This window comes from Devosia geojensis (genome assembly GCF_000969415.1).
Classification (GTDB): Bacteria; Pseudomonadota; Alphaproteobacteria; order Rhizobiales; family Devosiaceae; genus Devosia; species Devosia geojensis.
Genome location: NZ_JZEX01000056.1, coordinates 1 through 54,194, shown reverse-complemented (window position 1 = coordinate 54,194; position 54,194 = coordinate 1). Strand labels below are relative to the sequence as shown.

The following is a 54,194-nucleotide window of genomic DNA, read 5'->3' as shown; positions in this document are numbered from 1 at the left end:
AAGACGCTGGGCGGCGCCATGGGCGGATTCATCGCCGCGGCGCAACCGGTCATCGACCTGTTACGGCAGCGGGCGCGGCCGTATCTCTTCTCCAATTCCCTCGCTCCCGCCCTTGCGGCCGGAGCGATCAGCGCCATCGACCTCGCCGAGGCGGGCGATGACCTGCGAGACCGGCTGACGGCGCATACGCGGCGGTTCCGGCAGGGGCTCACCGCCGCGGGCTTCACACTGCTGCCGGGCGAGACGCCGATCATTCCCGTGATGCTCGGGGACGCGGTCAAGGCGCAGGAGATGGCGGCGGCGCTCGACGAGCGCGGGGTGTTCGTCGCCGGCTTCTTCTATCCTGTCGTGCCCCAGGGCAAGGCGCGCATCCGCACGCAGATGTCGGCGGGCCTGACCGACGAGGACGTGACCTTCGCCATCGACGCCTTTGCCGATGCCGGCAAGGCACTGGGCATTATCTAGGAGTTGCCGATGCGCGCACTGGTGAAGGCGAAGGCCGAAAAGGGCATCTGGCTCGAGGAGCGGCCGTTGCCCGAGATCGGGCCCAAGGACGTGCTGATCAAGGTGAGAAAGACCGGCATCTGCGGCACGGACGTCCATATCTACAACTGGGACGAGTGGGCGCAGAAGACCGTGCCGGTGCCGCTCGTCACCGGCCATGAGTTCGCCGGCGAGATCGCGGCCGTGGGCGATGAGGTCGACGGGCTGGCTGTCGGCCAGCGCGTCTCGGGCGAGGGGCACGTGGTGACGATGAACAGCCGGGCAAGCCGGGCCGGCAAGTTCCACCTCGATCCGCACACCAAGGGCATCGGCGTCAACCTGCCGGGGGCGTTCGCCGATTATGTGCGCATCCCCGCGTTCAACGCCGTACCGCTGCCCGACGGCGTCGACGACGAGATGGGCGCCATCCTCGACCCGCTCGGCAACGCCGTCCACACCGCGCTCGCCTTCGATATCGTGGGCGAGGACGTGCTGGTGACGGGGGCCGGACCCATCGGCATCATGGGCGCGGCGGTCGCCCGGCATGTGGGCGCGCGGCACGTCGTCATCACCGACGTCAATCCGAGGCGGCTGGAGCTCGCGGGACAGGTGGCGGACGTGACGCCGGTCAATGTCGCGAGCGAGGATCTGCGCGCGGTGATGGACCGGCTCGGCATGAAGGAGGGGTTCGATGTCGGGCTTGAGATGAGCGGCGCGCCGGCCGCGCTCGACCAGATGATCGAGCACATGGTGATGGGCGGGCGCATCGCGCTCCTCGGCATCCCGGCGCGCCCGTTCCCGTTCGACCTCGGCAAAGTGGTCTTCCGCATGATCACCCTCAAGGGCATCTACGGACGCGAGATGTTCGAGACCTGGCACAAGATGCTGGCCATGCTCGAGACCGGCCTTGACGTGCGCAAGGTCATCACCCGGCGCATGAAAGCCGAGGACTACGCCGAAGCCTTCGCCCTTGCGGCCAGGGGCGAGGAAGGCAAGATCGTGCTGGAGTGGTAGGGCCGTTTGGAGCGCTCTCCAGTCCAGCTATCGCCATCCTGCTGCCGGCCGCCGCGCGGCTCGGCCCGAAATCGCATTCCGATAGGGAAGGTGGAGACGGAGCATTCCCCGTCTGGCGCGGTCGGAACGGCGCGCAACCCAACGATTTGCTCACGTTCCGGAGCGGGAAAAAATGGCATCCACTTTTCCTGAAAACGCCCCAACACCCCCTGCGAACCCCTTGCGCGGCGCGCGCTTTGCCAGTAGACACCTCCTCGCCTGAAGGGGTGTAGCTCAGTTGGTAGAGCATCGGTCTCCAAAACCGAGGGTCGGGGGTTCGAGTCCCTCCGCCCCTGCCAGGCGATAGCCGGGCATTTCAGGCTTTCGCCGCTTACAGCACGATGTCTCGTGCTCCTCCAAGCGGTTGACTATCGGTCATCCGATGTCCGCAACCTTTCTTTTGCCTTGCGCTTACTTAAGCGTGGCGGAGAGGCCACAATGGGCGTCGCGACAAGTCTCCGTCATTTCTACCGCTGATATTCACATCGTTCGTGTACTTGTGGGCTCGCCAAGACTAGAGGTGGGCGCCGTCGGATGATAGGTGTCCTTCAGAATCTGGAGGATACTCATGAGGGAACGGATAATTCCAGCACTCGTCCTTTCGGCGGCGATCTGCACGCAGCTGTTTTTTCTGGGACCGTTGGTGTCTTTGTCCGGCAACCCTAACTCTATCCTTACGCCGAGTCTGATCTCACCATGGCTGATCGGAATTGCGCTGATCGCCACGCCCATTTTTGGATTTCTGCTCTGGCAGACGAATCGACCGAGTCTACGATGGATACTGCCAGTTATGGCTATCGTCGCGGTTTGGATGTACGTGGCGTTTTACGGTTTGGCGCCCAACTTCGGTTCACTGGACGGCCGTCCTTTGGATTTTGCGGCTTACGAGCAGCGGGGGTGGTTCGAGCTAGCCCTCCTTTTGGCAGGGCTGGTCTTCGCTGTAATCTCGGGAAAGCGGTTCATTGTTCCTCTTACAATTGCTGCTGCCTTGTTTGCTGTGGTGAACGCGGTGCAGGTTCTGACGGCCATCGATTGGGGACGCCAGCCGCTTACATCAGGCGCAGCCACGGCCGCAGATCTGACGGCAAGCAATGATTTTGTTACGTCCGCTGCAAGGACCTTGAGGATTCCTGAATTGTCCTCGAGTCGAAATATCATCGTAATTGTTTTGGACACATTTCAGAACGATGTGCTCGAAAGCATTGTGAGGACTGACTCAGTCATTGCGAATGCCTTGGAGGGATTTACAATCTACACCAATGCAATGGGGCATTTCCCATTCACTCAGCTCTCCATAGGAGCGGTGTTGCGGGGAGAGGTTTATGATGGCCGGGAAACCATCCCTGCCTACCTTGAAAGAACAAACGCCCAAAAGCTTCCCGCTATACTCTCAGGAGCCGGCTACGAGGTCGACCTCCTTCCGCTACACTCGCGGCATGCATTTCTTGCTGGACGTGTTTCGCGGTGCCGTGCCTATGCCGAAGTGGTCGATCTTTTCCTCTTCAGACAGGTTCCACTTCTTCTGAAAAGAGCTGTCTATGACGACGGGCAATTCGTGGTAACGCGCAACTGCCCCCAGGCGACGCCAGTGACGGAGCAGGAACAGGATCTGGAAGTCCTCTCGCGCATTTCGCAACATCTTGTTGTGTCCCGCGAGCAGCCAACATTCAAGTGGATACATCTTTGGGGTATGCACCCCCCGGCGAGGTTGGATGCGGACTGTTCAGGCACGGAATCGCATTTTGATGGGGCCTCTGTTCGTGCGCAAGGAAGATGCATTCTCGGAAAGATGGCTGACATCCTTGATCAGCTCAAAGCGGAAGGCGTATACGACAACAGCCAGATTTTCCTGATTTCCGACCATGGTTCCCTTCTTGGTTTTATCGAGAACCAGGAGAACTCTTCTGTGCCGCTTAGGGTGCGGTCCTCAGCGCATCCCACGATCGCATTCAAAGATTTCGGAGCAACCGGACCTTTGGAATTTGACGGATCGCCCGTTGTCTTAGCGGACATCTATCCCACCATCCTTAAAGCAGTCGGCGTCTCAACTGATAAGCTGGCGTTGAATGAACTCTTCGAAGGCCAGCATCGGGAGCGCTTTTACACGTTCTACAAGTCGGCAGCCGAAGCAACCCAAGAGCGCCTGAGCCGAGCCGATACATTCACTATCTCGGGCAATGTTCGCGATAATGCAGCTTGGAGCGTGGAGCCTTCGGAAATCGCCAACATTCCCCTGGGCCGGATCGATCTGGGTACGGACGAGGCGCTGGTATCGGCAAACTATGCCTTCTCCACCGAAGCGGCGGGAGCTGGCTATTCCTGGGTGCTCTCCAACCCTGCAACTGTCGATGGGGTACTACCAGAAGCGGACACCCTAGCAATTTCGGCGCGTGTGCTGAGTCCCCACGAGGGACAAGAAATCAGAGTTTCGGTCAATGGCAGGGAAGTCGCTCTTTGGCAGATATCGACCGTGAATGGATGGGAAACTTTTGAGACGACGGTTTCCCTCGATCAACGGGAACTCGGCGCGCCTGGGGTGATTGCGCTGGACATTCTTATCATTGAGCCCATCAACAATTCGACAAGACCGCTGGGCGTTCTTGTCGACTGGATCAATGTTGAGGGTAAATGACCGACTTCAATATTCCTCAATTCAATTAAATAATACTTCGCAATACTTCAAGTAAATTTATGTTAGTATTTGATTTTTCTATCTTTTTTGGACTCATTGTGTTCTTGGTTCTGCGTACCGGGTGGACTCGCGTGCATCTGCCCCAGACAAACAACTATTCGTTGATAAGCCTCGTATATTCAATTGAAGGGGAGAAGCAGCATGAAGCCTAGGCTCTCGAACGTGCTCCTCGCGGCAGGAGCCGCGGGGTTATTCGTTTCGACGTTCTTCGTTGGGCTTCCGTCCACTGTCTACGGCGCTAATGAGTCAGAATTCTCGGCTCCATTTCTGAATCTGATCCAAGTGTATTGGCCGTGGGCTCTTACGGCAGCAGTCTTGTTGGTCCTGCCCGCACTATTTTTGCCGAGGAGAGCAGCCCACGCGTGGGCCGCTGTCGTGGCGGTCCTAGCCATATACACCTGGGCGCATGGCACGTTTCAGACCCATAGTTTTGGCATAGTCGATGGGCGTGGTTGGAGCGCGGAAGTTCCGGTCTGGCAATGGTTGCTTGATCTTGTCGTATCCCTAGCCGCTGCGAGTGTTGTCTTGTTTATCGCTTGGCGAGCTCCCCGGGCTTTGGCGGTGCTATGTATGGTGATTGCGGGAGGTGCGGTCGCCCAGGCGGTTCCTCAATTCGACGGTTACGACACCGATCTAGCTCCTCCCACCATGGCGAGACTTTCGCAGTTCAATAGCGATAGTAACTCCCTGATCATCCTGCTCGACACCCTGCAGTCGGATGTATTTGAGCAGGTCGTCTTCAACAACCCTGATCTTCGCGATGCGTTCGACGGATTTTTGTTTTTTCCGGATACAGTGGGTGCAGCCCCCACGACCTACCTTTCCCTGCCGACGATTCATTCTGGATTGACCTATGACGGCGATACGCGACTTCAAGATTTTTTCCATGAGGCGGTGGGGGAAAGGTCGGTTCTCTCCGTCATTGCCGATGCGGGTTACAAAAGCGACTTGGTTAACGTCATATTCTGGACCTGCCCCGCGAATGTTAAATGCCAATCGACTCGGTCGGCACTCATGGGAGAGGAAGGAGAATACAGAGGCCAGGCTCTGCGGCTGCTGGATGCCGTTCTGTTCCGCGTGCGCCGTTAGGGCTCAAGAATGCTGTCTACAATCAAGGCGAATGGCTGGTTCAAGCCGTCGCTTCCGATAGACGATTTGTTCAGTTCGCCGTCGAGGGCAACAGCTTCCTGCACGACTTTACCCAGGCGATGAACGCACAAGCTCCTACGCCGACCTCCAAGTTCTTGCACCTATTCACCACCCATCCTCCGTATGTCTATCAGGAGGGCTGCGTATATGCCGGGCGGGAGTTGGAGATATCAGCCGAGAACGACTTCATTCAGGCAACATGTGCGCTCGAGCGTGTTGCTGCGTTGCTGATGCGGCTTAGGGAGATTGGCGTCTACGACAACAGCGCAATTGCGATAATCTCGGACCATGGAAATTACCTCCTCGAAAGCCGCAGGGCTTCGAGTCCGTCGCGTGCTTCTCTCATAGGTTCCGCAAACCCAACATTCGCCTTCAAGCCCGTTCAGTCCGAGGGACCTATCGAAGTCAGGCAGAATGAAGTTCACATCGGCGATTTCGGCGCCACGCTTTGTGACGGTCTTCAGGTATGCAGCGTTCCCCAGGGCGTTTCAGCTCTTTCCCCCTCCGGTGCACGCACCAGGGTTTTCTATGACTACCGCTGGGAAAACGACTTCTGGTCGGCCGACAGCATCGAAACTCTGAAAAAGTACGAGATTAACGGTCCTATCGGGTCATTGTCGAGTTGGTCGTTGGGTGCGGAACTTCCAGTTGGGGAGCCCATGGCGATTGCCGACATGGACAACGCCGGAGATTTTTTAATCTCAGGGTGGGGGGGCCTTGAGGGCTGGGGGGTTTGGTCGATAGCCGAGTCGGCTTACCTAGCGTTCACGTCACCGCCGGGCGCCGGCGCGGTTCGAGTAAGAGCTCGCGGCTTCGTAGCTGACGGGATTCCCCGACGTACAGTATCGGTATCCTATCGCGGCCAAGAACTGGCTTCTATCCCGTTCAGCCTGACCGATTCCAAGGTCGAGTTCGACATTCCGTTGCCGGACGATCGCGAGAATGTGGTCGAGCTCGAGTTCCGGATCACCGATCCAGTTTCACCCAAGTTCCTCGGATTGTCCGAGGACACCCGGAATCTGGGCATAGGGCTGGAAGCGATATCTTTCCTGCCAGAAAACAAGCCCACCTCAGCTCAAATTCCTTAAAGTCGCCCGCATCTGGCGAGTTGCTGATCTGAGTGTATGTCAACCTGATCCGGTTGACATACACTCAGATCGCGAGCGTGTCCGCAGCTGCGCTGCTCAGTGCAACTAGCTCACTCTAAAGCTACAACCGGCCCGTCAGCCGAGCTCAAACCACACCATCGTCCGTCCCGACTTCGAGACCGTCTCCTGTCTGACGATCCTTGCCTTGCCGCTGAGGTGAGCAAGGAACGCATCGAGGGTGTAGTCGGGGAAGATATCTTCGCGTAGCGCCAGCATCTTGACGACGGTGGGGTCGCTCTTGGGGACGAATTCGACCACGCCTTTCGGGGCGATCGCCGTCAGCCAGGCGACGAACTGGTCCAGCGGGACGTTGTGGGCGATCGCCAGGTGATGCTCGAAGGCGAGGGCGAGGACGGCGTCGGCCGTGTATCTTTCCTGGAAACCCGCGCGCTCGTGCTGCAGCCAGCCCTGGCTGGGGGAGGGATTGCGGGCGTCGAGGTAGAGGGGCAGGAAGTTGAGGTTCTCGGCCTTGGCCCTTGCATGCGCCTTGTCGAGGGACTGCTGGTCGAAGTCGAAGCCGGTGACGCGCGTCGCGCCGTTCTCGAGGCTGATCTTGCTGTAGTCGCCCGTGTTGCAGCCGAGGTCGATGACGGTGCGGGCGCCGGAAGCGGAGATGAAATCCGCGACGAAAGCTTTCTTGGCGGCCGTTTCCTCGTCGTCATAGGTCGTCGTCACGGCATAGTTCGCCCAGGTGGTCGATGAGGTGTTGGCGGGCCGCAGGCCCTCGATCCAGCCGCGAAGCTGGCGCAGCATGCCTTTGAGGCCTTCGAGAGGGAGCTTCCTGTCCTTGATCGAGAAGTCCGCCTCGCGCTCGCTGGTGCGGCTCTTCTGGAAATAGGCGGGCAGCACGATGTTGCTGAGCACCTTCCAGCCGAGCCGGCGGCGCAAGGGAATAAGCCTGGCCATCGCATCCGTCGGGATGCCTTCCATGCCTCCGCGGTACCAGGAATTGGGCGCGATATCGAAGTACGAGCGCATCAGGAGCGGGTTGAGGAACTGTTCGCAGAACTGCTTGTGCCCGGCCCAGAACTCGCCTTCGACATAGGGGCGGATCGAGAGATGGTCGATGAAAATCGGGTTCGGCCCGACGAACTGCACATTGTACGCTGACGCGTCGGAAAGCGTGAAGCCGCGGTCCAGCAGATCGAGGTGCAGATCGAGATGGAAGATCGCCGCATCCTTGAGCAGCGAAAAGGACCACTCATACGGGAGCGTCCAGGGCTGGAGCCGCGGATGCTCGAGAACGAACGCCGCCTCTGCGGAGGCGAAACCCCACCGGTCGGCCGGCAGTTCGGTGAAATCGACGAGCCGATCCTGTTCGACCAGTTCGCGCAGGACGTCCCTGGCTGCACGATACTGTTCCGCCGCCCGGGCGGAAATGGTGCGCAGGATGCGATCCTGAGAAGAATAAATGTGTCCCGCGGGGTCGCGAAACGACCCCGGTACGAGTTCCGGATTTTGCTGCATTGTCCCCCGACGCGGCTTTTCGCGTTACTGCTTCTTGCGGCTGAACAGGGACTTGACCTTCCCCCAATAGACCGAAAGCGTCGCTCCGGCGACCGCGACGGCCCCGACGATCGCCTGCAGGATCATGCTGCCGGTGCCCGGATCGAGGTAGGCATGCGCCGGAGCGACCAGGGCGGCAGTGAACAGAACGGCAGGAAAGACCAGTTTCATGCGTAGGCTCCCTCTTTGGAGCTCGCAATGTGATCCAATCACTTCCGGGGTGTCAACCAACTGTCATAAACATGCAATGAAAATGTCACAATTTGGTGTGGCGTCCTCCTCTCAGACCTTCCTCGTGCTTGCTCAAAGTCGCTTGCAGTTGGTTCGAGAGAGGATCTCGGGCGGATCTTCTACATTGGGCCTGAAAGAGGACCATTCGCCGGTTTCCATCACCCTGGCTCTCACGTCATCGACAAACTGGGTACCAGGAAGGTAGCTGCTGATTTCACGCCCCCAGGAGTTGGGCAACAGGATGAAGTCCGAGGACATTGCCACTGAAATCATGTGGTCGAGATCACGAACCAGGAACGGCTGCTGAACGGACATATCGGCACCCTTCTCAAGCATTAATTGCAGCGCGATAGCATCCGGCGTGACTGGGTATGGGGCTATGCCCACGATTGTCGCGGCTCGATAGCCGCATCTGCTCAGTTCGCGCTCAGTGTAGTCGACCAATTCAGCGGCCATCGCCTTGGCGTTGGGATACCTGTTGGCATAGGTAAAAGTCGTCGCCGGTGGAGCCGTGATTGCCACGATCCCCGCAATCGCGATCAGCGCCCACCTGCCGATACCAGTAAGATTTGCCGCCAGCCGAGCGATCGATACACAGATCGCCAACAGGAAAGGCATATAAAAGAACGCGCCCTGGTAAGCCGACTTGTCTCCTGCCGTCGACATTCCAGCGTAAGTTACAGCGATCACGATATAAAAGGCCGCTACACGGCGATCGAAATTCCGCTTGAAGGACATGACCAGGTCAGCAAGTATTGTCGCCAAGCCAATCGGCACGAAGAGGCCCAGAGCGTGCGCTCCACCGTCGCCGAACGAATGGTAGATGGCGTGATAAAAGTGCGTTCCGCCCGTGCGCCAGACATCGCTATTGGTCACGAAGACCTGGTAGACGTATTCATAAACTTGGCGCCCCCATATGATGACATAGGGAACGAGAACGACAAGGGCGATGCCTACCAGCCCGAGCGCAGGACGAATACCAGCCCGCCACTGGTGGCCGAGACAGGCAACGCTGATCAGTAGGCTTGCGCCAAGCATGGGAACGGTGACGACAAACGCGCTCGGTTTCGCCACCACTGCAAATGCGCAAACAAGCGCAACGGCGATTCGTGGCGCTCCCCCAATCTTCGTTAAATCAGCTTGAATTAGAAGGTAAATAGCGGCAGCAAATATCATTCCCGCAGCAATGTCAGGCCTGAATTCTGTTACGATGGCGTGAACGACGGGCGGGTATAGAAGTATAAATGTGATCAGCAAGCTCTGGAGCGTCGTCGCTTGTTGCTTGCGTGCGACAAAATACATAAGGACAGTGTATGCGAGAAGCACTGTGGCATTAAGGGCGTAGGGGGCCCAGACATGATGGCCAAATACCGCGTACCCCGTCATGGCTAACAGCGTGCTTAATGGCGCATGAGGAGGACGATTCAAGAAGGACTGCACAAGCCCCACGACCGAATCCCCTCTTTCGATTGTCATCCTGCGAGCGCTATCAAGCAAATATCCCACGTCGTCGTAGATTGGCGGCATCGCCAACGTACCGTGCCTTGCGCTGAGCGAAAGATTGAGAACTGCAAAGACGGCGGTTAGTGCCGCCAACACTCCAAGCGGCCAAAGTCGAACGATATTCATTATGCGCAGATTCCTACCGATACGCTTCGCGCCGCACTCTAGTTTCTATGAACCCTAACTCGGATGCTTCAGACGACTTCAGCCGTCTTTGGTTCTCTCCTGAATGATGAAGCGCGGCCTGCGCTTCACCTCCATGTAAATTTTGCCGATGTATTCTCCGAGCACGCCGATCGAGAGGATCTGTACTCCGCCCAGGAACAGCAGCGGCAGCACCGTCGAAGCCCAACCGGGCGTCACCGATTGCGGGTTCAACAGCCGCTCCATCAGGAAGTATAGCCCTGCACCGGTCGAAAGCGCGAAAACGCATGTTCCGAGGATTGCCACCGCCCGCAAGGGCGCAATCGAGAACGAGGTCACGCCGTCGATGGCGAGCCGGATCATCTTGCGCAGGGTATATTTCGTTTCGCCGAGCGTTCTGGACATCCGCTTGTAGGGGATGAGGGTCACGGAAAAACCGAGCGTCGGAATCAGACCTCTGAGAAACAGGTTGACCTCGCTGTGCTCGAGCAATGCGGCAAGAGCCCGGCGGGACATCATGCGGAAATCCGCATGGTTCTCTATGATGCGCACGCCCATCAGCGAAAGCAGGCGGTAGTACGCGTTGGCGGTTCTCCGCTTGCCCGAGGAATCGCTGCTCCTGTCGTTGCGAACGCCGAGGGCGAGGTCAGTCCCCCGCTGATAGACGAGCAGCATGGACTTGATGACGCCGATATCGTCCTGCAGGTCGCAATCCATCGAGACGCAGACGTCTGCAGTGACTTCGTGGAGACCGGCCAGAAGGGCGTTCTGATGGCCGAAGTTTCTCGACAGCCGCACGCCCACGACTTCGGGGTTTTCCCTCGCCAGCGCCTCAATAACCGGCCATGTGCCGTCGACGCTTCCGTCGTTGACCAGCAGGATCCGGAACCTGTTCAGGTTCAACTCTGGATCCGCCGCCAGGCTTCGTAGGTGCGTGAGCATCACCGGAACAGTCTGGGGGAGGACGTCTTCTTCATTGTAGCAGGGGACGACCAGGTCCAATGCGTAGTCACTCATGCGAGGCTCGACCTGCGAAAACCCAGTAGGTGGAAAGCACGAACATCGATCCGGTATAGAGAACGGCCGCGAAGACTTGTGCCGCATAGGGCCACACGTGCGCGTTCAGCAGCAGCGCCAGGCATGCCATGTTCAGCAGGTACGAAATCGCGACGGCAACGACATATTTGGCCGCCTCCGGCGTAACATGGCCGCCCGATCGGTAGACCCACCCCTTGTGGAGCCCGAAAGATACCAGGAACCCGACGCAATATCCCGCCACGTTGCTCACGTATGGGTCGATACCCGCGTACATTAACAGAAAGATGACAAGAAAGCCGATGCCGCTGTTGAGTATTCCGACTGTCGCGAAGCGGCCGACGAGCGCGAGGAAGTTATTTCCGCTCGGCAACGACATAGTACTGTCCCCCCAACGGCAGCCATTTGAGAAAGCGCTCCGAGGGGCGTAGCCCGGCCAGGAAGCCGGGGAAGAACAGGGTATATCCGGTGTGAGCGATCGAAAGGGCGGCGTCCTGCGTCAGCAGCCTTTTGCTTTCACCCATGGTGAGCAGCACTGCGTCCTCGTCAAACGGGCAGGTGGAGACCATTCTCTGCGTGACGGGGTTGTATGGATTGTGCTCGAAAATGCAGATGCGTCCCTTGCTCGAGAGCAGCGTTTCGAGTCGCTTGATGAGGTCGCGGCGTTCGGGCGGGGCGACGTGATGCATGACCGTCGCGATCACGATCAGATCGAACGTGCGCCCTTGCAGGTTCTCGTCCTTGACGACCTCGACGGTCGGGAAGGCACGTTCGATGTGCTGGAGGCTCGCCGCTGATATATCGGTGGCGCTCAGCTTTGTCTCGGGAAAGTGCCGCAGGTAGTGCGGCAGCCCCAGGCCTATGCCCGCACCGAAATCGAGAATCGAATCGATGCCTTCGGGATAGAGGTCCCTCAGCACTTTGACCTTGTATTCCGAAAAGTACGAGCGCTCACCGCTGAAGAACGAAAGCTGCTCCTGAAGCAGGGCCTCATAGCGATCAGCGTACTCGTCGAAATCGACCTTCTGGGCAGACCTGGCTTTCATAGCGACCTTAGGCTGTGCGCGGTTAGCTTAATGCTCAATCCATTTGGTCGAGTCAATCTGGCTTCCTGGCTTCTGCGGAGGAGAAACGGTGCGACCCCACTCTCGGAAACCTCGAGCTGACGCTGCCTAGCAGACTGACATTTTGATTAGATGTCGATCTCGAACTGTCGCGTGAAGTCGGTGGATTTCGCGGCGATCAGGTGGAATTGGCCGGAGCGCATGAGTTTGTCGAGGTTGGGGAAGTGGCCGGGGTTGTTGGGCAGGGCGATGAGCACGTAGTCCTGCCAGGGATTGGCGATGAAACCCTGCGTGTCGGCGGGCAGCTCGACGGGATCGGTCAGGGTGAGCGCGACGCCGTCGAAGCCGGAGTGGCGGGCGGTGGTCAGGGTGCGGACGCGGCGGCCTATGTGGGCACGCAATGCCTCCATGTCGCCTGCAAAGACTTGGGATGTGCGTATCCAGGCCATCTGATCGATCCGCCGCTATTTGCCCGCCGTCGCCATTGCCGAAACAGTTGTCATAAAAATAGGGGATGAATTACACCCCGGGCGCGTTCGTCCTGCCTCAACTTTGCCGCGATTTTGATCACAGGGCTGTGAGGTCCGGTTCGGCCGGGAAATACTAGCAGAGGATACAACTCCCATGAATAATAAGATCGTGCTGCCCGCCGCGTTTGCGGCTCTTCTGGCCCTCGCCGCCTGCGGTGATGCGCCCGCGCCCACCAGCGAAGCTCCGGCCACGGAAGCTCCGGCCGCCGAGACGCCTGCGGCTCCCGCCGAGCCCGCCGCGCCGGCCGCCGAAGCTCCGGCAGCAGAGGCTCCGGCTGCCGAGGCGGTGGAAGCCGTCCAGGACGCGATGCAGCAGGTGGAGAACCAGGCGGGCGCCATGCAGCAGCAGGTGGAGGCCGCCCAGCAGTAGCTCGAATCGATGAGTGACGCCGACAAGCAGGCCGCGGTCGCCGAGGCGCGCAAGGCCGCCGAGGATGCAGCCCGCGCCGCGGGCCTTGCCGCCGCGCAGATCACGCAGGCCGGCGACGCGGCCGAGAACGCCGCCAAGCAGGCCTTCGGCATCCAGTAAGCCGTACGAATCGGACCGCCGGCGGGCAGCCGGCGGTCCATATTCCAGTCCTGATCTATAGCTGTGGACCATCGGGCCCGTAGAGGTAGCACTGGACTTCGCCGACGAGCGGCAGCCAGGGCAGGCGGCGGGCAGTCCAGATTTCCGTATCCGGGCGCAGGCGCTCGGCCTCGTCGAGCGTTCCCAGGTGGAAGTCGACGTATCCCTCGAAGCGGTTGAGAAGGGGCGTGCCGCACTGCCGGCAACCGTGACGCGTCGCGGGAGGAGAGGAGCGGTAGCTCGTCAGGTTTTCCTCGCCCTCGATGACGGCCTTGTCCCCTTCGAAGAGAACGAAGACGCCGAAAGCCGAGCCAGTGTTGCGCCGGCAGGTGCGGCAGTGGCAGATCTCGATGCGGACGGGCGGGCCGAAGGCGCGGTAGCGGATGGCCCCGCACATGCAGCCGCCGGTCCATTCCTCCTCGGTCATATCCACTACTCCAGCCACTCGGTCACGAAGGTCGGGTTGGCGTGGATGTCGATCTGCTCGAGGACGCCCGGACCCAGATTGGTGAACTTGTGCGGCACGTTGGCGGGGGCGACGACGATCTGGCCCGCGGCGGCCTCGATCTCTTCATCGCCGAGCGTGAAGAGGGCGCGGCCCCGGCGCACGATGAAGGTTTCCGAATAAGGGTGTGTATGGAGGCGCGGGCCGCCGCCGGGCTTGTCGTAGGTGACGAAGATCACCGAAACCCCGGAACCATGGGCCGCGCCCTGCCATTCGCCGGACCAGGCGTCGGGCTTGTCGGCCCAGGCCGCACGGTCGACGACATGCTTCATGGAATGGTGACGAAGCTCGGCTGCTTGGGCAGGGCGTCGAACCGGCGCTGCAGCTCGAGCTGGCGGACCGAGCCGGCGAGCGAGTCGATCTGCGCCTTCATCTCCATCTCGTTGACCTTGTCGGTGATCACGCCGTGGTGGCAGAGCATTTCCTGCTTGCCGTTCTCGACATAGCGGCTGGCGCTGTTTTCCGGCACCGAGACGCAACGGGTCTGCGCCATGGCCGGGGAGGCGAGGGCGGCGAGGCAAACTGCGGCGATGAGGGCGAGCGTTCGCATGATGGTCTCCTTGCCCCAGAAAGATAATGCGCTTGCCGGCCGGCACAAGGCAACGCATTTGTCCGCGAGGGCGCGGGGCAGGCCGGATTTGGCGATTCAGATGTTGCAATCGCGGCCCAAAGCCACTAGATAGCCAACTCCCAGCCGTGCGGGATAACCGCGCGGCCTTTGGTTTTGCCTCGGGCGCAGCGAATTTCGCGGCCCTAAAAACGCAAAGTAGAGTCGCTGATGGCCCGGACGAACCCGATCACTTTCCTACAGCAGGTGCGGCAGGAAGTGTCGAAGGTGACCTGGCCGGGGCGGAACGAGGTTCTGATCTCGACTATCATGGTCATCGTCCTCGTGATCCTGGCGAGTCTCTTCTTTCTGGCGGCCGACCAGGTGATCTCCTGGTTCGTGCAGCTGATACTTTCGATCCGCTAAGTCGGTCGGTACTGGAATTTAGGAGCGGCGAGCCCTTCATGGCCAAGCGCTGGTACATCGTTCAGGCGTACTCGAACTTCGAGCGCAAAGTTGCTGATGCGATCAAGGAAAAGGTCGCGCAGCAGAAGCTCGAGCATCTGTTCGAGGACGTGATCGTTCCGACCGAAAAGGTCGTCGAGGTGCGGCGCGGCCGCAAGGTCGACGCCGAGCGCAAGTTCTTCCCGGGCTATGTGCTGGTGAAGATGGACATGACTGACCAGGCGTTCCACCTCATCAAGAACACCCCGAAGGTCACCGGGTTCCTGGGCGCGGACAACAAGCCGATGCCGATCTCGGAGGCCGAGGCGATGGCCATCCTGCAGCAGGTGCAGGAAGGCGTCGAGCATCCCAAGCCCTCGATCTCGTTCGAGGTGGGCGAGAGCGTGCGCGTCTCGGACGGGCCGTTCGCGAGCTTCAACGGCATCGTCGAGGAAGTCGACGAGGAGCGCAGCCGCCTCAAGGTGGAAGTTTCGATTTTCGGGCGCCCGACTCCGGTCGAGCTCGAATACGGGCAGGTCGAGAAGGTCTGATCCCGTAACCCGGAGCCTTTAGTTCCGGGAAATCTGTGGGAGAGGGTGGCGGACGCCAATCCGCCGGCTTGCCCTCGCACCACAGCGTCACAACTGTCCGCGTGACGGCGGACGCAGCGCCTGGAAACGGGCATTGGAAGGACGACTATGGCAAAGAAAATCGTGGGCTACATCAAGCTCCAGGTGCCGGCCGGCTCCGCGACCCCGTCGCCGCCGATCGGTCCTGCGCTCGGTCAGCGCGGCCTCAACATCATGGAATTCTGCAAGGCCTTCAACGCGGCCACGCAGGAGATGGAAAAGGGCTCGCCGATCCCGACCGTCATCACCGCCTATGCCGACAAGAGCTTCACCTTCGAGATGAAGCAGCCGCCGGTGACCTACTTCATCAAGAAGGCGCTCAACCTCAAGTCCGGCTCCAAGGTTCCGGGCAAGGAGAGCGCCGGCACGATCTCGCAGGCACAGCTGCGTGACATCGCCGAAAAGAAGATGAAGGACCTCAACGCCGACAACGTCGACGCCGCCATGTCGATGATCGCCGGTTCCGCCCGCTCCATGGGCATTCAGGTCGAGGGCTAAGGCAAATGGCAAAGATCGCTAAGAAGGTCGCGGCCGCCCGCGAGGGCATCGACCGCAAGAAGCTCTACAAGATCGAAGACGCCATCAAGATGGTCAAGGACCGGGCTTCGGCCAAGTTCGACGAGACCTTCGAGATCGCGCTCAACCTCGGCGTCGATCCGCGCCACGCCGACCAGATGGTCCGCGGCGTCGTCAACCTGCCGAACGGCACGGGCAAGACGGTGCGCGTCGCCGTGTTCGCCCGCGGCGACAAGGCCGAGGAAGCCAAGGCCGCCGGCGCGGACGTCGTCGGCGCCGATGACCTGGCCGAGCAGATCCAGGCCGGCAACATCAACTTCGACCGTTGCATCGCAACGCCGGACATGATGCCGCTGGTCGGGCGCCTCGGTAAGATCCTCGGGCCGCGCAACCTGATGCCGAACCCCAAGGTCGGCACCGTGACCCCGGACGTCGCCGGCGCCGTCAAGGCGGCCAAGGGCGGCGCGGTGGAGTTCCGCGTCGAGAAGGCCGGCATCCTGCACGCCGGCGTCGGCAAGGTCTCGTTCTCGGAAGCCCAGCTCCTCGAGAACATCAAGGCCTTCACGGACGCCGTGCAGAAGTCCAAGCCCGCGGGCGCCAAGGGCACCTACGTCAAGCGCGTGGCGGTCAGCTCCACCATGGGGCCGGGCGTCCACGTCGAGCCGGCTTCGGCTCTCTAACACAAGTTTCGGGCGGCTCCGGCCGTCCGTGACATCGGCCGGTTCGCCGGCCGATGAAGTCCTGTCCGAGACTGCCGGTTCGTCGCCATATGGCGGCGCTTAAATCCGCAAGGAGCCTGCATAGATGGGGTGAAGACCGAGATTTCCGGTCCTAAAAAGGGGCCGCGGGTTCCGGTTCGAACCAGGCCAAGCGTCCTCGTTTGAGGGCCAGCGGTTTACAGGCACGAAGGGGATGTCCTTTCGGGGACGTCCGGAACCGTTGCCTCCCCTCGCGGGGGTGACATTGGCAATGGTCCGGTGCTCGTCGCCGGGCCGAATGTGGAGACTAGCATTGGAAAGAGCGGAAAAGCGTGAAGTCGTCGCATCGCTCCAGTCGGCCCTCAGCCGCGCCGGATCGATCGTCGTTGCGCACAATACCGGCCTGTCCGTTGCCGAACTGACGGACCTGCGCGTGCAGGTCAAGCAGGCCGGCGGACAACTCAAGGTCGCCAAGAACCGCCTTGCCAAGCTCGCTCTCAAGGATACCGACAACGCGGACATCTCGGGCCTGTTCACCGGCCCGACGGTCATCGCATATGCGGAAGACCCGATGACGGCGCCCAAGATCGCGTCGAAGTTCGCCGACAAGAATCAGAAGTACGTGATTCTCGGCGGCGCCATGGGGGCAACCGCTCTTGACGTCAACAACGTCAAGGCGCTGGCCACGATGCCCTCGCTCGACGAACTGCGCGCCACGCTCGCCGGCATGCTCAAGCAGCCTGCCCAGCGTATCGCCTCGGTCGTCCAGGCACCGGGCGGCCAGATCGCCCGCGTGTTGTCGGCCTATGCCGAAAAGGGCGCAGCCTGACGCAAGGCTCGCATCCACTTGTTCGAACTGAAACGAAACACCATATAGGAACCATCAAATGGCTGATCTCGCCAAACTCGTAGACGAACTGTCGGCTCTCACCGTTCTCGAGGCTTCCGAGCTTTCCAAGCTCCTCGAGGAGAAGTGGGGCGTTTCGGCTGCGGCTCCCGTCGCCGTTGCCGCCGCTGGCGGTGGCGCTGCGGCTCCCGCTGCTGCTGCTGAGGAAAAGACCGAATTCGACGTGATCCTTGCCGCCTTCGGCGACAACAAGATCAACGTCATCAAGGAAGTCCGCGGCATCACCGGCCTCGGCCTCGGCGAAGCCAAGGCCCTGGTCGAAGGCGCTCCCAAGGCCGTCAAGGAAGGCGTGTCGAAGGCTGAGGCCGAAGACATCAAGAAGAAGCTGGAAGACGCCGGCGCCAAGGTCGAACTCAAGTAGTTCGCCGCGTTACGATAAATTTTTGGGGCGGCGCCATAGTGCCGCCTCATTTACCCCCATATGGAACATGTGGGGGGATTGCCGGATACCCCGGCAAGAGGTTGCGGAATAGAGTTTTCCAACGCGCTGAACCGAACCGAGGCGGTAACCGCCCGTTCGGCGATGCGCGTTTAGGGTGTGCTGGAATTCAGGTGATGTCGTCCTCCAAATGGTAGTTTCCCGCGCTTCCGGTGCTCGCGTGCCAGACGTACGCCGCGCCCCGGTTCCCGCAGGCCGCCATTTTCGGCTCGCCCTGACCTGAATCCCAGCACATCCAGTCGCCTAACCAGTTACGCAAGGGCATATGTCCCGATACCCGCCGGCTGATTGTCGGGTCTTTGGACATCTGCCTCCGAGACAAATCGCAAGGAAACAGGAGCTTTTATGGCTACCACGTTCAACGGCCGCCGCAAGGTCCGCAAATCTTTCGGCTCCATTCGCGAAGTCACGGAGATGCCCAATCTGATCGAGGTCCAGAAGGCCTCCTACGATCAGTTCCTTCTCGTCGACGAGCCCAAAGGTGGACGTCCCGACGAGGGATTGCAGGCTGTTTTCCGTTCGGTCTTTCCCATCACCGACTTCTCCAACACCGCTTCTCTCGAATTCGTGAAGTACGAGTTCGAGCAGCCCAAGTATGACGTCGACGAATGCCGGCAGCGCGACATGACCTTCGCTGCGCCGCTCAAGGTCACGCTGCGTCTCATCGTCTTCGAAGTGGACGAGGAAACGGGCGCGCGCTCCGTCAAGGACATCAAGGAGCAGGACGTCTACATGGGCGACATGCCGTTCATGACCTCGAACGGCACCTTCATCGTCAACGGCACCGAGCGCGTCATCGTCTCGCAGATGCACCGTTCGCCGGGCGTCTTCTTCGACCATGACAAGGGCAAGACCCATTCGTCGGGCAAGCTCCTGTTCGCCGGCCGCATCATCCCGTATCGCGGGTCCTGGCTCGACATCGAGTTCGACGCCAAGGACATCGTCTATGCGCGCATCGACCGCCGCCGCAAGATTCCGGTGACCTCGCTCCTCAAGGCGCTGGGCATGGATGCCGAGGAAATCCTCGACACCTATTACACCAAGCTCACCTACGAGAAGACCGACAAGGGCTGGCGCGTCCCGTACGATGCCGAGAAGTGGAAGGGCGCAAAACCCACCCATGACCTCGTCGACGCCAAGACCGGCGACGTCGTGCACGAAGGCGGCAAGAAGCTCTCGGCTCGCCAGGCCAAGAAGCTCGCCGAGAACGGCCTGACGCACCTGCTCGCGGTCAACGAGGACCTCTTGGGCATGTATGTGGCCGAGGACCTGGTGAACCTCAAGACCGGCGAGATCTATGTGGAGGCGGGCGAGGAGCTCGACGAAAAGCTGCTCAACAAGCTCGTCGACCTCGGGTTCGACGAGCTGCCGATCCTCGACATCGACCACGTCACCATCGGCGCCTACATCCGCAACACGCTGGCCGTCGACAAGAACGAGAGCCGCGAGGACGCGCTCTTCGACATTTACCGCGTGATGCGTCCGGGTGAGCCGCCGACGCTGGATACGGCCGAGGCCATGTTCCAGTCGCTGTTCTTCGACAGCGAGCGCTACGACCTGTCGGCCGTCGGCCGCGTCAAGATGAACATGCGCCTCGAGCTCGACGCGCCCGACACCATGCGTACGCTCCGCAAGGAAGACATCGTCGAGGTGGTGCGCACGCTCGTCAACCTGCGCGACGGTCGCGGCGAGATCGACGACATCGACAATCTCGGCAACCGGCGCGTGCGTTCGGTGGGCGAGCTGATGGAGAATTCCTATCGGCTGGGGCTCCTGCGCATGGAGCGCGCCATCAAGGAGCGCATGTCGTCGGTCGAGATCGACACGGTCATGCCGCAGGACCTGATCAACGCCAAGCCGGCGGCCGCTGCCGTGCGCGAGTTCTTCGGTTCCTCGCAGCTCAGCCAGTTCATGGACCAGACCAACCCGCTCTCCGAAGTGTCGCACAAGCGGCGCCTGTCGGCCCTCGGGCCGGGCGGTCTCACCCGTGAGCGCGCCGGCTTCGAGGTGCGCGACGTGCACCCGACGCACTATGGCCGCATCTGCCCGATCGAGACGCCGGAAGGCCCGAACATCGGCCTGATCAACAACCTGGCGACCTACGCCCACGTCAACAAGTACGGCTTCATCGAGACGCCGTACCGCAAGATCGTGGACGGCAAGGTGACCAACGAGGTCGTCTACCTCTCGGCCATGGAAGAGGCCAAGCACTACGTGGCCCAGGCGAGCGCGCCCCTCAACGCGAAGGGCGAGTTCACCCAGGACCTGGTGGTGGCGCGCCATGCCGGCGACAACGGGCTGACCCCCAAGGAGACCGTCGACCTGATGGACGTGTCGCCCAAGCAGGTCATCTCGGTCGCCGCCTCGCTGATCCCGTTCCTCGAGAACGACGACGCCAACCGCGCGCTGATGGGCTCGAACATGCAGAAGCAGGCGGTGCCGCTGCTGCGTGCCGAAGCTCCGTTCGTGGGCACCGGCATGGAGCCGGTCGTGGCTCGTGACTCGGGCGCGGCGATCGTCGCCAAGCGCAAGGGTATCGTCGACCAGGTGGATGCGACCCGTATCGTCATCCGCGCCACGGAAGAGACCGATGCCTCCAAGTCCGGCGTCGACATCTACAACCTGATGAAGTTCCAGCGCTCGAACCAGTCGACCTGCATCAACCAGCGTCCGCTGGTGGTGGTGGGCGACCATGTCGAGGCCGGCGACATCGTGGCCGACGGCCCGTCGACGGAGCTGGGCGACCTCGCTCTCGGGCGGAACGTGCTCGTCGCGTTCATGCCGTGGAACGGCTACAACTTCGAAGACTCGATCCTCTTGTCCGAGCGGATCAGCATGAACGACGTCTTCACCTCGATCCACATCGAGGAATACGAAGTGATGGCCCGCGACACCAAGCTCGGTCCCGAGGAAATCACCCGCGACATCCCGAACGTCTCGGAAGAAGCCCTCAAGAACCTCGACGAGGCGGGCATCGTCCATATCGGCGCCGAGGTGCAGGCGGGCGACATCCTCGTCGGCAAGATCACGCCGAAGGGCGAGAGCCCGATGACGCCGGAGGAAAAGCTCCTGCGCGCCATCTTCGGCGAGAAGGCCTCGGACGTTCGCGATACGTCGCTGCGCGTGCCCCCGGGCGACGCCGGCACCGTGGTCGAGGTGCGCGTCTTCAACCGGCACGGCATCGACAAGGACGAGCGCGCCATGGCCATCGAGCGCGAGGAAATCGAGCGCCTGGCCAAGGACCGCGACGACGAGCAGTCGATCCTCGACCGCAACGTCTATGCGCGTCTGAAGGAGATGCTGTTCGGCAAGGTGGCGACCTCGGGCCCGAAGGGGTACGTGACCGGCACCAAGCTCAACGACTCGATCTTCGAGGCCCAGCCGCGGTCCAAGTGGTGGCAGTTCGCCGTCGAGGACGACAAGGTGATGGCCGAGATGGAAGCCCTCCACGCCCAGTACGAGGAGAGCCGGCGTCTGCTCGAGCAGCGCTTCATCGACAAGGTGGACAAGCTCCAGCGCGGCGATGAGCTGCCTCCGGGCGTCATGAAGATGGTCAAGGTCTTCGTCGCGACCAAGCGCAAGCTGCAGCCCGGCGACAAGATGGCCGGCCGCCACGGCAACAAGGGCGTGGTCAGCCGCATCGTCCCCGTCGAGGACATGCCGTATCTCGAAGACGGCACCTCGGTCGACATCGTGCTCAATCCGCTGGGCGTTCCGAGCCGCATGAACGTCGGCCAGATCCTCGAGACGCATCTCGGCTGGGCCTGTGCGGGCGTCGGCCGGAAGATCGACCAGATGGTCAAGGCCTACCAGGCCAAGGGCGACCTGACGCCGCTGCGCAAGGAGATCGGTGATCTCTTCGGCGATGACGACACGATCGGCGATCTCGACGACGACGGCGTCGTCCGGCTCGGCGAGCATCTCTCGAAAGGCATTTCCATCGCGACGCCCGTCTTCGACGGCGCCAAGGAAGCCGACATCGTCGAGATGCTGGAGCGGGCAGGGCTCAACGGCTCGGGCCAGTCGGTCGTCTATGACGGGCGCACCGGCGAGCAGTTCGACCGTCCGGTGACCGTGGGCTACATCTATATGCTCAAGCTCCACCACCTCGTCGACGACAAGATCCACGCCCGTTCGATCGGTCCGTACTCGCTCGTCACCCAGCAGCCGCTGGGCGGCAAGGCCCAGTTCGGCGGCCAGCGTTTCGGCGAAATGGAGGTGTGGGCGCTCGAAGCCTATGGCGCCGCCTACACGCTCCAGGAAATGCTGACCATCAAGTCGGACGACGTGGCCGGGCGCACCAAGGTCTACGAGGCCATCGTGCGCGGCGACGACACCTTCGAAGCGGGGATCCCGGAAAGCTTCAACGTCCTGGTCAAGGAAATCCGTTCCCTGGGCCTCAATGTCGAGCTCGACATGCGGGTCAACGACAACGAGCCCAACCAGGCCGAAGAGCTCGCACCTCCTCAGGACGCGGCGGAATAAGCAGCCTGCCGAGCCCTACCCATCAACGCGTCCGACGGCCGGGTGAGAAACCCGGCCGGGCGGACCGAGGAGAGAACTGATGAATCATCATTCCCACGTCATGGACCCCTTCAATCCGCAGGTTCCGGCGCAGACCTTCGACCAGATGAAGATCAACATCGCCAGCCCGGAGAAGATCCTTTCCTGGTCCTATGGCGAGATCAAGAAGCCCGAGACCATCAACTACCGCACGTTCAAGCCCGAGCGTGACGGCCTCTTCTGCGCGCGCATCTTCGGGCCGGTGAAGGACTACGAGTGCCTTTGCGGCAAGTACAAGCGCATGAAGTTCAAGGGCGTCATCTGCGAGAAGTGCGGCGTCGAGGTCACCCTGTCGCGCGTGCGCCGCGAGCGCATGGGCCACATCGAGCTGGCCGCGCCCGTCGCCCACATCTGGTTCCTGAAGTCGCTGCCGAGCCGCATCGCGCTTCTGCTCGACATGACCTTGAAGGACATCGAGCGCGTTCTCTACTTCGAGAACTATGTCGTGCTCGACCCCGGCCTGACGCCGTTCTCGCAGAACGAGCTCATGACCGAAGAGCAGTATATCGACGCCCAGGACGAGTATGGGGCCGACAGCTTCACCGCCAAGATCGGCGCCGAGGCCATCCGCAACATGCTCATGGCGCTCGACCTGGAGAAGATCGCCGCGGACCTGCGCGTCGAAATTGCCGAGTCGACGACGGAACTTAAGCCCAAGAAGCTCGCCAAGCGCTTGAAGATCGTCGAGCAGTTCATCGTCTCGGGCAACAAGCCCGAGTGGATGATCATGACCGTCGTGCCGGTCATTCCGCCGGAGCTGCGCCCGCTGGTGCCGCTCGACGGCGGCCGGTTCGCCACGTCCGACCTCAACGACCTCTATCGCCGCGTCATCAACCGCAACAACCGGTTGAAGCGCCTGATCGAGCTCAAGGCCCCGGACATCATCATCCGCAACGAGAAGCGCATGCTGCAGGAAGCTGTGGATGCTCTCTTCGACAACGGCCGGCGCGGGCGCACCATCACGGGCGCCAACAAGCGTCCGCTGAAGTCGCTTTCGGACATGCTCAAGGGCAAGCAGGGCCGGTTCCGCCAGAATCTCCTCGGCAAGCGCGTCGACTACTCGGGCCGTTCGGTGATTACCGTCGGTCCGAACCTGAAGCTGCACCAGTGCGGCCTGCCCAAGAAGATGGCGCTCGAGCTCTTCAAGCCGTTCATCTACTCGCGGCTCGAGGCCAAGGGCTTCTCGTCGACCGTCAAGCAGGCCAAGAAGCTCGTCGAGAAGGAAAAGCCGGAAGTCTGGGACATCCTCGACGAGGTGATCCGCGAGCATCCGGTTCTGCTGAACCGCGCGCCGACGCTCCACCGTCTCGGCATCCAGGCGTTCGAGCCGATCCTCATCGAAGGTAAGGCGATCCAGCTGCACCCGCTCGTCTGCTCGGCGTTCAACGCCGACTTCGACGGCGACCAGATGGCCGTGCACGTCCCGCTGTCGCTCGAGGCGCAGCTGGAAGCACGCGTCTTGATGATGTCGACCAACAACATCCTGCACCCGGCCAACGGACAGCCGATCATCGTGCCGAGCCAGGACATCGTGCTGGGACTCTACTACCTCTCGCTCATGAACGAGAACGAGCCGGGCGAAGGCATGACCTTCGGCTCGATGGCCGAACTCGAGCATGCGCTCGACAACAAGATCGTGACGCTCCACACCAAGATCAAAGCCCGCGTGCCGGCCTTTGACGCGGAGGGGAACAAGACGACCGAGATCGTCGAGACAACCCCCGGCCGCATGATGATCGGGCAGATCCTGCCCAAGCATCCGGCGGTGCCGTTCGCCACGGCCAACCAGCTGATGACCAAGAAGATGATCTCCAAGATGATCGACACGGTCTATCGCGGCTGCGGCCAGAAGGAGACGGTCATCTTCTGCGACCGCGTCATGCAGCTCGGGTTCACCCAGGCGTGCAAGGCGGGCATCTCGTTCGGCAAGGACGACATGGTCATCCCGCCGAGCAAGTACGGGATCGTGGAAGCCGCGCGCAAGCAGGTCGAGGAGTTCGAGCAGCAGTACAACGACGGCCTCATCACCCAGGGCGAGAAGTACAACAAGGTTGTCGACGCCTGGGCCAAGTGCGGCGACAAGGTCGCCGAAGAGATGATGAAGGGCATCGCCACCGTCCAGTTCGACGAGGAGACCAAGCGGCAGCGTCCGATCAACTCGGTCTACATGATGAGCCACTCGGGCGCGCGCGGTTCGCCGGCGCAGATGAAGCAGCTCGCCGGCATGCGCGGCCTGATGGCGCGTCCGGACGGCTCGATCATCGAGACCCCGATCACCGCCAACTTCAAGGAAGGCCTGACCGTGCTCGAGTACTTCAACTCGACCCACGGCGCCCGCAAGGGCCTGGCCGACACCGCCCTGAAGACGGCGAACTCGGGTTACCTCACCCGTCGTCTCGTCGACGTGGCCCAGGACGCGATCATCGTGACCGAGGATTGCGGCACCGAGAATGGCCTCACCATGGAAGCGATCGTCGATGCCGGCCAGATCGTGGCCTCGCTCGGCCAGCGCATCCTCGGCCGCACGGCCGCCGACGACATCTTCCACCCGCTCTCGGGTGAGATGATCGCGGCACGGGGCACGCTGCTGGAAGAGAGCCATGTCGACGTCATCGAGGCGGCCCGCATCCAGACGGTGCGCATCCGCTCGCCGCTGACCTGCGAGATGCGCCAGGGGTGCTGCGCGGCCTGTTACGGACGTGACCTCGCCCGCGGCACGCCGGTCAACATCGGTGAAGCGGTCGGCGTCATCGCCGCCCAGTCGATCGGCGAGCCGGGCACGCAGCTCACCATGCGCACGTTCCACATCGGTGGCACGGCGCAGGTGGTCGACTCCTCGTTCCTCGAGGCCGGCGCCGAAGGCAAGATCGTCATCCGCAACGCCAACGTCGCCAAGATCGGCGACGGCAAGCTGGTGGTGATGGCCCGTAACGTGTCGCTCGCCATCGTCGATGCCGAGGGCAAGGAGCGCGCCACGCACCGCGTGACCTACGGCTCCAAGCTTCTCGTCAAGGAAGGCGACGAGGTGCGTCGCGGCCAGCGTCTGGCCGAGTGGGACCCCTACACCCGTCCGATCCTGGCGGAAGTCGAGGGCGAGGTGGTGTTCGAGGACCTGGTGGACGGCGCGTCGGTGGCGGAAACCACCGACGAGGCGACGGGCTTCACCAAGCGCGTCGTTTCCGACTGGCGCACCAGCCAGCGCGGCGAGGGGCTCAAGCCCGCTCTCGCGGTGGCGCGCGGCGGCACCGTCGTCAAGCTGGACCGCGGCGGCGAAGCCCGGTACCTGCTCTCTGTCGACGCGGTCATCGCGACCGAGCCGGGCGAGAAGGTCTCGCCGGGCGACGTGCTGGCCCGTATCCCGCTCGAAAGCGCCAAGACCAAGGACATCACGGGCGGCCTGCCGCGCGTGGCGGAACTGTTCGAGGCGCGCCGTCCCAAGGACCACGCGATCATCGCCGAAATCAGCGGCACCATCCGCTTCGGGCGCGACTACAAGAACAAGCGTCGCGTGATCGTGGAGCCCATGGAAGACGGCGCCGATCCGGTCGAGTACCTCATCCCGAAGGGCAAGCCTTTCCATCTCCAGGAAGGCGACACCATCGAGAAGGGCGAGTACATCATGGACGGCAACCCGGCCCCGCACGACATCCTTGCCATCAAGGGCGTCGAGGAGCTGGCGCGCTATCTCGTCAACGAGATCCAGGAGGTCTACCGCCTGCAGGGCGTGCTCATCAACGACAAGCACATCGAGGTGATCGTTCGCCAGATGCTGCAGAAGGTCGAGATCGTCGAGCCCGGCGATTCCGGTCTTCTCAAGGACGAGCAGATCGACCGGCTGGACTTCGACGAGCTCAACGACCAGCTGGTGGCCGAGGGCAAGAAGCCGGCGACCGCCAACCCGGTGCTGCTCGGCATCACCAAGGCGTCGCTGCAGACCCGCTCGTTCGTGTCGGCCGCCTCGTTCCAGGAAACCACCCGCGTCCTCACCGAGGCGGCGGTTTCCGGCAAGGCCGACCTTCTGGAAGGCCTCAAGGAGAACGTCATCGTCGGCCGCCTCATCCCGGCGGGCACCGGCGCGGGCATCTCCCAGGCCAAGGCGATCGCCGCCAAGCGCGACGACCTCATCCTCGAGGAGCGCCGCCGGCAGGCTTCGACCGCCGCGATTCCAGCGCCCGCCGCCGAATAAGCGGCTGGCAATCGCAACGACTTGGGAAGAGGGGGCCTGACGGCCCCCTTTTTCTTTGAGTTTGTCCGCCTTTGCAGGGAGTCATGGGCGCGTCATCGGAAAGCGCTTTAGTCCTCCTCCCATTCCCTGGAGGCTTCCCCCAATGCGTTCCTGCCTTGCGCTTCTTTCCTCTCTTGCCGTTGCCCTCGGCACCGGCGCCGTTACCGCCCAGGATGCGGCGCCGGCCGCGCCCGAGTTCATCGGACAGATCGTGCTGCCGACCGGCCTCAAGATCGAAGGCGTCGAGTTCGGCGGCATCTCGGGCATCGACTACGATGAAGCCAACGACCTCTTCTACGCCATCTCGGACGACCGCTCGCAGCGCGCGCCGGCGCGGTTTTATACGCTGAAGCTCGTCTTTGCAGAGGACCAACTGACCGGCCTCGATATCGTCTCGACCCATACGCTCACGGGTGAGGACGGCGAGCCGTTCGCCGAAGGCGGCGTCGATCCGGAAGCGATCCGGTTCGATGCAGAGGGGCAGCGGCTCTTCTGGTCGAGCGAGGGCGACGCGGAGGGCAGGCCGGCGGTCCACGAGGCCGATCTCACCGGCAAGACCGTGCGCAGCTTCGAGATTCCCGATGCGTACCTGCCCGACGGCGCCGAGACAAACGGCATCTTCGGCAATCTCGCCTTCGAGAGCCTGACGCTTTCGGGCGACGGCCGAGAGCTTCTCGCCGGCACCGAGAACGCGCTCGCCCAGGACGGCGCCAAGGCGACGCTCGAAGCGGGCAGCCCCTCGCGCATCATCGTCTTCGATACCGAGAGCGGCGCTGTGTCGGCCGAGTACATCTACGAGACCGATCCGATCGCGGTCGAGGCGACGGAGGAGCCGGGGTACAACGACAACGGCCTTTCCGAATTCCTGATGCTCTCCGGCGGGCGGCTGCTGACGGTCGAGCGCAGCTTCGGCAGCGGGGTGGGCAACACCATCGCCTTCTACGTCACCAGCCTCGAGGGCGCGACGGACATCGCCGGCATGGAGTCCATCGAGGGGCAGGAGGTACAGTCGGCAACCAAGACGCACTGGTTCACCATTGCCGAAGGCGATTTCGGTCTCGACATCGACAACATCGAGTCCGTCTCGTTCGGCCCGCAGGTCGGCGGGCGTCCGACGCTGGTCATCGCCTCGGACAACAACTTCAACCCGGTCGGGCAGTTCACGCAGTTCGTTGTGTTCTCCGTACCGGAGCTTTAGCCTGCCTTACCATACAAACCAAGGCCCCCTCACCCGGCGCTGCGCGCCGACCTCTCCCCCAAGGGAGAGGTGAAGAGGGCATAGCTGTCCGGGAGTCAGCACCTCTCCCTTTTGGGGGAGAGGCCGCCCGAAGGGCGGGTGAGGGGGCCTTTCAGCCTCGCAAAGATCGTCACCGTCGCCACATGTGGGGTGCAATCGAACCGACACAGGAGCGTCAAGGGCGCGTCATGGGTGCGGGCTATCGACCGGAGGTTCACCCATAACCTCCACCGGGAGCCAATCATGCTGCGTCACATCGTTGCCCTGACGGCTGGCCTCCTGGCGTCGAGCGCCATCGCTCACGCCCAGGATGCCCAGCAGTTCACCGCCACCCTCAAGGCCCACGCCCAGGTGCCCGCGCAGACGTTCCTTGCGCCGCCGGCCGATGCGCCGGCCTCGCTCAACGTCTCGGGCCGCTTCGCCACGGGCTCGCGCATCGAAGCGCTCTATGGCGCGCTCGATGCCAAGTCGGGCCTCGGCCGCCCGTTCCCCGGCCAGCCGCTGCAGGGTTTCTCGGGCATCCGGTCGCTCGGCGAAGACCGGTTCCTGATCCTCACCGACAACGGTTTCGGCAACAAGGGCAACTCGTCCGACGCCATGCTGATGTTCAATATCTTCAAGATCGATTGGGAGGCCGGCCGCCCGATGATCGAGAAGACGGTGTTCCTCAAGGACCCGAACCGCGTCATTCCATTCCCGATCGTCAACGAGCATACCGAGTCGCGGTACCTGACCGGCGGTGACTTCGATCCGGAATCCATCCAGCCGGTCGGCGACCACTACTGGATCGGCGACGAGTTCGGGCCGTTCCTCGTCGAGGTCGACGGCGAGGGCGTGGTGCAGCAGGTGGTCAAGACCGCGCCGGGGGGCACCGAATACAAGTCGCCGGACAACCCGACCGTCTCCGTTCCCAATCCGGGCACGCCGGTCACCGGCGTCATGACGCAGCGTTCGGGCGGCTATGAGGGCATGGCGCTCGGCAGCGACGGCGCGACGCTCTATCCGCTGCTCGAGAAGCCGGTCTATGACGAGGCGTCCGCGACGTTCCAGACCATCGGCGAGCGCCCGGTGCTGCAGCTCCTCGAGTTCGACACCGAAGCGGGCGCCTGGTCGGACACCATCCGCTACTATCCGCTCGAGGACGCCACGCACGCCATCGGCGACTTCAACATCATCGAGGGCACCCGCGCGCTCATCATCGAGCGCGACAACAACGAAGGCGACCCGCGCGATGAGTCGGTCGAAAAGCCGGCCGCGTTCAAGCGCATCTATCTCGTCGATCTCGAACGCGCCGACGCGGACGGAGTGCTGGAGAAGATCGCCTATATCGACCTGATGGACATCCGGGATCCGGACGGGATCGCGCCGCGCGGCACGATCGACGGCGTCTTCAATTTCCCGTTCGTAACCATCGAGGACGTCGACCGGGTGGACGAAACGACCATCGTCGTGGCCAACGACAACAACTATCCGGGTTCGGTCGGCCGCGAGGCGGGCAGGGCGGACGACAATGAGATCGTGCTGCTCGAGGTGGGCGATTTCCTCAGCGCCGAGTGACGTATCCGGCGGGGAGGGGGTGCGCTCCTCCCCGTTTCGCCTCAGTCGTACCCGACGTGCTCGGCAAACTGCACGATGACGAGGCTCCAGAGGTCGAAGACCGATTCCATGTAGTCGAGCGAGACGGGCACCGCGAGGTCGAGGTCCATCTCGACGCAGGCATCCTTGTCGGTATCGAGATAGGCGCGACTGAAGCGCTTGTTGTAGTTCCAGTCGTTGATGACCTCGAGGGTGGGCTTCACGTCGAGAAAGCCCAAATAGAAGTTGAGGTCCTCGCAGTTGGCGCCGTCGTCGTCGCAGTTGAGGAAATAGATCTGGTAGACAAAACCCTGCATGCGGCCGGTGATCTGCGGATTGCCGTTGCTCTGCTGGGTGAGCGAGGCCTTGCCGAAGGTGCGCGCGATGGCGAGGATCGCCTCGGTGTCGTCGGCGGTGACGAGCTCGGCCTCCGCATCCTGCGCGAGCGCAGGGGAGGCGGAGAGGAAGAGGCCTGCCGCAACGGCCCAGGCCAGCCGTTTCAGGGACATGTTCTCCTCCATGGTTCGAACCTTGGACCGGTCGGTCGCGCCTTCCAATACCCGCAACTTGCATGCGGCGCCAGACGCCCCATATCTGCGGGCCGAGCAAACCCCCGCCGCCCCGTGGCAAAACGCATGAATGCCATGCAGTTTTTTACGAAAGAATCCTTGACGGGGCCGACTCCTGCCAGTAAACAGCGCCTACCTTAGCGGTCGGTCGTGATTGTCGTTTGGGTACCTGCCACCTTGCGCGGGCATCCGGGACAGTCAAACACACTGTCGGGTAGATAGACGAAGCAAATCCTTGTGCGCATGACTGTCGCTGTCGGCGATGGTCCGCTGCAATTAGGGCGCCGCCGTTTCCTTGCCGGAGCGGGTCGAGCGCCGTTTTGGTTTGCTTCGATCACGATCGATATGAATTCTGGACGATGGAAAGAGCTCAATGCCGACCATTAATCAGCTGATCCGCAAGCCTCGCACGTCGAAGCCGAAGCGGAACAAGGTCCCGGCGATGGAGGCGAACCCGCAAAAGCGTGGCGTTTGCTCTCGCGTCTACACCACCACGCCCAAGAAGCCGAACTCGGCTCTGCGCAAGGTGGCCAAGGTTCGCCTGACCAACCAGCGCGAAGTGATCTCCTACATCCCCGGCGAGGGGCACAACCTGCAGGAGCACTCGGTGGTGCTGATCCGTGGCGGGCGCGTGCGCGATCTTCCCGGCGTCCGTTATCACGTGCTGCGCGGCGTTCTCGACACGCAGAGCGTCAAGGACCGCAAGCAGCGCCGCTCCAAATACGGCGCGAAGCGTCCGAAGTAAGGAGATACTGAGTCATGTCCCGTCGCCACCGCGCAGAAAAGCGTGACGTCCTTCCCGATGCCAAGTACGGGGATCTCGTCGTCACCAAGTTCATGAACTCGCTCATGAAGGACGGCAAGAAGTCGGCCGCCGAGTCCATCGTCTACGGCGCCTTCGACATCGTCGAGCAGAAGGTCAAGCAGGATCCGATCACCGTGTTCCACACGGCGCTCGACAACATCCGTCCGTCCGTCGAGGTCCGCTCGCGGCGCGTCGGCGGCGCGACCTACCAGGTCCCCGTCGAAGTGCGCACCGACCGTCAGCAGGCGCTCGCCATCCGCTGGCTCATCGAGAGCGCCCGCAAGCGCGGCGAGAACACCATGCGCGAGCGCCTTTCGGGCGAGCTCATGGATGCGCTCAACGGGCGCGGCCAGGCCGTCAAGAAGCGCGAAGACACGCACCGCATGGCAGACGCCAACCGTGCGTTCTCGCACTACCGCTGGTAGGAGGAGCCCCAATGGCCCGCGAATACCCGATCAATCGTTATCGCAACTTCGGCATCATGGCCCACATCGATGCCGGCAAGACGACGACGACCGAGCGCGTCCTCTACTACACCGGCAAGTCCCACAAGATCGGCGAAGTCCATGACGGCGCCGCCACCATGGACTGGATGGAGCAGGAGCAGGAGCGCGGCATCACCATCACGTCCGCCGCGACCACGACCTTCTGGAAGGGTCGTGACGGCACGATGCATCGCTTCAACATCATCGACACTCCCGGCCACGTGGACTTCACCATCGAAGTCGAGCGGAGCCTGCGCGTGCTCGACGGCGCGATCGCGCTGCTCGATGCCAACGCCGGCGTCGAGCCGCAGACCGAGACCGTCTGGCGCCAGGCCGACAAGTATCACGTGCCGCGCATGATCTTCGTCAACAAGATGGACAAGATCGGTGCGGACTTCTACCGCTGCGTCGAGATGATCGGCTCGCGCCTCGGCGCCAAGCCGCTGGTCATGCAGCTGCCGATCGGCGCCGAGAACGAGTTCAAGGGCGTCGTCGATCTCATCGAGATGAACGCGCTCGTCTGGCGCAACGAAGAGCTCGGCGCCCAGTGGGACATCGTCGAGATCCCGGCCGACCTCAAGGAGAAGGCCGAGAAGTACCGCGAGCAGATGATCGAGACCGCCGTCGAAGTCGACGATGCGGCCATGGAAGCCTATCTCGAAGGCGAGATGCCGGACAACGACACCATCCGTCGTCTGATCCGCAAGGGCACCATCGACGTCACCTTCTTCCCGGTGTTCTGCGGCTCGGCCTTCAAGAACAAGGGCGTGCAGCCGCTGCTGGACGGCGTCATCGACTTCCTGCCGTCGCCGATCGACATTCCCTCGATCAACGGCATCGACGCCAAGACCGAAGAGCCGATCGAGCGTCATGCCGACGACAACGAGCCGCTCTCGATGCTGGCCTTCAAGATCGCCAACGACCCGCACATGGGTTCGCTGACCTTCTGCCGCATCTACTCGGGTCACCTCGAGGCGGGCGTCACGCTGGAAAACACGGTCAAGGGCAAGCGCGAGCGTGTCGGCCGCATGTTCCAGATGCACGCCAACAGCCGCGAGCAGATCAACGAAGCCTTCGCCGGCGACATCGTCGCCATCGTCGGCCTCAAGGACACCACCACGGGCGACACGCTCTGCGTGTCGAGCGCGCCGGTGATCCTCGAGCGCATGATCTTCCCGGATCCGGTCATCGACATCTCGGTCGAGCCCAAGTCCAAGGCCGACCAGGAGAAGATGGGCCTGGCGCTCAACCGCCTGGCCGCCGAGGACCCGAGCTTCCGCGTCAAGACCGACGAGGAATCGGGCCAGACCATCATCTCGGGCATGGGCGAATTGCACCTCGACATCATTGTCGACCGCATGAAGCGCGAGTTCAAGGTCGAGGCCAATATCGGTCAGCCGCAGGTGGCCTATCGCGAGACGATCACCAAGCGGACCGAGAAGGACTACACGCACAAGAAGCAGTCCGGCGGTTCGGGCCAGTTTGCCCGCATCAAGATCATCGTCGAGCCCGGCGAGGCCGGTAAGGGCCTCGAGTTCGAGAACAAGATCGTCGGCGGCGCCGTGCCCAAGGAGTACATCCCGGGCGTGCAGAAGGGTGTCGAATCGGTCATGGGCGCTGGCCCGCTGATCGGCTTCCCGGTCGTGGACGTGAAGGTCACCCTGGTGGACGGCGCCTACCACGACGTCGACTCCTCGGTGCTCGCCTTCGAAATCGCCGCCCGCGCGGGCTTCCGCGAGGCGCTGCGTGAGGCCGGCCCGAAGATTCTCGAGCCGATCATGAAGGTTGAAGTGACGACGCCGGAAGATTACATGGGCGATGTCATCGGCGACCTCAATTCTCGTCGTGGCCAAATCCAGGGCACTGAAAGCCGTGGTGTGGTCCAGGTCGTGAATGCCTTTGTGCCGCTTGCCAACATGTTCGGCTACGTCAACTCGCTGCGCTCCATGAGCCAGGGTCGTGCGCAGTACACGATGCAGTTCGACCATTACGAGCAGGTGCCGCAGGCGGTCGCCGACGAAGTCCAGGCCAAGTACGCCTAAACAGCGCAAGCCTAGAAACAAAACTTAACTGAATGTCGGCCTCTGCGCTGACGACATACGGAGAAAAGCGATGGCGAAGGAAAAGTTCTCCCGCACCAAGCCGCACTGCAATATCGGCACCATCGGTCACGTCGACCATGGCAAGACCTCGCTGACCGCAGCGATCACCAAGGTGCTCGCTGAAACCGGCGGCGCGACCTTCAAGGCCTATGACCAGATCGACGCGGCTCCGGAAGAGAAGGCCCGCGGCATCACCATCAACACCGCGCACGTCGAGTACGAGACGGCCAACCGTCACTACGCTCACGTCGACTGCCCCGGCCACGCCGACTATGTGAAGAACATGATCACCGGCGCTGCCCAGATGGACGGCGCGATCCTGGTCGTGTCGGCTGCCGACGGCCCGATGCCGCAGACCCGCGAGCACATCCTGCTCGCCCGTCAGGTCGGCGTGCCGGCGCTCGTGGTGTTCCTGAACAAGTGCGACATGGTCGACGATCCGGAACTGCTCGAGCTCGTCGAGCTCGAAGTGCGCGAGCTCCTCTCGTCCTACGAGTTCCCCGGCGACGACATTCCGATCGTCAAGGGTTCGGCTCTCGTTGCTCTCGAGAACGGCGACCCGAAGCTCGGCCACGACGCGATCCTCGAGCTGATGCGCAACGTTGACGAGTACATCCCGCAGCCGGAGCGCCCGGTCGACCTGCCGTTCCTGATGCCGATCGAAGACGTGTTCTCGATCTCGGGCCGCGGCACCGTGGTCACCGGCCGTGTCGAGCGCGGTATCGTCAAGGTTGGCGAGGAAGTCGAGATCGTCGGCATCAAGGCGACCCAGAAGACCACGGTCACGGGCGTCGAGATGTTCCGCAAGCTCCTCGACCAGGGCCAGGCCGGCGACAACATCGGCGCGCTGATCCGCGGTATCGACCGCACCCAGGTGGAGCGTGGTCAGGTTCTCTGCAAGCCCGGTTCGGTCACCCCGCACACGGACTTCGTTGCCGAGGCCTACATCCTGACCAAGGAAGAGGGCGGCCGTCATACGCCGTTCTTTGCGAACTACCGCCCGCAGTTCTACTTCCGTACCACGGACGTGACCGGTGTTGTGACCCTGCCGGAAGGCACCGAGATGGTGATGCCTGGCGACAACATCAACATGAACGTCCAGCTGATCGTTCCGATCGCCATGGAAGAGAAGCTGCGCTTCGCTATCCGTGAAGGTGGCCGCACCGTCGGCGCCGGCGTGGTCGCGAAGATCCTGAAGTAGGGATTGCATGACGTTCGCGGCGCGCGACAAGTCTCGCGCGCCGCGTTCCATTGATGTCAGGATTAAAAGATGAACGGTCAAAATATTCGCATCCGGCTCAAGGCGTTTGACCATCGCGTGCTCGACACGTCGACGCGCGAGATCGTCAATACGGCCAAGCGCACGGGCGCGCAGGTTCGCGGCCCGATCCCGCTGCCGACGCGAATTGAGAAGTTTACCGTCAACCGCTCGCCGCACATCGACAAGAAGTCGCGCGAGCAGTTCGAGATCCGGACCCACAAGCGTCTTCTCGACATCGTGGATCCGACGCCTCAGACGGTCGATGCGCTGATGAAGCTCGATCTCGCCGCCGGTGTGGACGTCGAAATCAAGCTCTAAGTGACGAGTTTTCCGCGCCTCCGCAGTTTGGGTCCTCTTCAAGGAATGACCCGGGACGGCGCCAAAGAGAGAAGGTAGCAACCGATGCGTTCTGGATTGATCGCACAGAAGCTGGGCATGACCCGCATTTTCATGGAGGACGGCTCGCACGTCCCCGTGACCGTGCTTGGCCTGCAGGACTGCCAGGTGGTGGGCCAGCGTACGGCCGAGAGGGACGGCTATGTGGCGCTGCAGCTCGGCGCCGGCCAGGCCAAGGCCAAGAACAAGACGAAGGCCGAGCGCGGGCAGTTCGCCGTCGCCAAGGTCGAGCCCAAGAGCCAGGTCGTCGAGTTCCGCGTCGATCCCGAGAACCTTATCGAGGTGGGCGCCACGCTGAAGGCCGACCACTTCGTCGAGGGCCAGCTGGTGGACGTCACCGGCACTTCGATCGGCAAGGGCTTCCAGGGCGGTATGCGCCGCTGGAACTTCGGTGGCCTGCGCGCCTCGCACGGCGTGTCGGTCTCGCACCGCTCGATCGGTTCGACCGGTGGCCGCCAGGATCCGGGCAAGACCTTCAAGAACAAGAAGATGCCGGGCCACATGGGCGCCCGCCGCATCACCACGCAGAATGTCAAGGTCGTCCGGACCGACGTCGAGCGCGGCCTGATCATGGTTCAGGGTTCGGTTCCGGGCGCCAAGGGCGGCTGGATCCAGATCCGCGACGCGGTCAAGAAGCCGCCGCAGGGCGTTGCTCTGCCGGGCTCGTTCAAGGCCGCCGCAGAAGCCGCGGGGGAAGGTAAGTAAATGGAACTCCAGGTCACAACCCTCGACGGCAAATCTGCCGGCAAGGTCGAACTTGCCGAGGACGTATTCGGTCTCGAGGTCCGCCAGGACATCCTGCACCGCATGGTCCGCTACCAGCAGCTCAAGGCCATGGCCGGCACGCACGACGTGAAGAACCGTTCGGAAGGCGCGCGCACCGGCAAGAAGTTCGTCAAGCAGAAGGGCTCGGGCGGCGCTCGCCACGGCGATCGCAAGGCTCCGCAGTTCCGCGGCGGCGGCCGTGCCTTCGGCCCGACCCCGCGCAGCCACGCCATCGACCTTCCCAAGAAGGTCCGCGCGCTGGCCCTCAAGCATGCCCTCTCGGCCAAGGCCAGGGGCGGCGAGATCGTCGTCGTCGACAGTTTCGCGCAGAAGGACGCCAAGACCGCGGCGCTGCGCACCGCGTTCGGCAAGCTCGAGCTGACCAACGCGCTCTTCATCGACGGGGCCGAACTCGACAAGAACTTCGCGCTCGCGGCCCGCAACATCCCGCACGTCGACGTCCTGCCGGTGCAGGGCCTCAACGTGGTCGATATCCTGCGCCGCGAGAAGCTGGTGCTGACCAAGGCGGCCCTCGAAGCCATCGAGGCGCGCTTCAACAAGACCGAAAAGGTGTCGGCATGAACAAGCTCGCTGCCTACGACATCATCCGCAATCCGGTCGTGACCGAAAAGTCGACGATGGCCTCGGAATTCAACCAGGTCGTGTTCGACGTCGCGATCGACGCGTCCAAGCCCGAGATCAAGGCTGCCGTCGAGCAGCTGTTCTCGGTCAAGGTCAAGGCGGTCAACACCTTCGTGCGCAAGGGCAAGGTCAAGCGGTTCCGCAACCGGCTCGGCACGCGCAACGACGTCAAGAAGGCCGTGGTCACCCTCGTCGACGGCCAGTCGATCGACATTTCGACCGGCTTGTAAGAGGGAGAGAAGAACAATGGCTCTCAAGCAATACAATCCGACCTCCGAGGGTGTACGCCACCTGATCACGGTCGACCGGTCCGAGCTGTGGAAGGGCAAGCCCGTCAAGGCCTTGACCGAAGGCCTGACCAAGTCGGGCGGCCGCAACAACTACGGCCGCATCACCGCCTACCACCGCGGCGGCGGACACAAGCGCGCCTATCGCCTCGTCGACTTCAAGCGCGCCAAGTTCGATGTCGAGGGGACGGTCGAGCGTCTCGAGTACGACCCGAACCGCACCGCGTTCATCGCGCTGGTGACCTATGCCGACGGCGAGCAGGCCTACATCCTCGCTCCGCAGCGTCTGGCTGCCGGCGACAAGGTCATCTCGTCGATGTCGACCGTCGACGTGAAGCCGGGCAACACCATGCCGCTCGAGCGCATGCCGGTCGGCACGATCGTGCACAACATCGAGCTGAAGCCCAAGAAGGGCGGGCAGGTCGCGCGTTCGGCCGGCGCCTATGCCCAGTATGTGGGCCGTGACCAGGGCTGGGCGATCCTTCGCCTCAACTCGGGCGAGCAGCGGCGCGTGCACGGTTCGTGCCTCGCCACGGTCGGTGCGGTCTCGAACCAGGACCACTCGAACGCCACCATCGGCAAGGCCGGCCGCAATCGCTGGCTCGGCAAGAAGCCGGTCACGCGCGGCGTCGCCATGAACCCGGTCGACCACCCGCACGGCGGCGGTGAAGGCCGCACCTCGGGCGGCCGCCATCCGGTGACCCCGTGGGGCAAGCCGACCAAGGGCAAGAAGACCCGCTCCAACAAGGCGACGGACAAGTTCATCGTCCGGTCGCGTCACGTCAAGAAGGGCCGCTAAGCCATGACCCGTTCGATTTGGAAAGGCCCGTTCGTTGACGGCTACATGCTCCGCAAGGCGGAGAAGTCGCGCGAGAGCGGTCGTAACGAAGTCGTCAAGATCTGGAGCCGCCGCTCGACCATCCTGCCGCAGTTCGTGGGCATCACGTTCGGCGTGCACAACGGCCAGAAGCACATTCCGGTGCTGGTGACCGAAGAGATGATCGGCCACAAGTTCGGCGAGTTCGCTCCGACCCGCACCTACTACGGCCACGCGGCCGACAAGAAGGCCAAGAGGAAGTAAAATGGGCAAGCCGAAGACTCCGCGCGCGCTACCCGACAACGAGGCCAAAGCGGTCCTGCGGATGATCCGCATCAGCCCGCAGAAGCTGAACCTCGTGGCGCAGCTCATTCGCGGCAAGAGGGTCGAGAAGGCGCTGGCCGAGCTCGAGTTCTCGCACAAGCGCATCTCGGGCCAGGTCAAGAAGGTGCTGGAAAGCGCCATCGCGAACGCCGAGAACAATCACGGGCTCGATCCTGACGCGCTCGTCGTCAAGGAAGCCTATGTGGGCAACTCGCTGGTGATGAAGCGCTTCCATGCGCGCGGCCGTGGCCGGTCGACGCGCATCCTGAAGCCGTTCGCTCACCTGACGATCGTCGTCCGCGAAGTTGAGGAGGCCGCATAATGGGCCAGAAAATCAATCCGATCGGCTTCCGCCTCGGCATCAACCGGACCTGGGACTCGCGTTGGTACGCCAACAAGGGCGAGTACGGCTCGCTGCTGCAGGAAGACCTCAAGATCCGCGAGACGCTGCTCGAGGACCTCAAGCAGGCTGCGGTCAGCAAGATCGTCATCGAGCGTCCGCACCGCAAGTGCCGCGTGTCGATCCACACCGCCCGTCCGGGCATCGTGATCGGCAAGAAGGGCGCCGACATCGACAAGATCCGCGCCAAGGTGAAGAAGTTCACCGACAGCGAGGTGCACATCAACATCGTCGAGGTGCGCAAGCCCGAGACCGATGCGACCCTCGTCGCCCAGGGCATCGCCCAGCAGCTAGAGCGCCGCGTTGCGTTCCGCCGCGCCATGAAGCGCGCCGTGCAGACGGCGATCCGCATGGGCGCCGGCGGCATCCGCGTGAACGTCGGCGGGCGTCTCGGCGGCGCCGATATCGCGCGCACCGAATGGTATCGTGAAGGCCGGGTGCCGCTGCACACGCTGCGCGCCGACATCGACTACGGCATGGCCGAGGCCGAGACGACCTACGGGATCATCGGCATCAAGGTGTGGATCTTCAAGGGCGAAGTGCTCGAGCATGATCCCATGGCCCACGAGCGCCGTGCCACCGAAGGCGGGGAGGGCGCCGGCCAGCGTCGTCAGCAGCCCGAGCGCGAACGCGCTTAAGGAAGGTTAAGTATCATGCTGCAACCGAAACGCACAAAATTCCGCAAGGCCCACAAGGGCCGCATCCATGGCGTGGCCAAGGGCGGTACGGACTTGAACTTCGGGCAATTTGGCCTTAAAGCCACCGAGCCCGAGCGCGTGACCGCGCGTCAGATCGAAGCGGCCCGCCGCGCGATCACCCGCGAGATGAAGCGCCAGGGCCGTGTGTGGATCCGGGTTTTCCCCGATCTGCCGGTTTCCCAGAAGCCGACCGAAGTCCGTATGGGTAAGGGCAAGGGTTCCGTCGAGTATTGGGCGGCCCGCGTCAAGCCCGGGCGGATCATGTTTGAAGTCGACGGCGTCCCCGAGGACGTCGCCAGGGAAGCTCTGCGCCTCGGCGCGATGAAGCTTCCGGTCACCACGCGGGTCGTTACCCGCATCAACGACTAGGACACGAGCGATGAAAGCCAGTGATGTGCGGGCAAAGACCGCAGACGAGCTGAAAGCCGAGCTCGTGAACCTGAAGAAGGAACAGTTCAACCTGCGTTTCCAGCAGGCGACCCAGCAGCTGGAAGCTCCTGCCCGTGTGCGTCAGGTCCGTCGCGATATCGCGCGGATCAAGACGATCCTCGGCCAGAAGAGCGCAGCCAAGTAAGGAGAGGCCGAAATGCCGAAGCGAGTTTTGCAGGGTACGGTCGTCTCCGACGCGAACGAGAAGACCATCGTGGTGCGCGTCGAGCGGCGCTTCACCCATCCGCTGCTCAAGAAGACCGTTCGCCGGTCCAAGAAGTACCACGCCCATGACGAAGCGAATGTGGCGAAGGTCGGCGATGTCGTGTGGATCGAGGAGTGTGCGCCCATCTCGAAGAACAAGCGCTGGACGCTCGTTCCTCAGGCGTAGTTGAACAACCAGGAATTCAGGTCGGCGAGCCGGTTACCGGCGACAAGCCGGTGTAATTTAGAAGGCATCCAGTCATGATCCAGATGCAATCCAATCTCGACGTCGCGGACAACTCCGGCGCTCGTCGCGTCATGTGCATCAAGGTGCTGGGCGGCTCGCATCGCAAATACGCCTCGGTCGGCGACATCATCGTCGTTTCGGTCAAGGACGCCATTCCGCGCGGCCGCGTCAAGAAGGGCCAGGTAATGAAGGCGGTCGTGGTTCGCACGGCTTCCGACATCCGCCGTCCCGACGGCACCGTCATCCGTTTCGACAAGAACGCCGCGGTTCTGATCAACAATCAGAAGGAACCGGTCGGCACCCGTATCTTCGGACCGGTTCCGCGCGAGCTGCGCGCCAAGAACCACATGAAGATCATCTCGCTCGCACCAGAGGTGCTGTAATGGCTGCCAAGATCAAGAAAGGCGACAAGGTCGTCGTCCTGGCCGGCAAGGACAAGGGCAAGACTGGCCAGGTCCTCTCGGTCATTCCGTCCGAAACCCGGGCCGTGGTGCAGGGGATCAACCTCGTGCGCCGTCACACCAAGCAGACCGCGTCGAACGATGCCGGCATCTTCACCAAGGAAGCGCCGATCCATCTGTCGAACCTCGCCGTCGCCGACAAGGACGGCAAGCCGACCCGCGTCGGTTTCCAGATCAAAGACGGCGTGAAGTCGCGCGTCGCCAAGACCACCGGAGATGTGATCGATGGCTGAGACCGTTTACGTTCCTCGGCTTCGCACCGAGTATGACGAGAAGATCAAGGGCGCACTGCGCGAGCAGTTCGGCTACAAGAACGTCATGGAGCTCCCCAAGCTCGAGAAGATCGTTCTCAACATGGGCGTGGGCGAGGCTGTCAACGACAGCAAGAAGGTGCGTTCCGCCGCTGCCGACCTCGAGCGCATCGCCGGCCAGAAGCCGGTGATCACCCATGCGCGCAAGTCGATCGCGGGCTTCAAGGTGCGCGAGAACATGCCGCTCGGCGTCAAGGTGACGCTGCGCAAGCAGCGCATGTACGAGTTCCTCGACCGCCTGGTGAACATCGCGCTGCCGCGCGTTCGCGACTTCCGCGGCCTCAACCCGAACTCGTTCGATGGTCGCGGCAACTACGCCATGGGCATTAAGGAACACATCGTGTTCCCCGAGATCAACTACGACCAGGTCGACCAGATCTGGGGCATGGACATTGTCATCGCGACGACCGCGAAGACCGACGATGAAGCGCGCGCGCTGCTGCGGGCATTCAACTTCCCGTTCCGCCAGTAAGGCTCGAGGGAAGGGACAAGGATTAGGACATGGCAAAGACCAGCTCCATCATCAAGAACAAGAAGCGCGCCGAGGCCGCCAAGCGCACCGCCGCCAAGCGGGCCGCGCTCAAGGCCATCACCAAGGACCAGTCGGTCCCCATGGAGCAGCGCTTCGCCGCGCAGCTCAAGCTCGCCGAGCTTCCGCGCAACTCCTCGCCGGTGCGCGTGCGCAACCGCTGCGAGGTGTCCGGGCGCCCGCGCGGGTACTACCGCAAGCTCAAGATGAGCCGTATCGCGCTGCGCGAGCTGGGCAACCTGGGCATGATCCCGGGCCTGGTGAAGTCGAGCTGGTAAGGAGACGAGACAGATGAGCTTTTCAGATCCTATCGGCGATATGCTCACCCGCATCCGCAATGCGCAGATGCGCCACAAGAACACCGTGACGACCCCGGCCTCGGGGCTGCGCGGGCGCGTCCTCGACGTGCTGCAGACCGAGGGCTTCATCCGCGGCTACAGCGAGGTGAAGTTCGAGAACGGCGCTTCCGAGTACGAGATCGAGCTCAAGTACTCCGAGAACGTTCCGGTGATCCGCGAGATCGAGCGCGTTTCGCGCCCGGGCCGCCGCGTCTACGCGTCGGTCAAGAATATTCCGTCGGTGGCCAACGGCCTCGGCGTGTCGATCCTCTCGACCCCCAAGGGCGTGATGGCCGACCACGAGGCGAAGGCCGCCAATGTTGGTGGTGAGGTACTCTGCCGCGTGTTCTAAGGCGCATGCGCCTGCACGCGGTGTGACGATTACTCGAAGGACAAGATAGAATGTCACGTACTGGCAAGAAGCCGGTTGCCCCGGTGAACGGCGTCACGGTCTCCGTCAATGGACGGACCGTTTCGGCCAAGGGCCCAAAGGGCGAGCTCGCGCTCGACCTGATGGATAACGTTGTTGTCGAGCAGAACGGCGAGGGCGTTTTCGTCACGCCGGCCAACGACACGCGCGAGGCCCGCGCCGCCTGGGGCACCACCCGTGCTCTGATTCAGAACATGGTCACCGGCGTCAGCACGGGCTTCGAGAAGCGTCTCGCCATCCAGGGCGTCGGCTACCGCGCCGCCATGCAGGGTAAGGACATCAAGCTCTCGCTCGGCTTCAGCCATGACGTCGTCTACGAAGCGCCCACGGGTATCACGCTCGCCGTGCCGACCCCGACCGAGATCGTGGTTTCGGGCATCGACAAGCAGCAGGTCGGCCAGGTCGCGGCCAACATCCGCGAGTGGCGCGCTCCCGAGCCTTACAAGGGCAAGGGCGTGCGGTATGCGGACGAGCAGGTCTTCCGCAAAGAAGGCAAGAAGAAGTAAGGAGCGCCGAGTATGGCTATCAGTGCAAAGGGAGCGGCCCGCCGCAAGGCCCGCGTTCGCAAGGCGCTCAAGGCTCGCGCTTACGGGCGTCCGCGTCTTTCGGTCCATCGTTCGGACAAGAACATCTACGCCCAGATCATCGACGATGCGTCCGGCCGCACTCTGGCTGCCGCGTCGACCCTCGACAAGGACGTGCGCGCCTCCGTCAAGAACGGCGGCACCACCGAGGCCGCTGCTGCGATCGGCAAGCTGATCGCCGAGCGCGGCACGAAGGCCGGCGTCGGCGAGGTCGTGTTCGATCGTGGCGCCTACATCTATCATGGCCGTGTGAAGGCCCTTGCAGACGCTGCCCGTGAGGGCGGCCTGCAGTTCTAACCCGCGGCTGAGGAAAGAATTACTATGAGCAGAGACGTTCAAGAGCGCGAAAGCGAATTCGTCGACCGCCTGGTCCATATCAACCGCGTGGCCAAGGTCGTCAAGGGCGGCCGTCGCTTCGGTTTCGCGGCGCTCGTCGTCGTGGGCGACCAGAAGGGCCGCGTCGGCTTCGGCCACGGCAAGGCCCGCGAGGTGCCCGAGGCCATCCGCAAGGCGACCGAGCAGGCCAAGCGGCAGATGATCCGCGTGCCGCTGCGCGATGCGCGTACCCTCCACCACGACGTGACGGGCCGTCACGGCGCGGGCAAGGTCATCCTGCGCGCCGCCGTCCCGGGCACCGGCATCATCGCCGGCGGTCCGATGCGCGCCGTGTTCGAGACGCTCGGGATCAACGACATCGTGGCCAAGTCCCAGGGCACGGCCAATCCCTACAACATGGTGCGCGCGACCTTCGATGCGCTGAAGCGCGTCGACAGCCCGCGTTCGGTCGCCGCCCGCCGTGGCCTCAAGGTTTCGGAGCTGCAGGCTCGCCGTGGCGAGACCGCGGCGGCCGAGGCCTGAGCCTCCCGCGCGTGACGGAGAAAGACAATGGCTGCTAAAAAGACCATCATCGTCGAGCAGATCGGCTCCCCGATCCGCCGCGACAAGAGCCAGCGCGCGACCCTCATCGGTCTCGGGCTCAACAAGATGAACAAGAAGCGTGAGCTGGTTGACACCCCGGACGTCCGCGGCATGGTCAACAAGATCCCGCACCTCGTCCGCATCGTCGGCGAGCAGTAAGACAAGGGCAGGACAATGACCCGTTTGAATGAACTGCGCGACAATCCCGGCGCGAACAAGACCCGCATTCGTATCGGACGCGGCATCGGTTCGGGCAAGGGCAAGACCGGCGGGCGCGGCGGCAAGGGCCAGACCGCTCGCTCGGGTGTCGCCATCAACGGCTTCGAAGGCGGCCAGATGCCCCTTCACATGCGCATGCCCAAGCGCGGCTTCAATCCGTTGAATCCGGGCAAGTGGAACGCCATCCGCATCGACCGCATCCAGGCCTATATCGACAGCGGCAAGCTCGACGCCAAGAAGGTGATCGATGCGCAGGCGCTCGTCGCCGCCGGCGTCATCCGCCGCGTCAAGGACGGCGTGCGCCTCATCGGTTCGCAAGGCTTTTCCGCCAAGAAAGTCACGTTCAAGGTCGACCATGCGACCAAGGGCGCCCTTGCTGCTATTGAAGCGGCAGGCGGCAAGGTCGATATGCCCAAGTCGACGGCAGAAGACGCTAAGGCCGAGTAATCTCGGCCCCGCGCCTGGCCTGTGGAGCATCCGCGCGCAAGGCAAGCGATTTGTCTTGCGCGTTGCGATGCGGTGAGCAACAGAACGGCGCCCGCCCGCTAGGGCAGGGCTTGCCGAGCCAAGGGAGCGATTGATGGCGTCCGCAGCCGAGCAGTTGGCCAGAAATCTCAGCTTTTCCACCTTCTCGAAGGCCAAGGCCCTTCAGCAGCGCATCTGGTTCACGCTGGGCGCGCTGCTCGTTTATCGCCTGGGCACCTTCATCCCCGTGCCGGGCATCGATCCTGACGCGTTCCGCGCCACGTTCGAGCAGAGCCAGCAGGGCATCATCGGCATGTTCAACATGTTCGCCGGCGGCGCCGTCGAACGCATGGCCATCTTCGCCCTCAACCTCATTCCCTACATCACCGCCTCGATCGTCATCCAGGTGATCGCCACGGCCTCGCCGCGCCTCGAAGCCCTGAAGAAGGAAGGCGAGCAGGGGCGGCGCAAGCTCAACCAGTACACGCGCTATCTCGCGGTCGTCTTCTGCGCCGTGCAGGCTTACGGCATCGCCATAGGCCTCGAGGGCAGCCAGGGGGTCGTGCTCAATCCGGGCTGGTTCTTCCGCCTGTCGACGGTCATCACGCTCGTCGGCGGCACCATGTTCCTGATGTGGCTGGGCGAACAGATTACCGCGCGCGGCGTCGGCAACGGCATCTCGCTCATCATCTTTGCCGGCATAGTCGCCAACCTGCCGGGCACCATCGCCCAGACCCTCGAATTGAGCCGTACCGGCGCGCTGCCGGCCTGGGCGGGCATCGGGCTCCTGGTGCTGGCGATCGTCGTCATCGCGGTCATCGTCTTCTTCGAGCGGGCGCAGCGACGGCTTCTGATCCAGTATCCGAAGCGACAGGTCGGCAACAAGATGTTCCAGGGCGATACCTCGCACCTGCCCTTGAAGCTCAACACCTCGGGCGTCATCCCGGTGATATTCGGCTCCTCGCTGCTGCTGCTGCCGGCGACGATCGCCTCGTTCGCCGCGCAGGGCAACGCGCCGGGCTGGCTGACGACGGTCACGGCGCTCCTGGGGCGCGGGCAGCCGCTTTACCTGGCGCTCTTTGCCTTCTTCATCATCTTCTTCGCCTTCTTCTACACGGCGATCGTCTTCAATCCGACGGAGACGGCGGACAACCTCAAGCGCTCCGGCGGCTTCATTCCCGGCATCCGCCCGGGCGAGCGCACGGCCGCGCACATCGACTATGTGCTCACCCGCATCACCGTCGTCGGCGCGGCGTATCTGACGGTCGTGGCGCTCATTCCGGAAGTGCTGGTCAGCCAGCTGACGGTCAGCCAGTTTATCGGCGGCACGTCGCTGCTGATCATGGTGACGGTGACGCTGGATACGGTCAGCCAGATCCAGAGCCATCTCATCGCCCAGCAATATGAGGGGCTGGTCAAGAAATCGAGACTTGGGGGCAAGCGCCGATGAGGCTGATCCTTCTGGGGCCGCCGGGGGCGGGCAAGGGTACGCAGGCAAAGATACTGGTCGAGGCCTACGGCATTCCGCAACTATCCACCGGCGACATCCTTCGGGCGGCCATCGCGGCCAAGACGCCGATGGGCCTTGCGGCCAAGGAGATCATGGACCGGGGCGACCTGGTTTCGGACGCCGTCGTCAACGGCATCATCTCCGAGCGGCTCGACGCCGAGGACTGCAAGCCCGGCTTCATCCTCGACGGCTTCCCGCGCACGATCGCGCAGGCCGAGGCGCTCGAGGGCATGCTCAAGGACAAGGGCATGGCGCTCGATGCGGTCATCGAGATCAAGGCCGACACGGACGTGTTGGTCGAGCGGGTCGTGAAGCGCGCCAGGGAGAGCGGCTCGGCTCGTGCCGACGACAATGAAGACGTGCTGCGCAAGCGCCTCGACGTCTACAAGGAGCAGACGGCCCCGCTCATCGCCTTCTATGACAAGAAGGGCCTGTTGAAGTCGGTCGACGGCATGGCGCCCGTCGAGGAAGTAACCGCCGCGATCCGCGCGGCGATCGAGTAAGCAAAATGAGGTAGGGCTTGCCAGTTGACACCGGCAAGTCTTGTCCTTAAAGAACCGCACCAGTCTCATGGATTATTGGACTGGATTCGGTTCCTCAATGTGGTTGGGGGTCGAAATCCGGTCCCTTGTTGTTTAACGGCACCGGCCCGGCGCGGCTGAGTGTTGCACGAAGGAGAGCAGACGTGGCTCGTATCGCTGGCGTCAACATTCCGACCAACAAGCGCGTGGTTATCGCGCTGCAGTACATTCACGGCATCGGCGACAAGTTCGCTGCCGACATCTGCGCGAAGGTGGGGATCCCCGCCGAGCGCCGCGTCAATGAACTGACCGACGCGGAAGTCATCCAGATCCGTGAGACCATCGACCGCGACTACGTGGTCGAGGGCGATCTGCGCCGTAACGTTGCCATGAACATCAAGCGCCTGATGGACCTGGGCAACTACCGTGGCCTGCGCCACCGCCGCGGCCTGCCCGTGCGCGGCCAGCGCACCCACACCAATGCCCGCACCCGCAAGGGTCCGGCCAAGCCGATCGCCGGCAAGAAGAAGTAAGGCTCGCGCCACGGCGCGAACTAACGAGCGACCGGGAGCGGCCGACAGACGTTTGGGGTGGCGGAATTCGCGACCTCGTTATCGGCTCTCCCCGATGTAGCTGCCGGGACCCTTGAAAAGGCTTACGGCAGCGACGATATCGAACTGAGGATATGAATGGCCAAAGCTGAAACGACGCGCATCCGCCGCAAGGAGCGCAAGAACATCACGTCGGGCGTCGCCCACGTGAATGCATCCTTCAACAACACGATGATCACCATCGCCGACATGCAGGGCAACACGATTTCGTGGTCGTCCGCCGGCGTCATGGGCTTCAAGGGTTCGCGCAAGTCGACCCCTTATGCGGCGCAGGTCGCCGCTGAAGATGCCGCCCGCAAGGCGCAGGAGCACGGCATGAAGACCCTCGAGGTCGAAGTGCGCGGGCCCGGCTCGGGGCGTGAGTCCGCCCTGCGTGCCCTCCAGGCTGCAGGCTTCAACGTCACCTCGATCCGTGACGTCACCGCCATTCCGCACAATGGCTGCCGCCCGCGCAAGCGGCGCCGCGTCTAGACCGACGTTGCTGAAGGACTCCCGGTTTGCGAGCGAACCGGGAGTTTCCATTGCGTTTGCGGCCGAGCGGCCGGGCAGGGCCGCGCTTTTGAAAGGAAATTACCGTGACGATCCAGAGGAACTGGCAAGAACTGATCAAGCCGACCAAGCTGGAGATTGTTTCGGGCGACAACGCGCGCGTGGCTTCGGTAATCGCCGAGCCGCTTGAGCGCGGTTATGGGCTGACCCTGGGCAATGCTCTGCGTCGTGTGCTGCTGTCGTCCCTGCAGGGCGCGGCGATCACCGCGATCCAGATCGACGGCATCCTGCACGAGTTCTCCTCGTTGCCGGGCGTGCGCGAGGACATTACCGACCTCGTGCTCAACGTCAAGGAGATCGCGCTCAAGATGGAAGCCGAGGGCCCGAAGCGCCTCACGCTCTCCAAGCAGGGCCCGGGCGCGGTGAGCGCCGGCGACATCAAGGTCACCGGCGACATCGAGGTCCTCAACCCCGAGCTCGTGATCTGCCATCTCGACGATGGCGCCGAGATCAACATCGAGTTCACCGTCAACACCGGCAAGGGCTATGTGTCGGCCGACAAGAACCGTCCCGAGGATGCGCCGATCGGTTACATCCCCGTCGACTCGCTCTTCTCGCCGGTCAGGCGTGTCTCCTACAAGGTCGATGCGACCCGCGCGGGCGAGAGCCTCGACAAGGACAAGCTGACGCTGCAGGTCGAGACCAACGGCGCGATCAGCCCCGAGGATTCGGTGGCCTATGCCGCCCGCATCCTGCAGGACCAACTGGCCGTCTTCGTCAACTTCGAGGAGCCGACCAAGGAGAAGGCCGCGGACGCCGTCCCCGAGCTGGCCTTCAATCCGGCGCTGCTCAAGAAGGTGGACGAGCTCGAGCTTTCGGTGCGTTCGGCCAACTGCCTCAAGAACGACAACATCGTCTATATCGGCGACCTCATCCAGAAGACGGAAGCCGAGATGCTGCGCACGCCGAATTTCGGGCGCAAGTCGCTCAACGAAATCAAGGAAGTCCTCGCGCAGATGGGCCTCCACCTCGGGATGGACGTGGCCAACTGGCCGCCCGAGAACATCGACGACCTCGCCAAGCGCTACGAAGATCACTACTGATCTCGCGCGGCACTGTTAAAGGAGACACACCATGCGCCACGCCACTAGGGGCCGCAAGCTGAGCCGGACGGCGAGCCATCGCAAGGCGATGTTCGCCAACATGTCGGCCGCCCTCATCAAGCACGAGCAGATCGTGACCACGCTTCCCAAGGCCAAGGATCTGCGTCCGATCGTCGAGAAGCTCGTCACGCTGGGCAAGCGCGGCGACCTGCACGCCCGCCGCCAGGCGATCGCCCAGATCCGTGACGAGGACCAGGTCAAGAAGCTGTTCGAGGTTCTCGGGCCCCGTTATGCCGATCGCCAGGGCGGGTACCTGCGGATCATGAAGGCCGGCTTCCGCTACGGCGACAACGCGCCGATGGCCGTCATCGAGTTCGTCGACCGCGACGTCAACGCCCGCGGCCAGGACAGCGGCCCGGTGCAGGTGCGCGACGAGGAAGACGAGTCGGTCGCGGCGTAAGCCACAGCCGGTTCGCCACCAGTTCAACGGCCGTGGGGCAACCCGCGGCCGTTTTTGTTTAGGTGAGAGCTGGATGTCCGCGGCATCACCCCCCTCCCATCCTCCCCCGCAAGGGGGGAGGTGCTGGACCTGTGAGCTTGGCACCATCATGCCCCATGCACAATGCGGCACCTCCCCCCTTGCGGGGGAGGATGGGAGGGGGGTTCACCAAGCCTTGGCCAAGGCGCCTGAAGCAAGCTCCGATCTTGCCACCATTCCCCAACCCTGCTACATCCGCGCTCCCGCCAAGTCGGGCGAACGGAGTAAATGACCATGGGTAGCCTCGCCAAAGCAGACAGGTAAGCCGCAGCGACTGTTCTCGTCGTTGCGGCTGTCTGCCCGGTCAACCTCCAGATCACAGCATCTCAGGCAGATCGCCGCCGAATGTTCTTTCACATTTCGTGCGGGTGTTCACTCATGCCTACAAAACCCCAAGCCTGGGGCCATTCCCTTGCGGCCGCGCTGCTGCTGATGGCTCCGTTCGACGTCCTGGCGTCCCTCGCCATGGACATCTACCTGCCCATCGTTCCGGCGATGCCGGCGATCCTCGATACGTCACCGGCCGTGGTGCAACTGACGCTGAGCCTCTACATGGTCGTGCTCGGCCTCGGCCAGCTCGTCTTCGGGCCGCTTTCCGATCGTTTCGGACGGCGGCCGGTGCTGATCGGCGGGGCGCTGCTCTTTGCCGGAACGTCACTCGCCATGGCGGCGACGACATCGGCCGGGCTCTTCGTCGCGCTGCGCGTGTTGCAGGCGGCGGGCGCTTCGGCGGCGATGGTCGCGACCTTCGCCACGGTGCGCGACGTCTATGCGGAGCGGCCCGAGGGGGCGGTCATCTACGGCCTCTTCGGCTCGATCCTCGCGTTCGTGCCGGCGCTCGGGCCGATCGCGGGCGCGCTGATCGCCGACAGCCTCGGCTGGCCGGCGATCTTCCTCGTCCTCGGCGGACTTGCGCTCGCCGCCACGGCCAACGCCACCTTGCGCTGGCGCGAAACGCGGGTGCCGACGCCTGCCGGCAAGCGTGCCTTCGGCCCGATCCTCACCAGTCCCGCCTTCTGGACCTATACGCTCGGCTTTGCCGCCGCGATGGGGACGTTCTTCGTCTTCTTCTCGACGGCGCCGCGCATCCTCATCGAACGGGCAGGGCTCTCGGAGACGGTGTTCAGCTTCGCCTTCGCGACCGTCGCGATCGTGATGATCGTCACCACGCGCTTTGCCAAGCGGTTCGTCGGCAAGTGGGGCATTCCGGGCAGCCTTGCCCGCGGGATGGCGTTGCTCGTCGTCGGAGCCATCGTTCTGGGGCTCTGCGAGGCCTTCCTCGAGCCGTCGATGTGGACGGTGATCCTGCCCATGTGGCTCGTCGCCGTCGGCATCGTCTTTGCCGTCTCGGTCACCGCCAACGGCGCGCTCGCCGAGTTCGGGGAGACTGCCGGAACGGCGGTCGCGCTCTACTTCGCCATCCAGAGCCTGTTCGTCGGCGTCGCCGGCACGTTGATGGTCGTGATGCTGCGCGGCGACACGCTCTGGCCGCTCGTCGGCTATTGCGGGTTGATGGCGCCGCTGGTGCTGGTCGCGCTGGCGTTGCTCAGGCGGCGGCGGACGGCAGTGGCCTAGCAAACCAACCGGTGCCGCGTTCAATCAATGCGGCACCGGCAAATCCCAGGCCTCGTAGAGATCGTTCAGCGCCTTGGCCGTGTGGCACTCGATGGCCGGCAGACCGGACTCGCGAAGTACGCGGCCGTATTTCACGTGGCTGTTGCGGGTCTTGATCAGGACCCACTCGATCATGCTCCACTTGATGCTGTCCTTGGTGCCCTCGAGGTGCCCGGCGCGATCCTTGCGATTGATCAGAGTGCGCTTCAGATAGCGGCCGAAGCGCAGCCAGTGGTTCGAGGTGACGAGGATTCCGCCGGTCGCGCGGGCGAAGCGCTGCGGCATCAGGCGGGAATAGTTCCCCTCCATCACCCAGCTCTCGCCGAGAATGGCGGCGTCGTGCAGGGCGGCGAACTCGTCGTCGGGACGCACCTGCCAGTCGGTGTTCGGCAGATGGCGGAACTGGTCGAGATGGAAGACGGGTATGTCGAGGCGGTTCGCGATGGCGACCACCAGGGTCGACTTGCCGGCATTGGACGGACCCAGAATCACGATCCGCTTGCCGAGGGCAGCGAGGGGCAGCATGGGAGACACCGGTCTAGGGGAATGCGCGAGGGACGCGCGCAATGCCGCAGCCAGCGGGCGTTGTCAAGGGGCAGCGCCTGCGGACACACCCGACCCACGGCGGAGTTGGCGCAATGCTCGCTTATTCCCACCGCATCCCGGCGAAAGCCGGGACCCAGTACACACCGGCCAGGTGGGCTCGCCGCGGTACTTCCACCCGGTGGAAGGGTGGGCGCTGTGCGCAAGCCGCTTAGGCGCCGTTTACTGGGCCCCGGCTTTCGCCGGGGTGACAGCCGGGGGTGAGGCCGATGCGTATGCGCCCATTACTCCGGCTGCACGTCCTTGCCGGTATAGATCTCGTCGACCTGATACCAGTCGCGACGGTCGAAGCCGTTGAACGGGGTGAGGGAGGCCTGGGTGTAGGCGCCCATCAGGCCGAATTCGATCCAGTCGTCCTCGTCGATGTCGACGGGCAGCATGAAGGTCTGCGGCAGCACGTCGTAGCTGTCGCAGGTGGGGCCGAAGATGGTGAAGCCCGCGGCCTCGTCCTCGGTATGGAGCCGCGCCCCGCGCCAGACCCGCACCGGCGGGGTGAAGTCCATGAACTTGACTTCCATCAGCGAGCCGTAGGCGCCGTCGTTGAGGTAGATCGAGAGCCCGCCGCGCTGGTGCTTGACGCGCAGCAGCAGCGAGGTCGAGGAGGTGACGAGCGCGCGGCCGGGCTCGACGATGAGCTCGGGCTTGGACGAACCGAAGTTCGCATCGACGGCCTCGGCAATCGTCTCGAAATAGTAGTCCATCGGCGGAGCGACGCTGGTCGGGTAGGGGGCGGGGAAGCCGCCGCCGACGTTGAGGCGCTTCAATTCGATGCCGGACTCTTCGACGATCCGCGCGGCGGCCGCGATGTGCCGCTCATAGGCATAGGCGTCCTCGCACTGGCTGCCGACGTGGAAGCAGAGGCTGGCGGTGTAGCCCATCTGCTCGACCATCGAAGCGATCTCGACGGCGCCCTGTTCCATGACGCCGAACTTGGTGCCGAAGTCGTAGGACTTCATTGCCTTGCCGGCCTTGAAGCGGGTCGTGACCTCGACGTCGCGCGAGGGCGAGACCACGGCGGCCAGCTGGTCGAGCTGTTGAGGATGGTCGATGGTGAAGGAGCGCACGCCGAATTCTTCATAGGCGCGCTCGATCTCGCGACGGTTCTTGATCGGATTGTTGTAGTGCATAGCCGCGCCCGGGGCGTGATCGCGCACCAGCGCCATCTCGGTGTTGGAGGCGACGTCGAAGGCCTTCAGCCCTTCCTCGTGGAGCTTGGCGATGATGTGGGGCGAGGGGTTGCACTTGACCGCGTAGGTCAGTAGCCCGTTGAAGCCCTTCTTGAAGACCTTGACGGCCTTCCTCAGCTCGCGCTCCGAATAGAGAAAGCTCGGGTAATCCGGCGCTTCGGCGGCGATGAGGGCCGAGGTGTTCGGATAGACGATGGTCGGCTCAGTCATTGGACGTGTTGCCTTTCGGGGCGTGAGGGGGGCCAAAACGAGCGCTGCATATAGGGATCAAAGGCCCTCTACGCAAACGATATTTTGCCCCTATTTCTCTCGATCGCTGTGACACCTTAATGGCGACAGATTCCGGGTCTTTCTGCTCGCTCCGGCGAGTGTGAGGGCGATTGCGGATTCGTGAACGGAAACAAGAACATGACCCTGTTGCAGAAAAGCGTTCTTGCCCTTGCGGGCTTGGGTTTGCTCGGCGCCGTCGCCTGGGCGGCGGTAGGTAGACCGGAGGGCGGGCAGGCTCCGCCGACCGCCCTCCAGGCGCCGGCGCGTATCGAGGTGGCGCAGGCCGAGCGGCAGGTGCCGCAATCTCAGGAGCAGGTGCAGCTGAGCTTTGCGCCCGTCGTGCGGCAGGTGGCGCCCTCGGTCGTCAACGTCTATGCGACGCGCGTCGAGGAGCGGGCGGTCTCGCCCTTCGCCAACGATCCGTTCTTCCAGCGCTTTTTCGGGCAGAATTCGCCGTTCTTCCAGAGCCGCCCGCGGGAATCGCGCGCGCTCGGCTCGGGCGTCATCGTCGATCCGTCCGGCCTCATCCTCACCAACAGCCATGTGGTCTCCGGCGCGACCGATATCCGCATCGCGCTTGCCGACCGGCGCGAGTTCGCCGTCGATCTCGTGCTCGACGATCCGGATACCGATCTCTCGGTCCTGCGCATCCGCGATTCCGACGGCGTCGATCTGCCGGCGCTGACCTTTGCCGATTCCGACCAGTTGCAGGTGGGCGATCTGGTGCTCGCCATCGGCAATCCGTTCGGCGTCGGCCAGACGGTAACCAGCGGCATCGTCTCGGCGCTCGCCCGCACCGGGGTGGAAGCCAGCGATTACGAGTTCTTCATTCAGACCGATGCCGCGATCAATCCGGGCAATTCCGGCGGAGCGCTGGTCGACCTCAACGGCCGGCTCGTCGGCATCAACACGGCGATCTATTCGCGCACCGGCGGATCGGTCGGCATCGGTTTCGCCATTCCATCCAACATGGCGGCGGTCGTCGCGCAAGCGGGGCTGGCGGGCGGCGAGATCGTGCGGCCCTGGTTCGGCGCCAAGACGCAGGCGGTCAGCGCCGACATCGCCAACAGCCTGCAGCTTGCCTCACCAAGCGGCGCGATGATCACCGACGTCGCGCCCGGCGGCCCGGCCGAGCGCGCGGGGCTGCGGTCCGGTGATGTCGTTACGGCCATCGATGGCACGATCGTGGAAGATCCCAGCGCCTTCAATTTCCGCCTCGCTACCCGACAGTTGGGGACGGAAGCCCGACTTACGGTATCTCGCGGCGGTCAGAGCTTCGAGGCGGTGCTGCCGGTCGAGGCGCCGCCGCAACCCGACGAAAGCCAGATCGCCCGCATCACCGGGAACACGCGCTTCGCGGGTGCCACCGGACAGGAGCTCGCGCCCGCGCTGGCGCAGGAGCAAGGCCTGCCGTTCGACGCGCGCGGCATCGTCATCACCGCGATCGAAGAGGGGTCGCCCGCCGAGGCCATGGGGCTGGCGACCGGGGATGTCATCCTCAGCCTCAACGGGGCCGAGATGACGGATGCCCGCACGTTCGCCCGAACCGCCTCGCAGCGCGTGCGCACCTGGGAGATCGTGCTGCAGCGCGAAGGACGCGTGGTGCGCACGTACGTGAGCGGGTAGGGGGCAAGAGGGCACGAAACGGTGGCTCCTCTCCCCCTTGAGGGG

Annotated in this window: 63 protein-coding genes and 1 tRNA gene (1 of these 64 running past the window's edge); 51 read left to right on the top strand and 13 right to left on the bottom strand. The window is 63.1% G+C overall.

Translation table 11 applies throughout. The annotated features are described in order from the left end of the window. The 6 genes from VE25_RS05020 to VE25_RS04995 all read left to right on the top strand — a co-directional run. Nucleotides 1-465, top strand: the 3' end of a protein-coding gene (locus tag VE25_RS05020; protein ID WP_046107505.1) for a glycine C-acetyltransferase. The gene continues 738 nt to the left of window position 1, outside the view; 465 of the gene's 1,203 nt are visible here — the last part of the coding sequence; its start codon lies beyond the left edge, outside the window; its stop codon occupies nt 463-465. Between the two features lie 9 nt (nt 466-474). Then, entirely contained in the window at nt 475-1,497 is a 1,023-nt protein-coding gene (gene tdh / locus VE25_RS05015; protein ID WP_046107504.1) for an L-threonine 3-dehydrogenase, read from the top strand. Nucleotides 1,498-1,759: 262 nt separating this feature from the next. After that, nucleotides 1,760-1,835 (top strand) — tRNA-Trp (locus tag VE25_RS05010). Nucleotides 1,836-2,104: 269 nt separating this feature from the next. Beyond that, entirely contained in the window at nt 2,105-4,168 is a 2,064-nt protein-coding gene (locus VE25_RS05005) for a sulfatase-like hydrolase/transferase (RefSeq protein ID WP_083988725.1), read from the top strand. A 201-nt stretch (nt 4,169-4,369) separates the two neighbouring features. Continuing rightward, nucleotides 4,370-5,317 carry an alkaline phosphatase family protein gene (locus VE25_RS05000; protein WP_046107502.1) on the top strand — a complete coding sequence of 316 codons (948 nt, stop codon included), beginning with the start codon at nt 4,370-4,372 and terminating at the stop codon, nt 5,315-5,317. After that, nucleotides 5,218-6,465: a hypothetical protein gene (locus VE25_RS04995; RefSeq protein WP_160299950.1), complete on the top strand. Its 1,248-nt coding sequence runs from the start codon at nt 5,218-5,220 to the stop codon at nt 6,463-6,465. The genes VE25_RS05000 and VE25_RS04995 overlap by 100 nt, the downstream gene beginning before the upstream one ends. A gap of 135 nt (nt 6,466-6,600) precedes the next feature. Here VE25_RS04995 and VE25_RS04990 read toward each other — a convergent pair whose 3' ends face one another. From VE25_RS04990 to VE25_RS04960, 7 genes are all read right to left on the bottom strand, one after another. Further along, nucleotides 6,601-7,992, bottom strand: coding sequence for a class I SAM-dependent methyltransferase (locus tag VE25_RS04990; RefSeq protein WP_046107500.1), 1,392 nt, complete (start codon nt 7,990-7,992; stop codon nt 6,601-6,603). Between the two features lie 24 nt (nt 7,993-8,016). Next, nucleotides 8,017-8,202: a hypothetical protein gene (locus VE25_RS04985; RefSeq protein ID WP_046107499.1), complete on the bottom strand. Its 186-nt coding sequence runs from the start codon at nt 8,200-8,202 to the stop codon at nt 8,017-8,019. Nucleotides 8,203-8,334: 132 nt separating this feature from the next. Then, nucleotides 8,335-9,891, bottom strand: a complete 1,557-nt coding sequence (locus VE25_RS04980; protein ID WP_046107498.1) for an ArnT family glycosyltransferase — start codon at nt 9,889-9,891, stop codon at nt 8,335-8,337. A 78-nt stretch (nt 9,892-9,969) separates the two neighbouring features. Further along, complete coding sequence (locus tag VE25_RS04975; protein ID WP_046107497.1) at nt 9,970-10,926, bottom strand: glycosyltransferase family 2 protein; 957 nt, start codon at nt 10,924-10,926, stop codon at nt 9,970-9,972. After that, entirely contained in the window at nt 10,919-11,323 is a 405-nt protein-coding gene (locus VE25_RS21690) for a GtrA family protein (protein ID WP_052731731.1), read from the bottom strand. The genes VE25_RS04975 and VE25_RS21690 overlap by 8 nt, the downstream gene beginning before the upstream one ends. Further along, nucleotides 11,301-11,990, bottom strand: coding sequence for a class I SAM-dependent methyltransferase (locus VE25_RS04965; RefSeq protein ID WP_052731730.1), 690 nt, complete (start codon nt 11,988-11,990; stop codon nt 11,301-11,303). The genes VE25_RS21690 and VE25_RS04965 overlap by 23 nt, the downstream gene beginning before the upstream one ends. Before the next feature lie 146 nt (nt 11,991-12,136). Next, entirely contained in the window at nt 12,137-12,457 is a 321-nt protein-coding gene (locus VE25_RS04960; RefSeq protein ID WP_152664510.1) for a hypothetical protein, read from the bottom strand. 175 nt (nt 12,458-12,632) lie between these two features. Between VE25_RS04960 and VE25_RS04955 the strand changes: the two genes are divergently transcribed. Continuing rightward, nucleotides 12,633-12,908 carry a hypothetical protein gene (locus VE25_RS04955; RefSeq protein WP_046107494.1) on the top strand — a complete coding sequence of 92 codons (276 nt, stop codon included), beginning with the start codon at nt 12,633-12,635 and terminating at the stop codon, nt 12,906-12,908. A gap of 9 nt (nt 12,909-12,917) precedes the next feature. Continuing rightward, nucleotides 12,918-13,067 (top strand): hypothetical protein, encoded by a 150-nt coding sequence (locus VE25_RS22910; RefSeq protein WP_160299949.1) that lies wholly within the window; start codon nt 12,918-12,920, stop codon nt 13,065-13,067. A gap of 55 nt (nt 13,068-13,122) precedes the next feature. Here VE25_RS22910 and VE25_RS04950 read toward each other — a convergent pair whose 3' ends face one another. The 3 genes from VE25_RS04950 to VE25_RS04940 are packed head-to-tail and all read right to left on the bottom strand — an operon-like array spanning nt 13,123 to nt 14,161. Next, nucleotides 13,123-13,533 carry a GFA family protein gene (locus VE25_RS04950; RefSeq protein WP_046107493.1) on the bottom strand — a complete coding sequence of 137 codons (411 nt, stop codon included), beginning with the start codon at nt 13,531-13,533 and terminating at the stop codon, nt 13,123-13,125. 5 nt (nt 13,534-13,538) lie between these two features. After that, the gene (locus VE25_RS04945) at nt 13,539-13,883 is read right to left on the bottom strand and encodes a cupin domain-containing protein (protein WP_046107492.1); all 345 of its coding nucleotides are present in this window, start codon (nt 13,881-13,883) and stop codon (nt 13,539-13,541) included. Beyond that, nucleotides 13,880-14,161 (bottom strand): hypothetical protein, encoded by a 282-nt coding sequence (locus tag VE25_RS04940; protein ID WP_046107491.1) that lies wholly within the window; start codon nt 14,159-14,161, stop codon nt 13,880-13,882. The genes VE25_RS04945 and VE25_RS04940 overlap by 4 nt, the downstream gene beginning before the upstream one ends. A 225-nt stretch (nt 14,162-14,386) precedes the next feature. Here VE25_RS04940 and secE point away from each other — a divergent pair, with 225 nt between their 5' ends. The 10 genes from secE (at nt 14,387) to VE25_RS04890 (ending at nt 29,373) form a co-directional block, all read left to right on the top strand. After that, entirely contained in the window at nt 14,387-14,584 is a 198-nt protein-coding gene (secE, locus tag VE25_RS04935; protein WP_046107490.1) for a preprotein translocase subunit SecE, read from the top strand. A gap of 38 nt (nt 14,585-14,622) precedes the next feature. Beyond that, complete coding sequence (gene nusG / locus VE25_RS04930; RefSeq protein WP_046107489.1) at nt 14,623-15,153, top strand: transcription termination/antitermination protein NusG; 531 nt, start codon at nt 14,623-14,625, stop codon at nt 15,151-15,153. 147 nt (nt 15,154-15,300) lie between these two features. Next, nucleotides 15,301-15,729, top strand: coding sequence for a 50S ribosomal protein L11 (gene rplK, locus VE25_RS04925; RefSeq protein WP_046107488.1), 429 nt, complete (start codon nt 15,301-15,303; stop codon nt 15,727-15,729). Between the two features lie 5 nt (nt 15,730-15,734). Next, nucleotides 15,735-16,427: a 50S ribosomal protein L1 gene (rplA, locus tag VE25_RS04920; RefSeq protein ID WP_046107487.1), complete on the top strand. Its 693-nt coding sequence runs from the start codon at nt 15,735-15,737 to the stop codon at nt 16,425-16,427. A 331-nt stretch (nt 16,428-16,758) separates the two neighbouring features. Beyond that, entirely contained in the window at nt 16,759-17,274 is a 516-nt protein-coding gene (gene rplJ / locus VE25_RS04915) for a 50S ribosomal protein L10 (protein WP_046107486.1), read from the top strand. Nucleotides 17,275-17,332: 58 nt separating this feature from the next. After that, complete coding sequence (gene rplL / locus VE25_RS04910) at nt 17,333-17,713, top strand: 50S ribosomal protein L7/L12 (RefSeq protein WP_046107485.1); 381 nt, start codon at nt 17,333-17,335, stop codon at nt 17,711-17,713. Nucleotides 17,714-18,136: 423 nt separating this feature from the next. Next, nucleotides 18,137-22,276 carry a DNA-directed RNA polymerase subunit beta gene (rpoB, locus tag VE25_RS04905; RefSeq protein ID WP_046107484.1) on the top strand — a complete coding sequence of 1,380 codons (4,140 nt, stop codon included), beginning with the start codon at nt 18,137-18,139 and terminating at the stop codon, nt 22,274-22,276. 79 nt (nt 22,277-22,355) lie between these two features. Continuing rightward, entirely contained in the window at nt 22,356-26,540 is a 4,185-nt protein-coding gene (gene rpoC / locus VE25_RS04900) for a DNA-directed RNA polymerase subunit beta' (protein WP_046107483.1), read from the top strand. A gap of 142 nt (nt 26,541-26,682) precedes the next feature. Further along, complete coding sequence (locus VE25_RS04895) at nt 26,683-27,777, top strand: esterase-like activity of phytase family protein (protein ID WP_046107482.1); 1,095 nt, start codon at nt 26,683-26,685, stop codon at nt 27,775-27,777. 282 nt (nt 27,778-28,059) lie between these two features. Further along, a complete protein-coding gene (locus VE25_RS04890; RefSeq protein WP_046107481.1) occupies nt 28,060-29,373 on the top strand; it encodes an esterase-like activity of phytase family protein in 1,314 nt (437 codons plus the stop codon). Nucleotides 29,374-29,414: 41 nt separating this feature from the next. Here the strand turns inward: VE25_RS04890 and VE25_RS04885 are convergent, their stop codons facing one another. Next, nucleotides 29,415-29,900, bottom strand: coding sequence for a YbjN domain-containing protein (locus tag VE25_RS04885; protein ID WP_046107480.1), 486 nt, complete (start codon nt 29,898-29,900; stop codon nt 29,415-29,417). A gap of 433 nt (nt 29,901-30,333) precedes the next feature. On the opposite strand from VE25_RS04885, the gene rpsL reads away from it, so the two are divergent. From rpsL to cml, 32 genes are all read left to right on the top strand, one after another. Beyond that, complete coding sequence (rpsL, locus tag VE25_RS04880; RefSeq protein ID WP_046107479.1) at nt 30,334-30,705, top strand: 30S ribosomal protein S12; 372 nt, start codon at nt 30,334-30,336, stop codon at nt 30,703-30,705. A 14-nt stretch (nt 30,706-30,719) separates the two neighbouring features. Next, complete coding sequence (gene rpsG / locus VE25_RS04875) at nt 30,720-31,190, top strand: 30S ribosomal protein S7 (RefSeq protein WP_046107478.1); 471 nt, start codon at nt 30,720-30,722, stop codon at nt 31,188-31,190. Between the two features lie 11 nt (nt 31,191-31,201). Next, nucleotides 31,202-33,292 (top strand): elongation factor G, encoded by a 2,091-nt coding sequence (gene fusA, locus VE25_RS04870; RefSeq protein WP_046107477.1) that lies wholly within the window; start codon nt 31,202-31,204, stop codon nt 33,290-33,292. 70 nt (nt 33,293-33,362) lie between these two features. Beyond that, on the top strand, nt 33,363-34,553 hold the full coding sequence (gene tuf, locus VE25_RS04865; RefSeq protein WP_046107476.1) for an elongation factor Tu: 1,191 nt from the start codon (nt 33,363-33,365) through the stop codon (nt 34,551-34,553). 69 nt (nt 34,554-34,622) lie between these two features. Further along, a complete protein-coding gene (gene rpsJ / locus VE25_RS04860) occupies nt 34,623-34,931 on the top strand; it encodes a 30S ribosomal protein S10 (RefSeq protein WP_035038345.1) in 309 nt (102 codons plus the stop codon). Nucleotides 34,932-35,015: 84 nt separating this feature from the next. Continuing rightward, a complete protein-coding gene (gene rplC / locus VE25_RS04855) occupies nt 35,016-35,714 on the top strand; it encodes a 50S ribosomal protein L3 (protein ID WP_046107475.1) in 699 nt (232 codons plus the stop codon). Then, a complete protein-coding gene (gene rplD, locus VE25_RS04850; protein WP_046107474.1) occupies nt 35,715-36,356 on the top strand; it encodes a 50S ribosomal protein L4 in 642 nt (213 codons plus the stop codon). Continuing rightward, nucleotides 36,353-36,646, top strand: a complete 294-nt coding sequence (locus VE25_RS04845) for a 50S ribosomal protein L23 (protein ID WP_046107473.1) — start codon at nt 36,353-36,355, stop codon at nt 36,644-36,646. The genes rplD and VE25_RS04845 overlap by 4 nt, the downstream gene beginning before the upstream one ends. A 16-nt stretch (nt 36,647-36,662) precedes the next feature. Beyond that, complete coding sequence (gene rplB, locus VE25_RS04840) at nt 36,663-37,502, top strand: 50S ribosomal protein L2 (RefSeq protein ID WP_046107472.1); 840 nt, start codon at nt 36,663-36,665, stop codon at nt 37,500-37,502. A 3-nt stretch (nt 37,503-37,505) separates the two neighbouring features. Then, nucleotides 37,506-37,784: a 30S ribosomal protein S19 gene (gene rpsS / locus VE25_RS04835; protein WP_046107471.1), complete on the top strand. Its 279-nt coding sequence runs from the start codon at nt 37,506-37,508 to the stop codon at nt 37,782-37,784. Between the two features lies 1 nt (nt 37,785). Further along, nucleotides 37,786-38,166 carry a 50S ribosomal protein L22 gene (rplV, locus tag VE25_RS04830; RefSeq protein ID WP_046107470.1) on the top strand — a complete coding sequence of 127 codons (381 nt, stop codon included), beginning with the start codon at nt 37,786-37,788 and terminating at the stop codon, nt 38,164-38,166. Next, entirely contained in the window at nt 38,166-38,882 is a 717-nt protein-coding gene (gene rpsC / locus VE25_RS04825; RefSeq protein ID WP_046107469.1) for a 30S ribosomal protein S3, read from the top strand. Before rplV ends, rpsC begins: the two co-directional genes overlap by 1 nt. Before the next feature lie 15 nt (nt 38,883-38,897). After that, entirely contained in the window at nt 38,898-39,311 is a 414-nt protein-coding gene (gene rplP / locus VE25_RS04820) for a 50S ribosomal protein L16 (RefSeq protein WP_046107468.1), read from the top strand. A 10-nt stretch (nt 39,312-39,321) separates the two neighbouring features. Further along, nucleotides 39,322-39,516 carry a 50S ribosomal protein L29 gene (gene rpmC, locus VE25_RS04815; protein ID WP_046107467.1) on the top strand — a complete coding sequence of 65 codons (195 nt, stop codon included), beginning with the start codon at nt 39,322-39,324 and terminating at the stop codon, nt 39,514-39,516. A gap of 12 nt (nt 39,517-39,528) precedes the next feature. Further along, on the top strand, nt 39,529-39,762 hold the full coding sequence (rpsQ, locus tag VE25_RS04810) for a 30S ribosomal protein S17 (RefSeq protein ID WP_046107466.1): 234 nt from the start codon (nt 39,529-39,531) through the stop codon (nt 39,760-39,762). 74 nt (nt 39,763-39,836) lie between these two features. Then, a complete protein-coding gene (gene rplN, locus VE25_RS04805) occupies nt 39,837-40,205 on the top strand; it encodes a 50S ribosomal protein L14 (protein ID WP_046107465.1) in 369 nt (122 codons plus the stop codon). After that, complete coding sequence (rplX, locus tag VE25_RS04800) at nt 40,205-40,516, top strand: 50S ribosomal protein L24 (protein WP_046107464.1); 312 nt, start codon at nt 40,205-40,207, stop codon at nt 40,514-40,516. Before rplN ends, rplX begins: the two co-directional genes overlap by 1 nt. Further along, nucleotides 40,509-41,066: a 50S ribosomal protein L5 gene (gene rplE / locus VE25_RS04795; RefSeq protein ID WP_046107463.1), complete on the top strand. Its 558-nt coding sequence runs from the start codon at nt 40,509-40,511 to the stop codon at nt 41,064-41,066. The genes rplX and rplE overlap by 8 nt, the downstream gene beginning before the upstream one ends. A gap of 29 nt (nt 41,067-41,095) precedes the next feature. Continuing rightward, nucleotides 41,096-41,401 carry a 30S ribosomal protein S14 gene (gene rpsN / locus VE25_RS04790; RefSeq protein WP_046107462.1) on the top strand — a complete coding sequence of 102 codons (306 nt, stop codon included), beginning with the start codon at nt 41,096-41,098 and terminating at the stop codon, nt 41,399-41,401. A 13-nt stretch (nt 41,402-41,414) separates the two neighbouring features. After that, nucleotides 41,415-41,813 carry a 30S ribosomal protein S8 gene (gene rpsH, locus VE25_RS04785; RefSeq protein ID WP_046107461.1) on the top strand — a complete coding sequence of 133 codons (399 nt, stop codon included), beginning with the start codon at nt 41,415-41,417 and terminating at the stop codon, nt 41,811-41,813. A gap of 50 nt (nt 41,814-41,863) precedes the next feature. Beyond that, the gene (gene rplF / locus VE25_RS04780; protein ID WP_046107460.1) at nt 41,864-42,397 is read left to right on the top strand and encodes a 50S ribosomal protein L6; all 534 of its coding nucleotides are present in this window, start codon (nt 41,864-41,866) and stop codon (nt 42,395-42,397) included. 12 nt (nt 42,398-42,409) lie between these two features. After that, nucleotides 42,410-42,772 (top strand): 50S ribosomal protein L18, encoded by a 363-nt coding sequence (gene rplR, locus VE25_RS04775; protein WP_046107459.1) that lies wholly within the window; start codon nt 42,410-42,412, stop codon nt 42,770-42,772. A 24-nt stretch (nt 42,773-42,796) separates the two neighbouring features. Then, on the top strand, nt 42,797-43,333 hold the full coding sequence (rpsE, locus tag VE25_RS04770; RefSeq protein ID WP_046107458.1) for a 30S ribosomal protein S5: 537 nt from the start codon (nt 42,797-42,799) through the stop codon (nt 43,331-43,333). A 27-nt stretch (nt 43,334-43,360) separates the two neighbouring features. Beyond that, nucleotides 43,361-43,552, top strand: coding sequence for a 50S ribosomal protein L30 (rpmD, locus tag VE25_RS04765; protein ID WP_046107457.1), 192 nt, complete (start codon nt 43,361-43,363; stop codon nt 43,550-43,552). Nucleotides 43,553-43,567: 15 nt separating this feature from the next. After that, complete coding sequence (rplO, locus tag VE25_RS04760) at nt 43,568-44,059, top strand: 50S ribosomal protein L15 (RefSeq protein WP_046107456.1); 492 nt, start codon at nt 43,568-43,570, stop codon at nt 44,057-44,059. Between the two features lie 133 nt (nt 44,060-44,192). Then, a complete protein-coding gene (gene secY, locus VE25_RS04755; protein WP_046107455.1) occupies nt 44,193-45,527 on the top strand; it encodes a preprotein translocase subunit SecY in 1,335 nt (444 codons plus the stop codon). Further along, nucleotides 45,524-46,090, top strand: coding sequence for an adenylate kinase (locus VE25_RS04750; RefSeq protein WP_046107454.1), 567 nt, complete (start codon nt 45,524-45,526; stop codon nt 46,088-46,090). The genes secY and VE25_RS04750 overlap by 4 nt, the downstream gene beginning before the upstream one ends. A 182-nt stretch (nt 46,091-46,272) precedes the next feature. Continuing rightward, nucleotides 46,273-46,641: a 30S ribosomal protein S13 gene (gene rpsM / locus VE25_RS04745; protein WP_046107453.1), complete on the top strand. Its 369-nt coding sequence runs from the start codon at nt 46,273-46,275 to the stop codon at nt 46,639-46,641. A 156-nt stretch (nt 46,642-46,797) separates the two neighbouring features. After that, on the top strand, nt 46,798-47,190 hold the full coding sequence (gene rpsK / locus VE25_RS04740; protein ID WP_046107452.1) for a 30S ribosomal protein S11: 393 nt from the start codon (nt 46,798-46,800) through the stop codon (nt 47,188-47,190). A gap of 98 nt (nt 47,191-47,288) precedes the next feature. Beyond that, complete coding sequence (locus tag VE25_RS04735) at nt 47,289-48,311, top strand: DNA-directed RNA polymerase subunit alpha (protein ID WP_244466865.1); 1,023 nt, start codon at nt 47,289-47,291, stop codon at nt 48,309-48,311. A 31-nt stretch (nt 48,312-48,342) separates the two neighbouring features. Further along, a complete protein-coding gene (gene rplQ / locus VE25_RS04730; RefSeq protein WP_046107450.1) occupies nt 48,343-48,771 on the top strand; it encodes a 50S ribosomal protein L17 in 429 nt (142 codons plus the stop codon). Nucleotides 48,772-49,227: 456 nt separating this feature from the next. Continuing rightward, nucleotides 49,228-50,424, top strand: a complete 1,197-nt coding sequence (gene cml, locus VE25_RS04725; protein WP_046107449.1) for a CmlA/FloR family chloramphenicol efflux MFS transporter — start codon at nt 49,228-49,230, stop codon at nt 50,422-50,424. Nucleotides 50,425-50,448: 24 nt separating this feature from the next. Here the strand turns inward: cml and VE25_RS04720 are convergent, their stop codons facing one another. Beyond that, on the bottom strand, nt 50,449-50,988 hold the full coding sequence (locus VE25_RS04720; protein ID WP_083988723.1) for a P-loop NTPase family protein: 540 nt from the start codon (nt 50,986-50,988) through the stop codon (nt 50,449-50,451). Between the two features lie 302 nt (nt 50,989-51,290). Beyond that, a complete protein-coding gene (locus VE25_RS04715) occupies nt 51,291-52,463 on the bottom strand; it encodes a type III PLP-dependent enzyme domain-containing protein (protein WP_046107448.1) in 1,173 nt (390 codons plus the stop codon). 198 nt (nt 52,464-52,661) lie between these two features. On the opposite strand from VE25_RS04715, the gene VE25_RS04710 reads away from it, so the two are divergent. Next, nucleotides 52,662-54,149 carry a Do family serine endopeptidase gene (locus VE25_RS04710; RefSeq protein WP_083988722.1) on the top strand — a complete coding sequence of 496 codons (1,488 nt, stop codon included), beginning with the start codon at nt 52,662-52,664 and terminating at the stop codon, nt 54,147-54,149. Nucleotides 54,150-54,194: the final 45 nt, after the last annotated feature.

Coding starts and splice junctions, on each gene's coding strand:
- tdh (WP_046107504.1), top strand. CDS start 475: ATGCGCGCACTGGTGAAGGCGAAGGCCGAAAAGGGCATCTGGCTCGAG.
- VE25_RS05005 (WP_083988725.1), top strand. CDS start 2,105: ATGAGGGAACGGATAATTCCAGCACTCGTCCTTTCGGCGGCGATCTGC.
- VE25_RS05000 (WP_046107502.1), top strand. CDS start 4,370: ATGAAGCCTAGGCTCTCGAACGTGCTCCTCGCGGCAGGAGCCGCGGGG.
- VE25_RS04995 (WP_160299950.1), top strand. CDS start 5,218: ATGCCAATCGACTCGGTCGGCACTCATGGGAGAGGAAGGAGAATACAG.
- VE25_RS04990 (WP_046107500.1), bottom strand. CDS start 7,992: ATGCAGCAAAATCCGGAACTCGTACCGGGGTCGTTTCGCGACCCCGCG.
- VE25_RS04985 (WP_046107499.1), bottom strand. CDS start 8,202: ATGAAACTGGTCTTTCCTGCCGTTCTGTTCACTGCCGCCCTGGTCGCT.
- VE25_RS04980 (WP_046107498.1), bottom strand. CDS start 9,891: ATGAATATCGTTCGACTTTGGCCGCTTGGAGTGTTGGCGGCACTAACC.
- VE25_RS04975 (WP_046107497.1), bottom strand. CDS start 10,926: ATGAGTGACTACGCATTGGACCTGGTCGTCCCCTGCTACAATGAAGAA.
- VE25_RS21690 (WP_052731731.1), bottom strand. CDS start 11,323: ATGTCGTTGCCGAGCGGAAATAACTTCCTCGCGCTCGTCGGCCGCTTC.
- VE25_RS04965 (WP_052731730.1), bottom strand. CDS start 11,990: ATGAAAGCCAGGTCTGCCCAGAAGGTCGATTTCGACGAGTACGCTGAT.
- VE25_RS04960 (WP_152664510.1), bottom strand. CDS start 12,457: ATGGCCTGGATACGCACATCCCAAGTCTTTGCAGGCGACATGGAGGCA.
- VE25_RS04955 (WP_046107494.1), top strand. CDS start 12,633: ATGAATAATAAGATCGTGCTGCCCGCCGCGTTTGCGGCTCTTCTGGCC.
- VE25_RS22910 (WP_160299949.1), top strand. CDS start 12,918: ATGAGTGACGCCGACAAGCAGGCCGCGGTCGCCGAGGCGCGCAAGGCC.
- VE25_RS04950 (WP_046107493.1), bottom strand. CDS start 13,533: ATGACCGAGGAGGAATGGACCGGCGGCTGCATGTGCGGGGCCATCCGC.
- VE25_RS04945 (WP_046107492.1), bottom strand. CDS start 13,883: ATGAAGCATGTCGTCGACCGTGCGGCCTGGGCCGACAAGCCCGACGCC.
- VE25_RS04940 (WP_046107491.1), bottom strand. CDS start 14,161: ATGCGAACGCTCGCCCTCATCGCCGCAGTTTGCCTCGCCGCCCTCGCC.
- nusG (WP_046107489.1), top strand. CDS start 14,623: ATGGCCAAGCGCTGGTACATCGTTCAGGCGTACTCGAACTTCGAGCGC.
- rplK (WP_046107488.1), top strand. CDS start 15,301: ATGGCAAAGAAAATCGTGGGCTACATCAAGCTCCAGGTGCCGGCCGGC.
- rplA (WP_046107487.1), top strand. CDS start 15,735: ATGGCAAAGATCGCTAAGAAGGTCGCGGCCGCCCGCGAGGGCATCGAC.
- rplL (WP_046107485.1), top strand. CDS start 17,333: ATGGCTGATCTCGCCAAACTCGTAGACGAACTGTCGGCTCTCACCGTT.
- rpoB (WP_046107484.1), top strand. CDS start 18,137: ATGGCTACCACGTTCAACGGCCGCCGCAAGGTCCGCAAATCTTTCGGC.
- rpoC (WP_046107483.1), top strand. CDS start 22,356: ATGAATCATCATTCCCACGTCATGGACCCCTTCAATCCGCAGGTTCCG.
- VE25_RS04895 (WP_046107482.1), top strand. CDS start 26,683: ATGCGTTCCTGCCTTGCGCTTCTTTCCTCTCTTGCCGTTGCCCTCGGC.
- VE25_RS04890 (WP_046107481.1), top strand. CDS start 28,060: ATGCTGCGTCACATCGTTGCCCTGACGGCTGGCCTCCTGGCGTCGAGC.
- VE25_RS04885 (WP_046107480.1), bottom strand. CDS start 29,900: ATGTCCCTGAAACGGCTGGCCTGGGCCGTTGCGGCAGGCCTCTTCCTC.
- rpsL (WP_046107479.1), top strand. CDS start 30,334: ATGCCGACCATTAATCAGCTGATCCGCAAGCCTCGCACGTCGAAGCCG.
- rpsG (WP_046107478.1), top strand. CDS start 30,720: ATGTCCCGTCGCCACCGCGCAGAAAAGCGTGACGTCCTTCCCGATGCC.
- fusA (WP_046107477.1), top strand. CDS start 31,202: ATGGCCCGCGAATACCCGATCAATCGTTATCGCAACTTCGGCATCATG.
- tuf (WP_046107476.1), top strand. CDS start 33,363: ATGGCGAAGGAAAAGTTCTCCCGCACCAAGCCGCACTGCAATATCGGC.
- rpsJ (WP_035038345.1), top strand. CDS start 34,623: ATGAACGGTCAAAATATTCGCATCCGGCTCAAGGCGTTTGACCATCGC.
- rplC (WP_046107475.1), top strand. CDS start 35,016: ATGCGTTCTGGATTGATCGCACAGAAGCTGGGCATGACCCGCATTTTC.
- rplD (WP_046107474.1), top strand. CDS start 35,715: ATGGAACTCCAGGTCACAACCCTCGACGGCAAATCTGCCGGCAAGGTC.
- VE25_RS04845 (WP_046107473.1), top strand. CDS start 36,353: ATGAACAAGCTCGCTGCCTACGACATCATCCGCAATCCGGTCGTGACC.
- rplB (WP_046107472.1), top strand. CDS start 36,663: ATGGCTCTCAAGCAATACAATCCGACCTCCGAGGGTGTACGCCACCTG.
- rpsS (WP_046107471.1), top strand. CDS start 37,506: ATGACCCGTTCGATTTGGAAAGGCCCGTTCGTTGACGGCTACATGCTC.
- rplV (WP_046107470.1), top strand. CDS start 37,786: ATGGGCAAGCCGAAGACTCCGCGCGCGCTACCCGACAACGAGGCCAAA.
- rpsC (WP_046107469.1), top strand. CDS start 38,166: ATGGGCCAGAAAATCAATCCGATCGGCTTCCGCCTCGGCATCAACCGG.
- rplP (WP_046107468.1), top strand. CDS start 38,898: ATGCTGCAACCGAAACGCACAAAATTCCGCAAGGCCCACAAGGGCCGC.
- rpmC (WP_046107467.1), top strand. CDS start 39,322: ATGAAAGCCAGTGATGTGCGGGCAAAGACCGCAGACGAGCTGAAAGCC.
- rpsQ (WP_046107466.1), top strand. CDS start 39,529: ATGCCGAAGCGAGTTTTGCAGGGTACGGTCGTCTCCGACGCGAACGAG.
- rplN (WP_046107465.1), top strand. CDS start 39,837: ATGATCCAGATGCAATCCAATCTCGACGTCGCGGACAACTCCGGCGCT.
- rplX (WP_046107464.1), top strand. CDS start 40,205: ATGGCTGCCAAGATCAAGAAAGGCGACAAGGTCGTCGTCCTGGCCGGC.
- rplE (WP_046107463.1), top strand. CDS start 40,509: ATGGCTGAGACCGTTTACGTTCCTCGGCTTCGCACCGAGTATGACGAG.
- rpsN (WP_046107462.1), top strand. CDS start 41,096: ATGGCAAAGACCAGCTCCATCATCAAGAACAAGAAGCGCGCCGAGGCC.
- rpsH (WP_046107461.1), top strand. CDS start 41,415: ATGAGCTTTTCAGATCCTATCGGCGATATGCTCACCCGCATCCGCAAT.
- rplF (WP_046107460.1), top strand. CDS start 41,864: ATGTCACGTACTGGCAAGAAGCCGGTTGCCCCGGTGAACGGCGTCACG.
- rplR (WP_046107459.1), top strand. CDS start 42,410: ATGGCTATCAGTGCAAAGGGAGCGGCCCGCCGCAAGGCCCGCGTTCGC.
- rpsE (WP_046107458.1), top strand. CDS start 42,797: ATGAGCAGAGACGTTCAAGAGCGCGAAAGCGAATTCGTCGACCGCCTG.
- rpmD (WP_046107457.1), top strand. CDS start 43,361: ATGGCTGCTAAAAAGACCATCATCGTCGAGCAGATCGGCTCCCCGATC.
- rplO (WP_046107456.1), top strand. CDS start 43,568: ATGACCCGTTTGAATGAACTGCGCGACAATCCCGGCGCGAACAAGACC.
- secY (WP_046107455.1), top strand. CDS start 44,193: ATGGCGTCCGCAGCCGAGCAGTTGGCCAGAAATCTCAGCTTTTCCACC.
- VE25_RS04750 (WP_046107454.1), top strand. CDS start 45,524: ATGAGGCTGATCCTTCTGGGGCCGCCGGGGGCGGGCAAGGGTACGCAG.
- rpsK (WP_046107452.1), top strand. CDS start 46,798: ATGGCCAAAGCTGAAACGACGCGCATCCGCCGCAAGGAGCGCAAGAAC.
- rplQ (WP_046107450.1), top strand. CDS start 48,343: ATGCGCCACGCCACTAGGGGCCGCAAGCTGAGCCGGACGGCGAGCCAT.
- cml (WP_046107449.1), top strand. CDS start 49,228: ATGCCTACAAAACCCCAAGCCTGGGGCCATTCCCTTGCGGCCGCGCTG.
- VE25_RS04720 (WP_083988723.1), bottom strand. CDS start 50,988: ATGCTGCCCCTCGCTGCCCTCGGCAAGCGGATCGTGATTCTGGGTCCG.
- VE25_RS04715 (WP_046107448.1), bottom strand. CDS start 52,463: ATGACTGAGCCGACCATCGTCTATCCGAACACCTCGGCCCTCATCGCC.
- VE25_RS04710 (WP_083988722.1), top strand. CDS start 52,662: ATGACCCTGTTGCAGAAAAGCGTTCTTGCCCTTGCGGGCTTGGGTTTG.